Source organism: Bordetella holmesii, from assembly GCF_020735985.1.
Taxonomy (GTDB): domain Bacteria; phylum Pseudomonadota; class Gammaproteobacteria; order Burkholderiales; family Burkholderiaceae_B; genus Bordetella; species Bordetella holmesii.
In genome coordinates, this window is sequence record NZ_CP085973.1 from 3,360,783 (window position 1) to 3,416,245 (window position 55,463).

58 protein-coding genes and 4 pseudogenes (2 of these 62 cut by a window edge) are annotated in these 55,463 nt (G+C 62.2%); 21 read left to right on the forward strand and 41 right to left on the reverse strand.

The window, feature by feature from the left end:
* From LK440_RS16175 to gluQRS, 3 genes are all read left to right on the forward strand, one after another.
* Positions 1-1,051: the end of a TonB-dependent hemoglobin/transferrin/lactoferrin family receptor gene (locus LK440_RS16175; RefSeq protein WP_005017424.1), read on the forward strand. Its footprint begins 1,151 nt before the window's first position; 1,051 of the gene's 2,202 nt are visible here — the last part of the coding sequence; its start codon lies off the left edge, out of view; the stop codon is at positions 1,049-1,051.
* A gap of 171 nt (positions 1,052-1,222) precedes the next feature.
* Positions 1,223-1,681, forward strand: coding sequence for a DUF494 family protein (locus tag LK440_RS16180; protein WP_005017422.1), 459 nt, complete (start codon positions 1,223-1,225; stop codon positions 1,679-1,681).
* Positions 1,682-1,748: 67 nt separating this feature from the next.
* Entirely contained in the window at positions 1,749-2,624 is an 876-nt protein-coding gene (gluQRS, locus tag LK440_RS16185) for a tRNA glutamyl-Q(34) synthetase GluQRS (protein ID WP_017685390.1), read from the forward strand.
* Here the strand turns inward: gluQRS and LK440_RS16190 are convergent.
* The 4 genes and pseudogenes from LK440_RS16190 to LK440_RS16205 all read right to left on the reverse strand — a co-directional run.
* Positions 2,621-4,554, reverse strand: a pseudogene (locus LK440_RS16190) (GDYXXLXY domain-containing protein); the annotation flags it as partial. The gene gluQRS and the pseudogene LK440_RS16190 overlap by 4 nt on opposite strands.
* Positions 4,551-5,502 (reverse strand): annotated as a pseudogene (locus tag LK440_RS16195) (IS481-like element IS481 family transposase). The pseudogenes LK440_RS16190 and LK440_RS16195, both read right to left, overlap by 4 nt.
* An 81-nt stretch (positions 5,503-5,583) precedes the next feature.
* Positions 5,584-6,651, reverse strand: coding sequence for a glycosyltransferase (locus LK440_RS16200; protein ID WP_005017414.1), 1,068 nt, complete (start codon positions 6,649-6,651; stop codon positions 5,584-5,586).
* Positions 6,641-7,687: a glycosyltransferase family protein gene (locus LK440_RS16205; RefSeq protein ID WP_005020301.1), complete on the reverse strand. Its 1,047-nt coding sequence runs from the start codon at positions 7,685-7,687 to the stop codon at positions 6,641-6,643. Before LK440_RS16205 ends, LK440_RS16200 begins: the two co-directional genes overlap by 11 nt.
* A 111-nt stretch (positions 7,688-7,798) precedes the next feature.
* Here LK440_RS16205 and asnB point away from each other — a divergent pair, with 111 nt between their 5' ends.
* Positions 7,799-9,454 (forward strand): asparagine synthase (glutamine-hydrolyzing), encoded by a 1,656-nt coding sequence (gene asnB / locus LK440_RS16210; protein WP_005017410.1) that lies wholly within the window; start codon positions 7,799-7,801, stop codon positions 9,452-9,454.
* Between the two features lie 13 nt (positions 9,455-9,467).
* On the opposite strand, the pseudogene LK440_RS16215 reads toward asnB, so the two are convergent.
* The 3 genes and pseudogenes from LK440_RS16215 to LK440_RS16225 form a co-directional block, all read right to left on the reverse strand.
* Positions 9,468-10,321, reverse strand: a pseudogene (locus LK440_RS16215) (IS3 family transposase).
* A gap of 594 nt (positions 10,322-10,915) precedes the next feature.
* Positions 10,916-11,428, reverse strand: coding sequence for a single-stranded DNA-binding protein (gene ssb, locus LK440_RS16220; RefSeq protein ID WP_005017406.1), 513 nt, complete (start codon positions 11,426-11,428; stop codon positions 10,916-10,918).
* Between the two features lie 231 nt (positions 11,429-11,659).
* Entirely contained in the window at positions 11,660-12,844 is a 1,185-nt protein-coding gene (locus tag LK440_RS16225) for an MFS transporter (RefSeq protein ID WP_005017404.1), read from the reverse strand.
* 175 nt (positions 12,845-13,019) lie between these two features.
* Here LK440_RS16225 and uvrA point away from each other — a divergent pair, with 175 nt between their 5' ends.
* The 3 genes from uvrA (at position 13,020) to LK440_RS16240 (ending at position 17,664) form a co-directional block, all read left to right on the forward strand.
* Entirely contained in the window at positions 13,020-15,767 is a 2,748-nt protein-coding gene (gene uvrA, locus LK440_RS16230; RefSeq protein WP_005017401.1) for an excinuclease ABC subunit UvrA, read from the forward strand.
* 42 nt (positions 15,768-15,809) lie between these two features.
* Positions 15,810-16,469, forward strand: a complete 660-nt coding sequence (locus LK440_RS16235; RefSeq protein ID WP_005017399.1) for a glutathione S-transferase family protein — start codon at positions 15,810-15,812, stop codon at positions 16,467-16,469.
* Positions 16,470-16,584: 115 nt separating this feature from the next.
* On the forward strand, positions 16,585-17,664 hold the full coding sequence (locus tag LK440_RS16240; RefSeq protein WP_005017396.1) for a helix-turn-helix transcriptional regulator: 1,080 nt from the start codon (positions 16,585-16,587) through the stop codon (positions 17,662-17,664).
* 157 nt (positions 17,665-17,821) lie between these two features.
* Here LK440_RS16240 and LK440_RS16245 read toward each other — a convergent pair whose 3' ends face one another.
* Genes LK440_RS16245 through LK440_RS16255 form a run of 3 tightly spaced genes read right to left on the reverse strand, consistent with a single transcriptional unit; the run spans position 17,822 to position 20,695 of the window.
* Entirely contained in the window at positions 17,822-18,949 is a 1,128-nt protein-coding gene (locus LK440_RS16245) for a deoxyguanosinetriphosphate triphosphohydrolase (RefSeq protein WP_005017394.1), read from the reverse strand.
* 31 nt (positions 18,950-18,980) lie between these two features.
* Positions 18,981-20,063 carry a 3-dehydroquinate synthase gene (gene aroB / locus LK440_RS16250; RefSeq protein ID WP_005017391.1) on the reverse strand — a complete coding sequence of 361 codons (1,083 nt, stop codon included), beginning with the start codon at positions 20,061-20,063 and terminating at the stop codon, positions 18,981-18,983.
* Entirely contained in the window at positions 20,060-20,695 is a 636-nt protein-coding gene (locus LK440_RS16255; RefSeq protein WP_005017386.1) for a shikimate kinase, read from the reverse strand. Before LK440_RS16255 ends, aroB begins: the two co-directional genes overlap by 4 nt.
* A gap of 113 nt (positions 20,696-20,808) precedes the next feature.
* Here LK440_RS16255 and LK440_RS16260 point away from each other — a divergent pair, with 113 nt between their 5' ends.
* Entirely contained in the window at positions 20,809-23,256 is a 2,448-nt protein-coding gene (locus tag LK440_RS16260; RefSeq protein ID WP_025341285.1) for a penicillin-binding protein 1A, read from the forward strand.
* Positions 23,257-23,303: 47 nt separating this feature from the next.
* Here the strand turns inward: LK440_RS16260 and cyaY are convergent, their stop codons facing one another.
* Positions 23,304-23,633 carry an iron donor protein CyaY gene (gene cyaY, locus LK440_RS16265; RefSeq protein WP_005017382.1) on the reverse strand — a complete coding sequence of 110 codons (330 nt, stop codon included), beginning with the start codon at positions 23,631-23,633 and terminating at the stop codon, positions 23,304-23,306.
* A gap of 40 nt (positions 23,634-23,673) precedes the next feature.
* On the opposite strand from cyaY, the gene lptM reads away from it, so the two are divergent.
* Both lptM and lysA read left to right on the forward strand, forming a co-directional pair.
* Positions 23,674-23,865 carry an LPS translocon maturation chaperone LptM gene (lptM, locus tag LK440_RS16270; protein WP_227944847.1) on the forward strand — a complete coding sequence of 64 codons (192 nt, stop codon included), beginning with the start codon at positions 23,674-23,676 and terminating at the stop codon, positions 23,863-23,865.
* A complete protein-coding gene (gene lysA / locus LK440_RS16275) occupies positions 23,862-25,151 on the forward strand; it encodes a diaminopimelate decarboxylase (RefSeq protein ID WP_005017378.1) in 1,290 nt (429 codons plus the stop codon). The genes lptM and lysA overlap by 4 nt, the downstream gene beginning before the upstream one ends.
* 69 nt (positions 25,152-25,220) lie before the next feature.
* Here the strand turns inward: lysA and ccsB are convergent, their stop codons facing one another.
* The 3 genes from ccsB to LK440_RS16290 form a co-directional block, all read right to left on the reverse strand.
* Positions 25,221-26,549 carry a c-type cytochrome biogenesis protein CcsB gene (ccsB, locus tag LK440_RS16280; protein WP_005017377.1) on the reverse strand — a complete coding sequence of 443 codons (1,329 nt, stop codon included), beginning with the start codon at positions 26,547-26,549 and terminating at the stop codon, positions 25,221-25,223.
* Entirely contained in the window at positions 26,546-28,627 is a 2,082-nt protein-coding gene (locus LK440_RS16285; protein WP_005017375.1) for a cytochrome c biogenesis protein ResB, read from the reverse strand. The genes ccsB and LK440_RS16285 overlap by 4 nt, the downstream gene beginning before the upstream one ends.
* Positions 28,628-28,724: 97 nt before the next feature.
* Positions 28,725-29,426: a c-type cytochrome gene (locus LK440_RS16290; protein ID WP_025341284.1), complete on the reverse strand. Its 702-nt coding sequence runs from the start codon at positions 29,424-29,426 to the stop codon at positions 28,725-28,727.
* A 212-nt stretch (positions 29,427-29,638) separates the two neighbouring features.
* Between LK440_RS16290 and yihA the strand changes: the two genes are divergently transcribed.
* Entirely contained in the window at positions 29,639-30,262 is a 624-nt protein-coding gene (gene yihA / locus LK440_RS16295) for a ribosome biogenesis GTP-binding protein YihA/YsxC (protein WP_005017369.1), read from the forward strand.
* Positions 30,259-31,275, forward strand: a complete 1,017-nt coding sequence (hemB, locus tag LK440_RS16300) for a porphobilinogen synthase (protein WP_005017366.1) — start codon at positions 30,259-30,261, stop codon at positions 31,273-31,275. The genes yihA and hemB overlap by 4 nt, the downstream gene beginning before the upstream one ends.
* Positions 31,276-31,287: 12 nt before the next feature.
* Here hemB and LK440_RS16305 read toward each other — a convergent pair whose 3' ends face one another.
* The 3 genes from LK440_RS16305 to cutA form a co-directional block, all read right to left on the reverse strand.
* Positions 31,288-32,187 carry a DMT family transporter gene (locus tag LK440_RS16305; protein ID WP_005017364.1) on the reverse strand — a complete coding sequence of 300 codons (900 nt, stop codon included), beginning with the start codon at positions 32,185-32,187 and terminating at the stop codon, positions 31,288-31,290.
* Positions 32,188-32,293: 106 nt separating this feature from the next.
* Positions 32,294-34,198 carry a protein-disulfide reductase DsbD gene (gene dsbD / locus LK440_RS16310; protein WP_005017361.1) on the reverse strand — a complete coding sequence of 635 codons (1,905 nt, stop codon included), beginning with the start codon at positions 34,196-34,198 and terminating at the stop codon, positions 32,294-32,296.
* Between the two features lie 60 nt (positions 34,199-34,258).
* Positions 34,259-34,600, reverse strand: a complete 342-nt coding sequence (gene cutA / locus LK440_RS16315) for a divalent-cation tolerance protein CutA (RefSeq protein WP_005017357.1) — start codon at positions 34,598-34,600, stop codon at positions 34,259-34,261.
* A gap of 103 nt (positions 34,601-34,703) precedes the next feature.
* Between cutA and LK440_RS16320 the strand changes: the two genes are divergently transcribed.
* On the forward strand, positions 34,704-35,135 hold the full coding sequence (locus LK440_RS16320) for an HIT family protein (protein WP_005017354.1): 432 nt from the start codon (positions 34,704-34,706) through the stop codon (positions 35,133-35,135).
* 55 nt (positions 35,136-35,190) lie between these two features.
* Here the strand turns inward: LK440_RS16320 and rplQ are convergent, their stop codons facing one another.
* From rplQ to LK440_RS16415, 19 genes are all read right to left on the reverse strand, one after another.
* Positions 35,191-35,586, reverse strand: a complete 396-nt coding sequence (gene rplQ, locus LK440_RS16325; RefSeq protein WP_005017352.1) for a 50S ribosomal protein L17 — start codon at positions 35,584-35,586, stop codon at positions 35,191-35,193.
* Positions 35,587-35,747: 161 nt separating this feature from the next.
* On the reverse strand, positions 35,748-36,734 hold the full coding sequence (locus LK440_RS16330) for a DNA-directed RNA polymerase subunit alpha (protein WP_005017350.1): 987 nt from the start codon (positions 36,732-36,734) through the stop codon (positions 35,748-35,750).
* 179 nt (positions 36,735-36,913) lie between these two features.
* On the reverse strand, positions 36,914-37,537 hold the full coding sequence (rpsD, locus tag LK440_RS16335; protein ID WP_005017347.1) for a 30S ribosomal protein S4: 624 nt from the start codon (positions 37,535-37,537) through the stop codon (positions 36,914-36,916).
* A gap of 11 nt (positions 37,538-37,548) precedes the next feature.
* Positions 37,549-37,950, reverse strand: coding sequence for a 30S ribosomal protein S11 (gene rpsK / locus LK440_RS16340; protein WP_005017345.1), 402 nt, complete (start codon positions 37,948-37,950; stop codon positions 37,549-37,551).
* A gap of 15 nt (positions 37,951-37,965) precedes the next feature.
* Complete coding sequence (gene rpsM, locus LK440_RS16345; RefSeq protein ID WP_005017342.1) at positions 37,966-38,331, reverse strand: 30S ribosomal protein S13; 366 nt, start codon at positions 38,329-38,331, stop codon at positions 37,966-37,968.
* 42 nt (positions 38,332-38,373) lie between these two features.
* Entirely contained in the window at positions 38,374-38,487 is a 114-nt protein-coding gene (rpmJ, locus tag LK440_RS16350) for a 50S ribosomal protein L36 (RefSeq protein ID WP_003806928.1), read from the reverse strand.
* A gap of 35 nt (positions 38,488-38,522) precedes the next feature.
* Positions 38,523-38,741 (reverse strand): translation initiation factor IF-1, encoded by a 219-nt coding sequence (infA, locus tag LK440_RS16355; protein WP_003806927.1) that lies wholly within the window; start codon positions 38,739-38,741, stop codon positions 38,523-38,525.
* A gap of 9 nt (positions 38,742-38,750) precedes the next feature.
* Positions 38,751-40,076 carry a preprotein translocase subunit SecY gene (secY, locus tag LK440_RS16360; RefSeq protein ID WP_005017340.1) on the reverse strand — a complete coding sequence of 442 codons (1,326 nt, stop codon included), beginning with the start codon at positions 40,074-40,076 and terminating at the stop codon, positions 38,751-38,753.
* A gap of 14 nt (positions 40,077-40,090) precedes the next feature.
* Positions 40,091-40,531, reverse strand: a complete 441-nt coding sequence (gene rplO / locus LK440_RS16365) for a 50S ribosomal protein L15 (protein ID WP_005017338.1) — start codon at positions 40,529-40,531, stop codon at positions 40,091-40,093.
* Positions 40,532-40,540: 9 nt separating this feature from the next.
* A complete protein-coding gene (rpmD, locus tag LK440_RS16370; protein ID WP_005017335.1) occupies positions 40,541-40,726 on the reverse strand; it encodes a 50S ribosomal protein L30 in 186 nt (61 codons plus the stop codon).
* 3 nt (positions 40,727-40,729) lie between these two features.
* A complete protein-coding gene (gene rpsE, locus LK440_RS16375; RefSeq protein ID WP_005017333.1) occupies positions 40,730-41,251 on the reverse strand; it encodes a 30S ribosomal protein S5 in 522 nt (173 codons plus the stop codon).
* Between the two features lie 15 nt (positions 41,252-41,266).
* Positions 41,267-41,632 (reverse strand): 50S ribosomal protein L18, encoded by a 366-nt coding sequence (gene rplR / locus LK440_RS16380; RefSeq protein ID WP_005017330.1) that lies wholly within the window; start codon positions 41,630-41,632, stop codon positions 41,267-41,269.
* 18 nt (positions 41,633-41,650) lie between these two features.
* Positions 41,651-42,184 (reverse strand): 50S ribosomal protein L6, encoded by a 534-nt coding sequence (rplF, locus tag LK440_RS16385; protein WP_005017327.1) that lies wholly within the window; start codon positions 42,182-42,184, stop codon positions 41,651-41,653.
* A gap of 10 nt (positions 42,185-42,194) precedes the next feature.
* A complete protein-coding gene (rpsH, locus tag LK440_RS16390; protein WP_005017324.1) occupies positions 42,195-42,590 on the reverse strand; it encodes a 30S ribosomal protein S8 in 396 nt (131 codons plus the stop codon).
* A 10-nt stretch (positions 42,591-42,600) separates the two neighbouring features.
* Positions 42,601-42,906, reverse strand: a complete 306-nt coding sequence (gene rpsN, locus LK440_RS16395) for a 30S ribosomal protein S14 (protein ID WP_005017321.1) — start codon at positions 42,904-42,906, stop codon at positions 42,601-42,603.
* Between the two features lie 12 nt (positions 42,907-42,918).
* Positions 42,919-43,458 carry a 50S ribosomal protein L5 gene (gene rplE / locus LK440_RS16400; RefSeq protein WP_005017319.1) on the reverse strand — a complete coding sequence of 180 codons (540 nt, stop codon included), beginning with the start codon at positions 43,456-43,458 and terminating at the stop codon, positions 42,919-42,921.
* Positions 43,459-43,470: 12 nt separating this feature from the next.
* Entirely contained in the window at positions 43,471-43,791 is a 321-nt protein-coding gene (gene rplX / locus LK440_RS16405) for a 50S ribosomal protein L24 (RefSeq protein ID WP_005017316.1), read from the reverse strand.
* Between the two features lie 10 nt (positions 43,792-43,801).
* Positions 43,802-44,170 carry a 50S ribosomal protein L14 gene (gene rplN, locus LK440_RS16410; protein ID WP_005017313.1) on the reverse strand — a complete coding sequence of 123 codons (369 nt, stop codon included), beginning with the start codon at positions 44,168-44,170 and terminating at the stop codon, positions 43,802-43,804.
* A 385-nt stretch (positions 44,171-44,555) separates the two neighbouring features.
* Positions 44,556-45,365 carry an aspartyl/asparaginyl beta-hydroxylase domain-containing protein gene (locus tag LK440_RS16415; RefSeq protein ID WP_370510746.1) on the reverse strand — a complete coding sequence of 270 codons (810 nt, stop codon included), beginning with the start codon at positions 45,363-45,365 and terminating at the stop codon, positions 44,556-44,558.
* Positions 45,366-45,553: 188 nt separating this feature from the next.
* On the opposite strand from LK440_RS16415, the gene LK440_RS16420 reads away from it, so the two are divergent.
* Positions 45,554-46,981 (forward strand): NAD-dependent succinate-semialdehyde dehydrogenase, encoded by a 1,428-nt coding sequence (locus tag LK440_RS16420; protein ID WP_005017307.1) that lies wholly within the window; start codon positions 45,554-45,556, stop codon positions 46,979-46,981.
* A gap of 36 nt (positions 46,982-47,017) precedes the next feature.
* Here LK440_RS16420 and LK440_RS16425 read toward each other — a convergent pair whose 3' ends face one another.
* Complete coding sequence (locus tag LK440_RS16425; protein ID WP_005017304.1) at positions 47,018-48,001, reverse strand: AraC-like ligand-binding domain-containing protein; 984 nt, start codon at positions 47,999-48,001, stop codon at positions 47,018-47,020.
* Between the two features lie 152 nt (positions 48,002-48,153).
* Here LK440_RS16425 and LK440_RS16430 point away from each other — a divergent pair, with 152 nt between their 5' ends.
* The 7 genes and pseudogenes from LK440_RS16430 (at position 48,154) to LK440_RS16455 (ending at position 53,760) form a co-directional block, all read left to right on the forward strand.
* Positions 48,154-49,023, forward strand: coding sequence for an alpha/beta fold hydrolase (locus LK440_RS16430; RefSeq protein WP_005017303.1), 870 nt, complete (start codon positions 48,154-48,156; stop codon positions 49,021-49,023).
* Complete coding sequence (locus LK440_RS16435) at positions 49,020-50,192, forward strand: substrate-binding domain-containing protein (RefSeq protein WP_005017301.1); 1,173 nt, start codon at positions 49,020-49,022, stop codon at positions 50,190-50,192. Before LK440_RS16430 ends, LK440_RS16435 begins: the two co-directional genes overlap by 4 nt.
* 4 nt (positions 50,193-50,196) lie before the next feature.
* The gene (locus LK440_RS16440; protein WP_005020270.1) at positions 50,197-50,958 is read left to right on the forward strand and encodes an ABC transporter ATP-binding protein; all 762 of its coding nucleotides are present in this window, start codon (positions 50,197-50,199) and stop codon (positions 50,956-50,958) included.
* 95 nt (positions 50,959-51,053) lie between these two features.
* A pseudogene (locus LK440_RS18150) lies at positions 51,054-51,221 on the forward strand (ATP-binding cassette domain-containing protein); the annotation flags it as partial.
* Between the two features lie 55 nt (positions 51,222-51,276).
* Positions 51,277-51,693 carry an ATP-binding cassette domain-containing protein gene (locus tag LK440_RS18155; RefSeq protein WP_005017295.1) on the forward strand — a complete coding sequence of 139 codons (417 nt, stop codon included), beginning with the start codon at positions 51,277-51,279 and terminating at the stop codon, positions 51,691-51,693.
* Positions 51,690-52,709, forward strand: coding sequence for a branched-chain amino acid ABC transporter permease (locus LK440_RS16450; protein WP_005017293.1), 1,020 nt, complete (start codon positions 51,690-51,692; stop codon positions 52,707-52,709). The genes LK440_RS18155 and LK440_RS16450 overlap by 4 nt, the downstream gene beginning before the upstream one ends.
* A 4-nt stretch (positions 52,710-52,713) precedes the next feature.
* Positions 52,714-53,760 carry a branched-chain amino acid ABC transporter permease gene (locus LK440_RS16455; protein ID WP_005017291.1) on the forward strand — a complete coding sequence of 349 codons (1,047 nt, stop codon included), beginning with the start codon at positions 52,714-52,716 and terminating at the stop codon, positions 53,758-53,760.
* Positions 53,761-53,861: 101 nt separating this feature from the next.
* Here LK440_RS16455 and rpsQ read toward each other — a convergent pair whose 3' ends face one another.
* The 4 genes in view from rpsQ to rpsC are tightly spaced (at most 11 nt apart) and all read right to left on the reverse strand, a layout consistent with a single transcriptional unit that may run on beyond the window.
* The gene (gene rpsQ, locus LK440_RS16460; protein WP_005017289.1) at positions 53,862-54,143 is read right to left on the reverse strand and encodes a 30S ribosomal protein S17; all 282 of its coding nucleotides are present in this window, start codon (positions 54,141-54,143) and stop codon (positions 53,862-53,864) included.
* 2 nt (positions 54,144-54,145) lie between these two features.
* Positions 54,146-54,337, reverse strand: a complete 192-nt coding sequence (gene rpmC, locus LK440_RS16465; RefSeq protein WP_003806912.1) for a 50S ribosomal protein L29 — start codon at positions 54,335-54,337, stop codon at positions 54,146-54,148.
* 11 nt (positions 54,338-54,348) lie between these two features.
* Positions 54,349-54,765, reverse strand: coding sequence for a 50S ribosomal protein L16 (gene rplP / locus LK440_RS16470; RefSeq protein WP_005017288.1), 417 nt, complete (start codon positions 54,763-54,765; stop codon positions 54,349-54,351).
* Between the two features lie 2 nt (positions 54,766-54,767).
* Positions 54,768-55,463 carry the 3' portion of a 30S ribosomal protein S3 gene (rpsC, locus tag LK440_RS16475; protein WP_005017286.1) on the reverse strand. Its footprint extends 90 nt past the window's final position, so the window shows 696 of its 786 coding nt (coding positions 91-786); its start codon lies off the right edge, out of view; its stop codon occupies positions 54,768-54,770.

Sequence of the window (55,463 nt, forward strand, 5' to 3'; positions counted from 1 at the left end):
CGCGGGCTCCCGTGACCGGGACTACAACTACGGCTATTTTCAGCCCTACTACATGCCGGCAGGCCGCCAGACCGTACGCAGCCTGGTGGTGCAGGATGCCATCCGCGTCGCCGCAGTCACCATCACGCCCGGCGTACGTTACGACCACGTCGTCAACCTGGGCCATCCGAACGATGCTCCGCGCTACAACAGCCCCCTGCCTTCCGTGGGCCATGACTATCGCCGCGTGACCTACACCGGCTGGACGCCCCACCTGGGCGCGCTCTGGAAGGCACAGCCCTGGCTCGATCTGCTGGCCGACGTCACGCGCGGCTGGCGTGCGCCGGTCATCGACGAGCAATACGAGGTCCAGTACGCCCGCGCGTCGGTAACTGGCACCAGCCGTTCACTGCGGCCCGAACGCATCCTGGGTTGGCGTGCCGGAGCCATCGTCACGCTGAAGGACGTGCTGGCCCCGCGCGACAACCTCGTGCTGCGCGCCACCGTGTTCGGCAATCGCGGCAAGGACGAAATCTTCGTGCGGCGTGGCGTGCTTTGCGCCAATAGCCCCTGCGAGCGCCCCCTGTCCAACTACCGGAATCTGCCGGGTTACCACATCGAAGGCCTGGAGCTGGAGTCCGCCTACGACAGCGCCCGGTGGTTCGGCAAACTCTCCCTATCCGCCATTCGGGGACGGCGCGACACTTCGCCCAGAGACCCGGCCGGCCAGCGCAGCTGGATTGCCGAGATTCCGCCCTTGGCCGCGCACGCGATGTTAGGCCTGAAGCTGGCGCGCTACGGCATGGCTGTGGGCTGGACGGCCGACTTCGTGCGCCGCCAGGATCGATCTCCCACGCAAAGTGATCCGCTAGCCGTTTTCTGGGCGCTGCCGGCCTCCAGCGGGTACGCGCTGCATGGCCTGTTCGCGCATTGGCAACCGCCCCAATGGAAAGGTCTGCACGTCCGCGTGACCGTCGACAACCTTTTCAATCGCGACTACCGGCCCTATCTGGGAGAGTCCGTCGCCGGCCTGGGCCGAAACGTCAAACTCAGCCTCTCTCAACGCTTCTGAGCGGCCGCAACGGGGGTACGTCCCCCGCGCGGCGTCCCCTGGGTGCAACGCCCTGGATATCCTTGATGGAATCGCGGTTGATCCGAGTGACCGTTCCGCGTAAAGTAAAATCATGTTTGCTGGTCTGCCGATTTGCGGGCCGACTGTGCAAACCGGCAACTTACTCGCCATATGTTCGATATCCTGGTTTATCTGTTCGAAAACTACTACACGCCGCAAGCCTGTCCTGCGGCAGATGTGCTGGCAAAACGGCTTGCAGCCGCCGGCTTCGAGCACGAAGACATCGACGATGCGTTGGGATGGCTCTACGGCTTGGCCGAAACCACGGAACGCTGCGTCGATCTTGCCCACACGTCTGCCACGGGTTTCCGGGTCTACACCGACGCCGAGTATCAACAACTGGGCACCGCCTCCATTGGTTTCATCACCTTCCTGGAGTCGGCCGGCGTGCTGCCTGCCCCCTTGCGCGAAATCGTGATCGATCGCGCCCTGGCCTCGCCCGAGGCGCCAGTCTCCCTGTCCAAGATCAAGATCATCGCCCTCATGGTTCTCTGGAGCCAGGAGGCCGAGATAGACAATCTGGTGCTCGAAGAACTGCTCGACGACGAAGAAAATCATCGCCTGCATTGATGCCGGCGGCCACTTCCTCGAACCATCAGGGGGCGACAACGCCCCCTGATGCATTCAATGTCCTATCGTGAGCTATATCGGTCGATTCGCCCCGAGCCCGAGCGGGCCTTTGCATGCCGGCTCGCTGGTCGCCGCGCTGGCAAGCTGGCTGGATGCCCGCGCCCATCAGGGCCGGTGGCTGCTGCGCATCGAAGACGTCGACAAGCCGCGTGCCATCCCCGGGGCCGACGCGATCATCATGCAACAGCTGCGCGACCTGGGCCTGCACTGGCAAGGTGAGGTGCTATGGCAATCCCGTCGCGATACGGTCTATCAAGCCGCCTTTGACTGCCTGCGGCGGGCCGGGCAGGTCTACGGCTGCGGCTGCACCCGCCGCGAAATTGCCGATTCGGCGCTGCGCGGCGCCGCCGGCGTCGATGGTGAACGCCCCTATCCCGGCACCTGCCGTCATGGCCTGGCGCCGGGCAGACAAGCCAGGGCATGGCGTTTGCGCGTGCCCGCCGGTGTCGAACACTTCGAGGACCGCTGGCTGGGGCCACAATCTCAGGATGTCGCCCTGGCTGTGGGCGACTTCGTCCTCAAGCGCGCCGACGGCCTGTGGGCCTATCAACTCGCTGTCGTCGTCGACGACGGCCAGCAGGGGGTAACCGACATCGTGCGTGGCGCAGACCTGCTGGGTTCGACAGCGCGCCAAAGACTGCTGGCGCGGCTTCTGGGACTGCCTGCGCCCCGAGTCATGCATCTGCCCTTGGTCATCGATCCGCAAAGCGGCCTGAAACTGTCGAAACAGAACCACGCTCCCGCACTGGACACCCGCGACGCCCTGGGCTGCCTGACGCGCGCCTGGCGGGAGCTGGGATTTGATCCCCTGCCTGCGCGCGATCGCGATGACTTTCTGGCGCGCGCCACCGGGGCCTGGGGCGCGCGCTTTGGCCGCACCTAGAGCGGCTGCAGGTCTTCATCCAGCATGCGCACCAGCAGCCCGGTGCCACGGCCATCGAGCCTGACCTCGCCATAGCGCGCCTGCTCATAGCGCGCGGCCTCGCCCTCGGGGAAGAAATACGCATTGGTCACGATGCGCACACCATTGGGCCGCACACGATACTGCAGTGCCATTTCCGGTGCCGCGTGCGGATCCACCTTGGGCTGAATGCGCAGCGGCTGAGCCACGCCGCGGGCATCGGGCGACAGGATCACATAACCGTCGTCCGTCGCCCCCTCATCGGCCTGATGCAGCTTGGAAACCGCCGTGGCGGCAGCAAAGCGCAGGGCCATGTAATCGCCCTGCATCAACGAGCGCGGATCCACGGGCGCCAGTTCCAGAATGGCCACCTCGCCGTGGGCGAGCAATTGCTCGCGCTGATAGATGGTGACATTGCACACCCCCAGCACCAGCACCAGCCCGGCAACCACCACGGCCGCCCGGCGGCGCGTGGACGGCGGAGCCTGTCTGACCGACACACGCCGGCCGCCGTCCGTGCGCATGAAGCGCGGCACCAGCCAGACCAGGATGCGCAGCAAAAACAGCAAGACGGCAGCGCCGGTCAGCCACACCGCCTTTTGCAGCAGCGGCACTTCCATCTGGTAGTAGTACAGCATCAGGTAGGCCAGCAGGCTGAGCACCCCAAAACCGGTCAGGCGCGGCTTGTTCAGACCGAAGCCCAACAGAATCCAGGTCAGTGCGAAGGCAATACCGGGGCTGGGCAGCCAGAACAGCGCCAGCAGCAGCAGGGCCACGGGCGTAATGAGCACCAGTGACAGCGTCAGCACATGGCGGCGGGGCCAAAGCAGCCAGAGCGCCACGATGGCCGGCAACAGCGCGCCGGCGATGTTCAGAAGAGCCGTCAGGCGGTGCAGTTTCCAGAGTGCGGGCAACTAGTCTACCCCCACACCACCGGCCATCCACACCATCGCCTGCACCGCCACGACGAAAGCCCAGGCCAGCGGCTCGAGAAAATGCGGCTGAGCGCGCGTCAGATGCCGGTCGGCGCAAAACGCCAGCGTGGCCAACCAGGCACCCAGCACGGCGACCGGCAGCCAGAGAAAGGTGGCGCGCATCGCATCGAGTGCCAGCCACAGGTGCAGCACGTCATTGCTGCCCATATCCGGCTGCAAGGCCTGCCACACCAGGCCCGTCATGCCAACGGCAATCAACCCGCCGCTCAGAAAGCGCAACAGAACATCGGGAGCAAGAACATAGATGGCCGCAGCCAGCAGCACGATGAAGAGGCTGGCGCTGGCAATCGAGTCATTGCCCACGAAACTGAAGACCACCAGCAACTGCCCGGCAAAAGCCATGGCAATGGCACATTGCCGCCAAAAGGGCCCGGAAGAGGCGCGCAGTACCGCCACGCCGGCCGCACACAACGCCAGACCGCATAGCACTGCGCCCTGATCGCTGTTGACCACACGGGAAAAAACAGGAAGACCAGCAGCAGCAGCGTGGCCAGCCACGCGCTCAGACCCAGCAGACCCTGGACATACCAAGGGGCGGTGGCGGCGTGATGCGCGGCCGTATCGTCGGCCAGTTCGATGACCGGCGCATCCGCATCGGCCGGGTCGACGCTCAGGCCGGCAGACATGCCCGCCGGCTCGGCATCGGCGGCCACAGTCGCCGCGCGCGCTCCTTGCGAGGACACGCGCTGCTCACCCAGCCGGCGCAACCAGCGTGCCGCCCACACCGCCTCGGCCATGAGCAGCGCGGCCAGGGGCAGGGCGGCCCAGACCCCAGGCTCGAGCTGCATCAGCCATTCACCGGCCAGGCGCAGCGACACACAAATCACGCCGGCAGACAGCATGGCCAAAATGACGAGATCGCGCCTGGCTCGCTGATAGAAGTAGCCCAGCCCCAGCGTGACGGCCACCCAGGCTAGTTGTGAACTGTCAATAGGTTGTATTCGTCCAGGTTGAGTCTGGAGATGGGTACAGCGCGCCCGATGCCTTGGTGGGGTCGATGCCAGTTGTAGTGGTGTAGCCAGGATTTCATGGCATCGGCTCGGTGTTGGGAGTTCTGGTAGGTGTGAGCGTAAGCCCACTCACGCAAGGCCGACTGGATGAAGCGTTCGGCCTTGCCATTGGTCTGTGGGCGGTAAGGTCGGGTAAAGCGGTGCTTGATGCCCAGCTCATGGCACAGCGCGGCGAAGGCGCGGCTGCGAAAGGCCGAGCCATTGTCGGTGAGCAAGCGCTGGATGGTCACGCCCAGGCGCTGGTAGTAGGCCACTGCGTCCTTGAGGAACTGGACGGCGCTGGGGAAGCGCTCGTCGGGGTGGATGTCGGTGAAGGCCACGCGGGCGTGGTCATCGATGGCCACGAAGACGAAGTCCCAGCCGGGCCCCCTCAACGGTATCGCGTCGGTTGCCCGTGACCCGGTGGCCAGGGCGCTGGATACGTCCCAGCTTCTTGATGTCGATGTGCAGCAGATCGCCGGGGGCCTGATGCTCGTAGCGCACCACCGGCTCGGCCGGCTCCAGGTCGGCCAGGTGCGACAGACCGGCGCGGGCCAGGACGCGGCTGACGGTGCTGGCTGACACGCCCAGCGCCTGGGCGATGCGCGCTTGGGTCAGCCGCTTGCGGCGCAGCTCCACGATAGCCAGCGCCTTGGCCGGCGCAATCGCTCGGGGCGAGACCGTCGGGCGCGAGGACGCATCGGCCAAACCCGCCTGGCCCTGAGCCAGGAAGCGGCCCAGCCATTTGCGCACAGTCGGCGCGGTGACCCCATAGGCGCGGGCCGCTTCAGGCACACAAACTTGATGGGCGATCAATTGCTGGACCATTTCGAGGCGACGTAGGAAGGTCAATCGGGCATGCTTATGGGTGTTCATCCGGCCGGGCTCCTTGAGTGAACTGGGGGGTTGGCGATTTCCAGTTTCTCAAATCCGGTTCGGATGAACCATGCATACAACCTATTGAATCTTCACACCTAGCCCACCACCATGCGCCAGCATTTCCGGCACCCCGCCGACGGCAGTAGCGATCACCGGAATGCCGAAAGCCATCGCCTCCATGATGGACACGGGCTGGCCCTCCGATAGGCTCATATTCAGAAAAAAACTTATCGGTGTCTGCGCATACTGGCAGCGAATGTCCTCATTATTCGTCTCGCCCGCAAACACCATGGTCAAATTGTCCGGCGCAGAAAACGCCGCCGGCAGTAATGCCTGCTCGCGCGTCGCGCCATAATGGGTCCAACGCACCCGAGCTTGCGACAGGCGGCGCGCCAGGGCTGCGGCCACTCCAGCGACGAGATCCAGACGCTTGACTACCGCCGGATAGGAACAGGACACCAGATGGATCTCGCCGGCCGGCGGCGCCGGATTCCTGCAGCTACCGATCTCGACGCCCAGGGGCAGCACGACCGTCATTGAGCAGACCCCTGGATACCGCCTCTCGAGATAGGCGCGCGCATCTTCCGACAACAAGACCACCACGTCCATCAGCGGCAAGGTCGAGCCTCGGTAGGGAATGTAGCCCTGGTTGTTCGCGCGCTCTTCATAAAGATCGTAGCCATGGGCACGTGTGACGCGCAGTAGCCCAGTTTGCCCCAGCAAGCTGCCGCCCGTCGCCTCGCCCTTGAACCAGTAGGTGTAGATGAGATCGAACTGCTGCAAGCGGCCAGCCATGCGCAGCATCGCGGCGGCCCGCAGGCTTTCCTTGAGGAAATGCCGCCAATGGGCCACGCGCCCATGCCGCATGCAACGGCGGGCCTCGGCCCAGAACAGCCGCGTCCTCAGCGCGCGGGCAAAGGTCAAGGGCAACTGCCACGGCCGGTGCAAGCGCGCCAACCCTTGCTCGACACGCACCTGGGCCGGTAGCGATGGATCCGCCTGCCGCAAGGGCCGCAGCGGCATCAGTGTCACCTCGTGACCATAGGCTATCAAAGCCTTGAGCTCCGGCAGAATAAAACCGCGCTCACGCGCGCCTGCGTGCGGATAACCATTGGTGATCAGGGCGATACGCTTTCTAGCGGACATGCCGGCGCACCTGTTCAAAAAACGCCAGCCTCTCGACCTCTTTGACAGCGTAATCCAGACGGCGCCGGGCATCCGCGCGATCCAGGATTCGACCCTGCCAGTGCAGCACGAAATCCCTCATGGCCTGCACCGCGTCTTCCACTTTGCTTTCCGTGTTGCCTATGTCCAACCAATAAGGCGCTCCCCGCAGATCGGCGTCTTCATAGCCGGCGATGACGGGCAGGCCATACGCCAGATATTCCCGCGTCTTCAAAGGCGCGGCTTGCCGCATCCCCTTACGGAGCAAGGCCAGCGTACCTAAGGCCACGTCGGTCTGCGCATAACGCTGCGCCAGCGCCTCCCCGTACAATCCGCCATGGAAATGCACATTAGCCGGGCCTGACTGCGCCAGGCCCGGAACCACCAGATGGAAATCGAACTCCGGCAGCAGGACCGCCATGCGAATCACCTTGTCGACGCCGTGCCAATCCTGCCCGGGCGAGCCGACCAGCAGCAACTGCGGTCGCTGATTGGACGGTGGCGTACGCGGCACCACCCGGCCGAAGTCATAACCATTGCTGATCACCGTGCGCAGCGCGTGACCGACGGCCGGCACATCATCGACAAGCTCCTGGGTCACAGCGACGAGACCCGACGCTGCGCGCGGAAACCGCTTGCGGCTCATGCATTCAATCAGATACTTGGTCGGCGCGCTGCGCCGGTACTCGTTGCGCGCGATCGAGTTGTACTCAATGACTAGCGGCGCGACACTGATGGCCCTTATCGCCCCCGGCCACCACAGCATCTGACGCAAATAGACGATATCGGGCTGCCATTGAGACAAGGCCTTCCCTATCGAACGGCCCGATAGCGCCGCAGCCAATATCGGCGGACGCACCCCACTGCTCAAAATACGGCTGACATTCGGTGAGTCGACGCTTTCGGCAGGGGCCAGCACAAAATGCTGGACATGGTGGCCAAGCCGCCGCCACGCATCGGCCTGCGCGGCGATTTTCTTGGCCACGCCGGACCGGTCGCCCGGAATCTCAAACGTCAAATAGGCAATTCTCATCGCGGCGTGAGGGGGGACGACGGCATTCGACGCCATGATACCATCGGGCGCCGTGGGCCCGTGCCCCCCTGAACCGCCTGGCAACCCCGATCAAAAATGTGTGGAATCCTTGGCAGCTGGCAATTCGATGCCCAAGCCCGCGGCGATGCCGAAGACGCGCTGGCACGCGCGCTGCCGCTCATCCGGCACCGGGGTCCGGACGATATCGGCACCGCGACCATACCCACCGCGGCCGGCCGCCTGCTGTTCGGCCACACCCGGCTTGCCATCATCGACCTGAGCGCCGCCGGCCATCAGCCCATGATCCGCGGACCGCTCAGCGTGATCCTCAATGGCGAAATCTATAACTATCGCGAGCTGCGCCAGGAGCTGCGCGGGCTGGGCCACAGCTTCAGCACCGACACGGACACCGAAGTCCTGCTGGCCGCCTGGAAGCAATGGCAGCAGGCCGCTCTGCGCCGCTTCACGGGCATGTTCGCCTTCGCGCTGCACGACGCGCGCGACGACAGCCTGACACTGGCCCGCGACGCCTTCGGCATCAAGCCGCTCTACTACAGCCTGGATGGGCGTCGGCTGCTATTCGGCTCCGAAATCGCCCCCTTGCGTGCCCTCGATCCCGGCCTGCTCCGCCTGGACTGGCAGCGCGCCTGCGACTATCTGTCATACGGCCGCTACGACTGCGATGAGCGCACCTTCATCCAGGGCATCTCGCAGATCGAACCGGGCTGCCTGATCCGCTATCACACACAGGACGGCGTCCAGCCCGCGCGCTGGTGGACGCCGGGCACGACCGCCACATGGCGCGGCAGCTTCGCCGACGCCGCGGCCGAATTTCGCGAGCGCTTTCTCGACAGCGTCCGCCTGCATCTGCGCAGCGACGTCCCGGTTGGCGCGGCGCTGTCCGGCGGCCTGGACTCGGCGTCGATCACCTGCGCGATGCGCCACCTCGAACCCGACATACCGCTGCATACCTTCAGCTATATCGCCGGGGGCCCGCAGTCCGAAGCGAAATGGGCGCAGCTGGTCAACCAGCACTGCGCCGCCCAGGCCCATGAGGTGCGCGTCGACACGGCCGACCTCGAACGCGACCTGGACGCGCTCATCGCGGCTCAGGGCGAACCCTTCGGCAGCACCAGCATCTACGCGCAGTACCGCGTCTTCCAGTTGGCGCGCGAACACGGCATCGTGGTCACCCTGGAAGGCCAGGGCGCCGACGAACTGCTGGCGGGCTACAGCGGCTATCCCGTCGAAAGACTCAGCAGCCTGCTCGAAAGCGGCCATCCCCTGCAGGCGCTGGCCTATGCGGGCCGGCAGGCCCGCCTGGGACGCCAGCCCCTGCGCTTACTGATGCAAAGCCTGGCGACCGTCTCAGGCAAATGGGGGCACGAAGCGCTGCGGCGGCGCGCCGCGCGCTGGCCCGCCTGGATTCGCGGGAGGTTGCTGGCCGAAGCCGGCATCCAGGCTCGCCCCCTGCTGCCGAGCCAACGTCAGGGCCCACGCGGCCGGCGCCTAATGCAGGCCCAGGCGCGCGCCCTGGCCGGCGACGGGCTGGGAGCCCTACTGCGGCATGGCGACCGCAATGCCATGCACTTCAGCATCGAAAGTCGCGTGCCCTTTCTGACACCCGACCTAGCAGATTTCCTCCTGTCCCTACCGGAGCACTATCTGGTATCTGCCCGGGGACAAACCAAGACGCTGCTACGCGAAGCAATGCGCGGCATTGTTCCCCAGGCCATTCTGGAGCGACATTGACCTGCCCCCAGATTTAGTACGGCACCGACATAGAGCCCAGGGGTAAAAGACCTTCTTTCTGATGAGCCTGCACGAATTGCGCCGGCGTTAAATATCCGAGCGCGCTGTGAGGCCGATCGGTGTTGTACTCGACTCGCCAGTTTTCGATCAAGCTTTTAGCCTGTCGCAGGGACAAGAACCAGTGCTCGTTAAGGCATTCGTCGCGGAACTTGCCGTTGAAACTTTCGATATAAGCGTTCTCCACCGGCTTACCCGGCCGAATAAACGACAGCTTTACGCCTGCTTGGTAGGCCCAGGCGTCCAAGGCTCTTCCGGCGAACTCTGGCCCGTTGTCCACGGTAATAGATCGCGGCAGGCCACGCATCTCCGCCAGCCGTTGCAGCACCATGGCAACACGCAGTCCCGGCAACGACGTATCGACCTCGATGGCCAGGCATTCGTGAGTGTAGTCATCGACGATAGTCAAACAGCGGAATCGGCGGCCATAGGCTAGGCCGTCGGCCACAAAGTCCATTGACCAACTCTGATTCGGCGCGATTGCCGCTGGGCGAACCACGCGCTCGGTCATTAATGTCCTGACCGCCTCGCGTTTGGCCTGCGGGCTGACTACTTTCGGCTTAGCAGATCCTGAAGCGCCGCCTTGTCCAGCATCGACTCGGCCAACAGCTTCTTGAGCTTGTTGTTCTCCTGCTCCAGCTCCTTGAGCCTCTGAGCGTCCGACACCGTCATGCCACCGAACTTCGCCTTCCAGTTGTAGTACGTTGCCTCGGAGATTCCGTGCTTGCGGCACAACTCTGCGGGCTTGGCACCTGCATCGGCTTCCTTGAGCACGCCGATGATTTGCTCTTCCGTAAATCGTTTCTTCATTGCCATTCCTTTGGGAACGGACTCTACATCGATTTCGTACTAATCACGGGGAGCAGGTCAAAACGATGAAATCCACTGCGGTGGCGTATCGCACTGCGGCCCAAGCTGGACCGACAATGGACCTATCCGCCTGCGGCTGCTTTGGGGCCCGGCATTCGTCCGCCAGCGCCACCAGCTCCTCGATGGAAAGGAATGTCTGCGACGCTGTCCGAGCCGCCACGTCGATGCTACGAGAAGACAGGAAGTGCAGAACAAGTCCTAGTGCATCTAGGCGCTTTCTGACGCTGTTTCGCCTAAGGCCTCGAGCACGCAATCTTGTTAGCGTGTATTGGAGAACATCCTGCACAGGTAGGCCAAGGGGCCCACCGTCGACCAAGAGGGGAAGACGTTCGCCGCTTTCCAGGCGAACCTCGCGAATTGAGAATGAATTCACTTCATGCTCCATCGAGTAACGATGAGCATTCTTTACTGCCGGGGAAGTTCCGGCTAGTAATAGCGACGCAGCAAAAAAGAGGGCCCTGTAAATTCTTATCTAACCTATTGATTAGAAATGAATTTCAGGACCCCTTTTTACATTTCGGGGAAAAATTCCGGTTAAAAAGGAATATCGTCGTCCATATCGGCCAGATTGGCCGCGCCGCCGCCCATGGGCGCGGCTGCGGCCGGCGCCTGGCGCTGAGCCGGTGCCGGGCGTTGCGCAGGCGCACGTTGCTGGCGCGGCGCCTCGTCGTAACCACCACCGCCGCCGAAACCGCCGCCTTCGGCACCATCACGCCCGCCCAGCATCTGCATCTGGTCAGCGACGATTTCGGTGCTGTAGCGGTCAGCGCCGGTGTCCTTGTCCTGCCACTTGCGGGTCTTCAGGCGGCCTTCGATATAAACCGAACGGCCTTTCTTCAGGTACTCGCCAGCGATTTCCGCCAGGCGGTTGTACATGACGACGCGATGCCATTCGGTTTCTTCGCGGCGCTCGCCGGAGGCCTTGTCTTTCCACTGCGACGTGGTAGCCAGAGAAAGATTGCAGATTGCCGCGCCGTCCGGGCTATAGCGGACCTCGGGGTCGCGCCCCAGGTTGCCGACGAGAATGACTTTGTTGACCGATGCCATGGCGATGCCCCTCTGTTGTGGTCTGCCGGGCGGACCCCGAAGGGCAAACGCCAGCAGCACCCAACGTAAAACCTGTTCAAAATGAAGGCCTTAATGAACACGCCGGTCTTATGCGAAGACCGGCGTGTTCGGCGGACCAAGCGGTCCGGTTAAGGCCTGGAATAAGCGCCATTATCGACGATATCGTCAGGCTGCGCCATGCCGGACTGTGACCAAGGGTGGCGCACCTGGCTAGCGCAGCGGTTTCATCGCCCATGCCGCGGCCAACCAAAGCAGGGACAGAGCGGCTGCCGCCAGGAACACCCCATCAGGCCCGGTCCGCGACGCCAGCCACCCGCCCAGCGCGCCGCCCGTGAAAAGGCCAGCGGCCTGGGCGGTGTTGTAAAAGCCCAGGGCCAGACCCTTGTACTCCTGGGGCGCCACCCGCGACACCAGCGACGGCTGCAGCGCCTCCAGAACATTGAAGGCAATGAAGAATCCAGTCAGGGCAATGGCCAGCGGCAAGAAGGCCTGCGCGGCCAGGGGCAACAACGCACAGACAACGGCCAGCCCTGCCACGCTGGCGCGCAATGCCGCTCGGTGCGCCCGGTGCTTCTCGGCCACGAAGATGACAGGCACCATGCACACGAAAGACACCAGGATGACCGGCAGATACACATGCCAGAGCGATCGCAGGTCCAGGCCTCCGGTGCGGGCCAGCAAAGCCGGCACCACCACGAACAAGGCCACCTGGATCAGATGCAGGACGAAAACGCCAAAGTTCAGCCGCAACAGCTCGCCGTGCAGCAGCACCTCTTTGGCGCGTACCCGCCGCATGCTGCGCGCCTGGGTCAACGGCACGACGGGCACCACCCAGCGTGCTACGGCCAGGCTGGCCAGCCCCAGACAGGCGATGGTCCAGAACAGACCATGCAACCCCCACCAGCCGACCAGCACCGGCGCCAACACCAGCGACAGGGCAAAGGACAGCCCGATGGAGGCACCGACCATGGCCATGGCCCGCGTACGGACCTCATCGCGTGTCGCGTCGGCCAGCCAGGCGGTCACCGCGGCCGAAATGGCGCCCGCGCCCTGAATGGCACGGCCCATGGTGACCCAGAAGACGTCGTCGGCGCGCGCACAGACCACGCTGCCGGCGATAAAGAGAATCAGGCCGACCACGACTACCGGCCGACGCCCCCAGCGGTCCGATGCCAGGCCGAAGGGGATCTGCATGATGGCCTGAGTCAGGCCGTACATGCCCAACGCCAGGCCGACGCGGGCGGGATCTTCGCCGCCGGGCAAGCCGCGCGCAGCAACGGCGAACACCGGCAAGAGCAGGAACAGACCCAGCATGCGACAGGCGAACAACCCGGCCAGCGCCACGCTGGCGCGGCGCTCGGACGAGGTCAGTCTCAGCTTCTGGTGTTGCGCCATGTATCTCTTTCTTGTCTGTATATGCGCCTGCCGCGCCGGTGGAAAGGTCGCCGGCCGCCTGACAGCACTCTGAGGGCGCCATCACTGCGAAGGGCTCGGCGCGCTATAGTACCAAGTTGGCCTTTGAAACTGCTTAAACCCAGCCCGCCTGCGGGCAGGCAAGGAAGGACACGGAATGGACGAAATACGCATTCGCGGTGCCCGCACGCACAATCTCAAGAATGTTTCACTGGATCTGCCGCGCCACCGTCTGGTGGTGATCACCGGCCTGTCCGGGTCGGGCAAGTCGTCGTTGGCCTTCGATACGCTTTATGCCGAAGGCCAGCGGCGCTATGTCGAAAGCCTGTCGGCCTATGCCCGGCAGTTCCTGCAGTTGATGGACAAACCGGACGTGGACCTGATCGAGGGTCTGTCCCCAGCCATCTCCATCGAGCAGAAGGCCGCGGGCCACAACCCGCGCTCCACGGTCGGCACCATCACCGAGATCCATGACTATCTGTGCCTGCTCTACGCCCGGGTAGGCACCCCCTATTGCCCGGATCATGGCCTGCCCCTGCAAGCGCAAAGTGTCAGCCAGATGGTCGACGCGGTGCTCGCCTGGCCTGCCGATACCCGGCTGGCCATTCTTGCCCCCATCGCCCGGGCCCGCAAAGGCAGTTTCGAGGACGAGTGCGCTAGCCTCCAGGCTCAGGGCCTTGTGCGCCTGCGCGTTGACGGCAAACTCGTCGAAATCGACCAGATGGCGCCGCTGAAGAAAACCGAGAAGCACGATATCGATGTCGTGATCGATCGGCTGCGAGCCCGGCCAGAAAGCAAGCAGAGGCTTGCCGAAAGCTTCGAGACCGCCTTGCAGCTGGCCGATGGGCGCGCCATTGCGCTGGACATGGACAGCACGCGTGAGCACGTATTCTCCAGCCGCTACGCCTGCCCTGTCTGTAGCCACAGCCTGCCGGAACTCAGCCTGGCGGCCGGAGCCATCCGCGGTTGGGACAAACGCAATGCCTTCACGCACTCGCTGCTGACCAGCTTGGCCACGCATTACGAGTTCGATATCGAAACACCTTTCGAAGAGCTCAGCGACGAGATACGCGACAAAGTGCTCTATGGCTCGGGCGACGAAGAAATCGCCTTCTTCTACCTTAATGAAAAAGGCCGCAGCAGCGTCAAGCGGCATCCCTTCGAAGGGGTGATCCCCAACCTCGAACGGCGCTGGCGCGAGACCGATTCGGCCACCGTGCGCGAAGAGCTGGGCAAGTACCGCAACATCAAGACCTGCCCGGATTGCGGCGGATCGCGATTGCGGCCCGAGGCTCGCCACGTGCTGATCGGCGACGAACCCGGCCAGGGCCAGGAGCGCGGCCGGGCCATCTACGAAGTGGAGGCCATGCCGCTGTCGGCCTGCCTGGCCTGGTTTCAAATGCTCAAACTGACCGGTGCCAAACAGGAGATCGCGCAACGTATCGTGCGCGAGATCGAAGCGCGGCTGAGCTTTCTGAACAACGTCGGCCTGACCTACCTGTCGCTGGACCGCAGCGCCGACACGATTTCGGGCGGCGAGGCACAACGCATCCGCCTGGCCAGCCAAATCGGTTCCGGCCTGACTGGCGTCATGTACGTGCTGGACGAACCCTCCATCGGCCTGCATCAACGCGATAACGATCGCCTGATCTCCACCCTGCAGCACCTGCGCGACCTGGGCAACAGCGTCATCGTGGTCGAGCACGATGAAGACATGATCCGCCTGGCCGATTGGGTGGTGGACATGGGGCCGGGTGCCGGCGAGCACGGCGGCCAGGTCGTCGCGCAGGGACGCCCCGAAACCGTCGAGGCCGATCCAGCCTCGCTGACAGGCCAGTACCTCAGCGGTGCGCGCGAAATTGCCATCCCGCAAAGACGGCCCGTCACCGACGATCTGCCCTGGCTGGAACTGACTGGCGCCACGGGCAACAACCTCAAGTCGGTCGACCTGCGCCTGCCTGCCGGCCGCCTGGTCTGCGTGACCGGCGTCTCCGGCTCGGGCAAGTCGACCCTGATCAATGACACGCTGGCCGTGGCGGTGGCGCGCGCGCTTAATCACGCGCAAGGCGATGCCGCGCCCTACGCGACGCTGACCGGCCTGGAGCATTTCGATAAAACCATCAGCGTCGATCAAAGTCCGATCGGCCGCACGCCACGCAGCAACCCGGCCACCTATACCGGGCTGTTCACACCGATTCGCGAGTTGTTCGCCGGCGTGCCGGAAGCACGCACGCGCGGCTACGACCCCGGCCGCTTCAGCTTCAACGTCAAGGGCGGACGCTGCGAAGCCTGCCAGGGCGATGGCGTGGTCAAGGTGGAAATGCATTTTCTGCCCGATATATACGTGCCTTGCGACGTCTGCCACGGCAAGCGTTACAACCGCGAAACACTGGAGATCCGCTACCGCGGTCGCAATATCAGCCAAGTGCTGGACCTGACCGTCGAGCAGGCGCTGGAGTATTTCGATTCCGTCCCCGCGATCGCGCGCAAGCTGCAGACCTTGATTGATGTCGGCCTGTCGTACATCCGGCTAGGGCAATCGGCAACCACGCTGTCGGGTGGCGAAGCGCAACGGGTCAAACTGTCGCTGGAACTGTCGCGGCGCAGTACGGGCCGCACGCTCTACATCCTGGATGAACCCACCACCGGCCTGCATTTCCGCGATATCGAAATGCTGCTCGAAGTCCTCAATCAACTGGTCGACAGCGGCAACACGGTGCTGATCATCGAGCACAACCTCGATGTCATCAAAACTGCCGACTGGCTTATCGACATGGGTCCGGAAGGCGGCGACGGTGGCGGCAGGGTGATGGCGCAGGGCACGCCCGAAACGGTTGCCGAGGCTGCGCAAAGCCATACCGGCCACTATCTGGCCCGGGTTTTGCAGCGCAACAAAAACCGCTAGACTGCCTGCAGCGCCTGACGGCAAGCCGAGACCGACATCCCCATGTACACCTTGCTGATAGGCAATAAAAACTACTCATCGTGGTCGCTGCGCGCCTGGCTGGCGTTGCGCGCGGCCGGCGTGCCTTTCCGCGAACAGAAACTGGGGCTTTTCACGGAAGCCTTCGATCAACGCCTGGGGGGCGTCACGCCTGCCGGCCTGGTTCCGGTGCTGCTCGATGGTGACTTCGCCATCTGGGATTCTCTGGCCATCTGCGAGTACGCCGCCGAGCGCCATCCGGAGCTGCATCTGTGGCCTGCTCCGGTACGCGCCCGCGCCAGAGCGCGAGCCCTGGCCGCTCAGATGCACAGCGGCTTTGGCGAACTGCGCCGGCTGCTGCCCATGAACATCGAAGCCCGCCTGCCGGGCATCGACATCGGCCCGGCCCAGCAAGATATCTCGCGCGTGCAGGCCATCTGGCAGGACACCCTGGCCGAGTATGGCCATGGCGGCCCCTTCCTGTTTGGCCGCTTCAGCATCGCCGATGCGTTCTACGCCCCCGTGGTCTCCCGTTTCACGACCTACGGGGTGCCAGCCGCCGGTCCGGTGCGCGCCTACATGGATGCCGTGCAGGCCCTGCCCGCCATGCGCGAATGGACGCGCGATGCGCTGGCCGAAGCGACGTTCGTGCCCGAAGACGAACCCTATCGCCAACAGCGTTGAGCGCGGTCATGCCCTAAGCACAAACCCAGTTACATCTGGAACTGAAATCGGGTATGGTGAGCAGGAATAAAGAGGTTGCCAAAACGGCCTCTAGGCTCATTACCCAAGCAGCATCATGGACGCGGACCACGAATTACGCATCGCCAGCGCCCTGTACGCTGGGATTACCGATACGGACCAATGGCGTCAGGCTCTGATCCTGGCCGCCCGTGCCGTGGGCACCGACCGTTGCACCGTGCTGGCACGCAACGTCGACACCGAATCCATCCTGGTGATCGACAACGCCGGGCTGTCGGCCGCCGCGCTTGACGAATACGAACGCCATTACTACCAGATGGACAGCTTCATGGAGGCGGCGCGCAACGTACCCACCGGCGGCTGCCTGCGCGACGACGAGGCGTTCGGCCCCGGCGGAATACGCCGCTCGGAGTTCTACAACGATTTCCTGTATCGCCACGACATCGGGTCACTGATGCTCACCCAGGCGGTACGCACCCCTGATATCGAATGGACGGTGGCGTTTCAGCGCAGCCCGGGCCACACGCATTTCGAGCACCAGCATGCAAACGCCCTGGGACGTCTGGTGCCGCATCTGCAAAAAGCCTTGCAGCTGCGTTTGCGCCTGCGCGAGCTGGAGCGTCGTGCCAGCCTGGGCGAGGCGGCGCTGGACACCTTTGGCACGCCCCTGCTCTTCATCGCTCCGTCTGGCCGCCTCTTGATGGCCAATCTGGCTGGCGAAGCTTGGTATTCGCGCCACGGCAAGCAACTCGAACACACCGCGCAATGGTCGCGCGTCCTGGCTGCGGCAACCGGCAGCATCGGACCGGCGGTGGCCGAAGGCATGCGCCTGCCCGGCGGCGGCCATATCGTCGCCTTGCCAGCTCCACAGGCGTATCGCAACAGTGACGTTCAAGGTCCCGGCCTGGCATTGGTGATGGTCCACACGCACCTCAATCCTTCGCCACCAGCCCGCAGCATGCTCAAGTCCCTCTTTGGCCTGAGTGCGGCCGAATCCCGTCTGCTCGAAGTCCTGATGGCCGGCGCCACCTTGTCACAGGCCGCGCAGCAACTGGGCCTTTCCGTCGAAACCGTCCGCACCCAAAGCAAGGCCGTGTTGCAAAAAACAGGTACACAACGTCAGGCAGGCCTGATGCGCCTGGTCAGCGCACTGCAAAGCCCCATGCCGGCGCACTAGGCAGCCATTGCAGCCGCGCAAGAAAAAACCCGCCAACTCTGATGCGACGGTTGCCCCGAATCGCATCACAATGGGCGGGAAAAGCACGGCGAATGTGCACCGCCATACTAGAGGGGCTGCCACCCTGGCCGCATCCCCCAATTGGGGGAAAAAACCCTTAACTCATATCGAATATCCGCCTATGTTCGCTGATGGCGTAACGATCCGTCATGCCAGCGATATAGTCGGCAATAGTTCGTGCCTGTTCGCGCTCGTTCTCGCGCCGATAATCCGGCGGCAGTAGCCGCGGGTCGCCCAGAAACGCCTCGAACAGCTCCCGCACGATGCGGCGGGCCTTGGACGTCATGCGCACCACTTTATAGTGACGGTACAGGTTGTCGAACAAGAACTTCTTCAGTGCATCGGCCTCGCGGCGCAGAGGATCTGAAAATCCTGCCAGCGGGGCCGCAGCGCGCACGTCGTCAGCGGTGGCTGGTGCGACATCCCGAATGCGCGCCAGCGACGTGGCGGTCAGGTCCATGATGAGGGTGTTGATCATGCGGCGGATCGTCTCGGCCGTGGCGCGCCGCGGTGCCAGACCGGGGTAGCGGTCGCGCACCTGGGCATAGTGGCGGGCAAAGAAATCCACTTCACCCATCTGCTCCAGCGTCAGCAGACCGGAACGCAGCCCGTCATCGATGTCATGATTGTTGTAGGCGATCTCATCGGCCAGATTGGCCAGTTGTGCTTCCAGCGAAGGCTGCGTGCGCGTCAGAAAGCGCTGGCCCACCGCCCCCAATTGGCGCGCATGCGCTACCGAACAATGTTTCAGAATGCCTTCACGCGTCTCGAAGCACAGATTCAGCCCATTGAAGTCGGCGTAGCGCTCCTCGAGTTCATCGACGACGCGCAGACTTTGCAGGTTGTGCTCAAAGCCGCCGGCCTGCGGCGCCAGTTCGCGCATGCAGGCATTGAGTTCATCCTGCCCGGCGTGACCAAACGGAGTATGGCCCAGATCATGGGCCAGAGAAATCGCCTCGGTGAGATCTTCCGACACCCGCAGGCTGCGCGCCAGGGTGCGAGCGATCTGCGCGACCTCCAGGCTGTGCGTGAGCCGGGTGCGAAACAGATCGCCCTCATGATTGACGAAGACCTGCGTCTTGTACTCCAGGCGGCGGAAGGCATTGCAATGGATGATGCGGTCGCGGTCGCGCTGGAATTCGCTGCGGTTCTGTGCGGCCGGCTCATGGTGCTGCCTGCCGCGCGTCAGGGCCGGATCAGATGCGTAAGAAGCCAATTCACTCATTTGCACTGCCGTCCTGTCCCTGACGTTACGTTTAGGCGGTCTGAACCGTTCTATCCAGCGCCGTGCGGATAGCCGCTTCAGGCGCGGTCCGCATACCCGCCTGACCAATATGGGGCATCAGCACAAAGCGTATTTCGCCGGCCTCGGATTTTTTGTCCACCATCATGAGCGAAATCCAGCGCTCGAAACCCAGATCGGGAGCAGCCACCGGACAGCCAATGGCCTGCACCAGCGCCCGCACGCGCCGCACATCATCGGCCGCAAACCCCTCGACCTGCGCGGACAGTTCCGCGGCCTGCACCATGCCGCAACCCACGGCCTCGCCATGCAGCCATTGCCCATAGCCCAGCCCGGACTCGATCGCATGGCCAAAGGTGTGGCCCAGATTAAGAATCGCGCGCAAGCCCGACTCTCTTTCGTCCTTACCCACGACCTGCGCCTTGAGCTCGCAGGAACGGCGAATGGCATAGGCCAGCGCTTCGGGCTGCAAGGCGCGCAAGTCTTCGACATGCGTCTCGCACCACCGCCAGAACTCCGCGTCCAGTATCAGTCCGTACTTGATCACTTCGGCCAGCCCGGCGGAGACCTCGCGCGCCGGCAACGTGGCCAGGACATCAGTATCGATTTCGACGGCCACGGGCTGGTAGAAGGCACCGATCATGTTCTTGCCCAGGGGGTGGTTGACCGCCGTCTTGCCACCCACGGACGAGTCGACCTGCGCCAGGAGCGTGGTGGGCACTTGCACGAAACGCACCCCCCGCATGTAGACCGCCGCGGCAAAACCGGTCATGTCGCCGATCACCCCACCGCCCAGCGCCACCAGGACAGCACGCCTGTCCAAGCGGTGCTCGAGCATGGCGTCAAAAATCAGATTCAGCGTCTGCCAGTCTTTGTGGACCTCGCCGTCGGGCAGTTCAATGCGCAACACCTTGCAGCCGCTACGCGCCAGCGCGGCTTCGGCCCGTTCTCCGTACAGCGCGGCCACGGTCGGATTAGTGACGATGGCAATCGCCGTGGCGTCGGCGGGAATGCTTTCATCCAGACGGTCCAGACGGCCCGCAGCAATGCGGATAGGGTAGCGCCCGCCCGGGGTATCGACCTCGACAACATTCATAGTTTTTTCTCGTACGCTTGCAGCTTGGGCAGGATGGCCTTGACCAGGGAAGCGATAGGCGTGGAGCCCGTCTCTATCACCAGATCGGCCACTTCGGTATACAGGGGCTCGCGCCTGATCATCAGATCGCGCAACGTGCCACGCGGATCCGCAGTCGCCAGCAACGGGCGGTTGCGATCACGGCAGGTCCGGCGATAGAGCTCGTCGACACTGGCGCGCAGATACATGACAATGCCGCGTTGGCGCAGAAGACGACGATTATCCTCGGCCAGCACGGCGCCGCCGCCCGTAGCGAGAATTATCGCGCGGCGTTGAGTACACTCTTGCAGTGCGGAGGATTCACGCTTGCGAAAACCGGCCTCGCCCTCTATCTCGAAAATAACGGGCACGCGCACACCGCAACGCGCTTCCAGCTCATGATCCAGATCGATAAACTCGCGCCCAAGCGCCCGGGCAAGGCCGCGCCCGATGGTAGTCTTGCCTGCACCCATCATGCCGACCAGAAAAATCGGCAGATCGTGCGGCAATTGCGCCAGGGGTTCAATGCATTCGCCGGCAGCTGCCTCCGGGGCAGCCGATGGATCAGGCGGCTCCTCGTCGGGGCCGGCGCACAGGTCAGCGGAAAGATTCATGGCGGCATTATCCCATTGCTGCAAGTTGCCCGCTTACCACAAAGATTTATTTTGTTACACCGCCTCCGGACTCACCTCGGAAGGCATACAGAGATCACCGTAAAATCGCCGCGATGAGCAAGCGTCCGAATTCTTCCAAGCAGGATCAGCCCGCCCCCGGCGGCTCGATGTTTTTGCGATTTCTGATCAAGACCGGCATATTTTTTGGCGGTCTGGCCCTGTGTGGCCTGGTATTGGGCGGCATGGCGCTAGCGCTGGCCTGGCCCAATCTGCCCGATCTGCACGCGATGACCGACTACCGTCCTCGCGTACCTTTACGCGTCTACACGGCCGACAAGGTGATGATCGGAGAGTTCGGCGAAGAACGCCGCAATGTGCTGCGTTTCAACGAGATCCCGGATGTCATGAAGTCGGCCGTGCTGGCCGCCGAAGACGACCGTTTCTATCAGCATGGCGGGATCGACTGGACCGGCGTGGTGCGCGCCGGGCTGACCAATCTCATCAATATGTCCAAGACGCAGGGCGCCAGCACCATCACCATGCAGGTCGCGCGCAATTTTTATCTGTCGTCCGAAAAGACCTATTCACGCAAGTTCTATGAGCTGCTGCTCACCTTCAAGATCGAGTCCGAACTCACCAAGGACCAGATTCTCGAGCTCTACATGAACCAGATTTATCTGGGTCATCGTGCCTACGGTTTTGCCGCCGCCTCGCGCACCTATTTTGGTAAACCGCTGTCGCAGGTCACGCCCGCCGAAGCCGCCATGCTGGCGGGCATTCCCAAGGCACCGTCACGCTTCAACCCGATTTCCAATCGCCCGCGCGCCGAGCTGCGTCAGCGCTATGTCCTGGGCCGCATGTATTCGCTGGGTTATCTCACCGAGCCCGAATACAAGGCCGCGCTGGCGCAACCCATCATCATGAAATCGGCCGAAGGCACCCCGGCCGGCGGCTATGCCGTGCATGGCGAATACGTGGCCGAGCTGGCGCGCCAATTGGTCTACGGCGTCTACCAGGACGACGCGTATTCGCGCGGCATCAACGTCTATACAACCGTCTCGTCCAAGGACCAGGAAGCGGCCTACCGCGCCGTGCGCGAAGGTGTGCTGGAATACACCCGGCGCGCGCCTTATCCCGGCCCGGAGGATCAGCTCGAGCTGCCGGCGGGAGTCGAGAAAGACGCGCAAGCGCTGGACGACTTCCTCGATGGCGTATTCGACAAATACTCCGACAGCGGCGACCTGATGACGGCGGTGGTGCTTTCCGCCTCGCCCAACGAAATCAAGCTGGCGCGCAGTTCGCGCGAGATCATCTCCATTACCGACAAGAAAGCCCTCGGCGTGGTCGCTCGCGCATTGAACGACAAGGCCAAACCCGAGCAGCGCTTGCAACGCGGCTCCGTGGTCTACATCCACAAGTATGGCGATGACGGCAATTGGGAAGTCATCAACATGCCCGCCGTGCAGGCGGCCTTCGTCGCGCTGTCCCCTCAGGATGGTGCGATCCGCGCCATGGTTGGCGGCTTTGATTTCTATCGCGGCAACTTCAACCGCGTCACCCAGGCCTGGCGCCAACCCGGCTCAAATATCAAGCCCTTCATCTACGCCGCCTCGCTGGAGCGCGGCCTGACCCCGGGCACGCAGATTTCCGATCAGCCTTTTGAACTCTCGGCAGCCCAGACCGGCTCGAAAGCCTGGCATCCCAAGAACTACGGCAATCAGTACGAGCCCATGCTGACCATGCGTCAGGGCCTCTACAAGTCCAAAAACATGGTGTCCATTCGCATACTGCAGGCCATCGGGCCTCAGTACGCCCAGGACTATCTGACACGTTTTGGCTTTGACAAAGCGCGTCAACCCGCCGTCTTGCCCCTGGCACTGGGCGCTGGGTCGGTCACACCGCTGCAACTGGCCGGGGCCTATTCCGTCTTCGCCAATGGCGGCTATCGCGTAACACCCTATCTGATCAATCAGGTCACCGACAGCAGCGGCAAAGTGCTCATGCAAGCCCGTCCTGTCATCGCCGGCGACGAAGCCGCACGCGCCATCGATCCTCGCACGGCCTGGGTGATGGACGACATGCTGCGCGGCGTGGCGACCAGTGGCACTGCCGCGCGTGCTCGTGCCACCCTCAAGCGCAACGATCTGGCGGGCAAGACCGGCACCACCAACGAATCCGTCGACGCCTGGTTCTCCGGCTATACGCCCAATCTGGTGGCCACGGCCTGGCTGGGCTTTGACCAACCCAAGTCCCTGGGTTCGCGCGAAACCGGCGGCGGGGTAGCCATGCCGATCTGGCTCGATTACATGCAGGAAGCCCTCAAAGGCACACCTGAAGGCAAGCAACGGCCCAAGCCCGATGGCCTGCTGGCTGAAAACGGCGATTTCTACTTTGCGGAATTCCCGCCCGGGCAGGCGGTGGCCCGCCTGGGACTGACGCAACCGGGTGAGGATGCGCTGGGCGACTTCCTCAATGGGCTGGGCGACAACCAGAATGTGCGGACCGCTCCGGGCTTTGGCACCAACTCGCAAAAGCCCTGGTCGCAAAACATCCAGTTCTGAAGCATGTGGCCGGGGCTCCTGCGGGAGCGACCCGGCCTCGCGTGCATTTACACGCGCACGCTCAGCGGCACACCAGCCGCAGCGGTACAGATCTGCGACAACGCGTCGGCCAGATGGGGCCCGCCCCGCGTGTCGTTCCATTGCTGCCCGTCAAAGCGATAATGGAATCCGCCGCTGCGGGCCGCGACCCACAACTCCTGCATGGCGGCCTGGCTGTTGATGACGACGTGGATATCATCCTCGAAAATCAGGGTCAGGACATTGCCGCTGCGATTGGCCTCGATGTCCACATCGTGCATGGACATCCAGTCATCGGCCTGGCTCTCGAGGCGGTCCAGTACCTGCTCAGTCAACGCAAGAAATTCGGTTTCGGTCATAATCCAACCTGCAACGATTACGGAGTTACCAGTGTCCCACATGGCCTTCAGCCACAGGGTTTTACGCATTGTAGCCACGCTTTCGGCCACCGGCCTGATTGCAGCATGCGGCTACAAGGGCCCCCTGTACCTGCCGGCACCCTCGGATCAAAAGGGTAGCTCCGGCTCGCAACAACAACCTGCTGACGCCGATAACCGGCCTCGCATACCCCCCTCCCCGACGCTGCCATGACCGCGCCTTCTTCCCAGCCCCAACTGGCTGGACACCCGCATTTCCATTACAAACACGGCGTGCTGCACGCCGAAGGCGTCGCGCTGGACATTCTGGCTGCCAAGCTGGGCACGCCGCTTTATGTGTACTCGCGTGCGGCTTTGCACGCGGCCTACGACAACTATCGTCAGGCCATCGGCGAGCGCCCTGTGCTGGTGTGCTATGGCATGAAAGCCAACTCCAACCTGGCCGTCCTCAAAGAGTTCGCCCGCCTGGGCGCGGGCTTTGACATCGTCTCTGGCGGCGAACTCAAACGTGTGCTGGCCGTCGGCGCCGATCCTGCCAAGGTGGTTTTCTCCGGCGTGGGCAAGCAAGAGTGGGAAATGCGCGACGCGCTGGCCGCTGGTGTCAAATGCTTCAACGTCGAGTCCACTGCCGAGCTGCAACGCCTGTCCAAGGTGGCTCAGGCCGAAGGCCGTATCGCCCGCGTGTCGCTGCGCGTGAATCCGGATGTGGATGCGCAAACCCATCCTTATATTTCCACCGGCCTGAAAGAAAACAAATTCGGCATCGCCATCGAAGAAGCGTTGCAGGCCTATCAAACGGCAGCCAGCCTGCCCGGGCTGCAGATCGTCGGCGTGGACTGCCATATCGGCTCGCAATTAACCGATGTCAGTCCTTACTTCGATGCACTGGACAAACTGCTAGATCTGATCGACCGCATCGGAGGTCACGGCATCACCATCGAGCACCTGGATCTGGGTGGTGGGCTGGGTATTCGCTATACGGATGAAATTCCGCCCTCGCCCAAGACCTTGCTCGACGAGGTATTCAAGCGCTTGCAGGCCCGCGGCCACGGCCACCTGCATGTGGTGCTCGAGCCGGGCCGCTCGCTAGTGGGCAACGCCGGCGTCCTGCTGACCACCGTGCAATTCCTCAAGCACAACGAGGCCCGCAATTTCGCCATCGTGGACGCCGCCATGAATGACCTGCTGCGCCCGACGCTGTATCAGGCCTACCATGGCATCCAGGCGGTCGTGCCGCGCCAGGCCGAGCCGCAGTGCTATGACGTGGTTGGCCCCGTGTGCGAAAGCGGCGACTGGCTGGGCAAGGAACGTAACCTGGCCATTGAGCAGGACGATGTGTTGGCGGTCGAATCCGCTGGCGCCTATGGCATGGTCATGGCCAGCAACTACAACACGCGCCCCCGCGCTGCCGAAGTCATGGTCGACGGCGAGCACTATCACATCGTGCGCCAGCGCGAGACGGTCGAAGACCTGCTCAAGGGCGAATCCACCCTGCCCTGACTCCCGCGCCGCGGCCCCGTGACGCCAGGGGCCGCGCAGCAGCGGGACAGTGCGCCCCGCTGCCAAGGCCTATAACTCGCCGTATGAGTGCAGGCCCGACAGGAACATATTCACGCCCAGGAAGGCAAAGCCGGTGATCAGCAGGCCCACCAGCGCCCAATAGGCCGCCACCGTTCCCCTCAAGCCCTTGATCAGCCGCATGTGCAGCCAGGCGGCATAGTTGAGCCAGACGATGAGGGCCCACGTCTCTTTCGGGTCCCATTGCCAATAGGCGCCCCAGGCATCGGCCGCCCACAACGCGCCCAATACGGTGGCCACCGTGAAAAAGGCAAAGCCGATCGCGATGGCCCGATACATGATGTCATCGAGGACCTCGAGCGCGGGCAGCGCCTGCGCGATGCGGCGCCGAGCCAACAAAATCGCCCCGACGATCACTACCCCTATTCCGCCATAGACCATCCAGGTCGCCGACAGGCCGGTCGTGCGAAACACCATGGGCTCGCCGCATAACAACACCCCAAGCACGAACAAAGGCGCCAGCTTGATCCAGGATGTGGTCTGGCCGTGTTGTTTGACCAGGTAGGCAAAGCCCACCATGGCCACCAGCGAAAACGTCCCATAGCCGATGAAATTCGCGGGAACGTGCAGCTTCATCCACCAGTTTTTCAGGGCTGGCACCAGCGGCTGGATCTGGGCGGCGTCGCGCGTAAACGCGTACCAGAGCAGAAACACCATGGCCGAAGAGATCACCAGCAGCACAAAGCCGCCCAAGGCCCGCGTGGCGTACTTACGTTCGTAATAGAGATAAAAAAGGGCCGTGATGAGCGCAAAAAGCACGAAGACCTCGTACAAATTGCTCACCGGGATATGGCCCAGATCCGGACCCATGAGGTGGCCTTCGCGCCAGCGCACCAACAAACCGGTGATTCCGGCAAATACAGCGCCCCATGTCAGGGCCGTACCCAGCCATGCTGCCGTGGGGCTGACGATACCTATCCAATAACAGGCTGTCGCCAGCAGGAATAAGGCGCTCATCCACAGGATGGCAGACTGCGAAGAAAAAAGGTATTTGAGGAAGAAAACCTGTTCTGCCCGGGCCAGGTCGTTCTGGTAGAGCAATAAGGCCAGGCCGGCGGCCAACGCACAGGCCACCATCAACAACCGCAATGGCCGCCACAACCACCCTAGCCAGGCCAGGGCCGGCACCGTGCCGCAGAGGATGATCTTCTCGTAGTAGTCCATGGACTGGCCCAGCCGGGTCAGCGCATAGCCTGCCCCCACCGCCAGCAACAGGAAGAAGAATCCGTCGGTCCAATCGGGGCGGCCGCGTACGGCGCGCTGATCACCGGTCTGGGAGAAACTGCCATGCCAGGGCTGGCTGCGGGTGGAGGTATTCATCGGTCACCTCGGGGCGGGTCGGTCAGCGCGGCCCGGAAACGCTCGAACTCCTGGAGATAGTCCAGTGTACGCTTCTGCGAGGTCATCGCCGCGTGGATTTGGCTGCCCGCAGCCTGCGGCGTAATCCAGATCCAGATGCGTCGGTCGCGGATATAGAACATAGAAAAAATACCGACAATGAGCAACAGGCAGCCGAGATATACGGCATTCTTGCCAGGAGTGCGGCTTACCTGAAAACCGCTTGCCTGTACCTGCTGGAAGTCGCTCAGCGTCAACAGGATCGGAGCAGGATAGATAGACAAATCAGACAGCGCCCCGAGCGCGGCTTGCTGCCACTGAGCGGCGAGTTCCGCCTGGGGGCCGACGTCGGGCAATACCGGCAAGTGTTCGCGTTCGCGCATGATGGCACGCACATCGTAGAGCGTACTGTTGAGCAAACGCAGCACCACATTGGCGGCGCGCTCGACATCCGCCGCATCGGTGCGGGTCTGAAGCAACTCGGACAAGGCGCGCAAACCGCCTGCGGCGAACGTATCCAGGCCTCGCGCCGCCGCCTCGGTCAAGGCTTGGCGGTCGGCGCCAGGCGGCAGATTACGCTCAACGAAACGCCTGACCGCCTCGGCGCGCACAGCAGGCTCGGCCAATGCGGCGCGCATCTTCATGAACTCGGCCGGCGACCCGTTGGCATCGGCCGGAATGCGTAGATAAGCATAGCTCTGCCCGGCGTTCTGACGGACACCGGCCAGAATGACCGGCAATCCGTCGAGATCCACCGGCAGCATGTAGACGCGGTACTCATTCGCCTGACCTGCCGCGTCAACAAGCTGATACTCGATCGTCGGTCCGAGATTGCGCAGATGGTCATTCTTGCGGCCAGCAGCGCTGCCCGTCACGGCGGCCACGTGCTCGCCAAAGCTCTGCTTGCCGCCCTGTGGATCACCGCCCGTGATGTCCTCGACATTGATGGGCCGCAAGGCGGTGATATTGAGTATCAAGCTCTCGGTATGCTGCCCCGCGACACTGGCGCTCAGGTCGTTGCCCTCGCCTACGGTTCCGCGCACGGTAAACGGTTGCGCCGCCGCGCCACGCAGCGGATACCCGGTCAGCGTCACCTTGCTGCCCCCGTCATCCAGATTGGACTGATATACCGTGACGCCCTTGTATCGCAGCGGCTCATTGACCTCGATGACACGCTCGAACGTATGGCCATCCTGCGGGTCGATGACTTCGACATGGCTGGCAAATCGGCTGGGCATCCCGGTGGAGTAATACTCCACATCGAACTTCTTCAGCTTCAAGGTAAAGGGCAAGGGCTGCACCAGCACTCCGTCGCCCACCATCACCAGCGCCGTATTGCGTTCGGCACCCTCGGGCACCAGGACGTTGGCTCGAAAACTCGGGTTGCCCAACGGCAGCCGGCCACTGGCGGGCACGTCGGCAATCAACATATTTTCCGTGATCGGCTGCTTGCCGCCGAACATGACCTGCAGGCGCACGGGCAGCTCACTATCGAGCAGACCGCCCACACAGATAATGATGAGCGCCGCATGCGCACAGAGATAGCCCAGACGATTGCTGCTGCCCTTTTTTGCTGCCAGCAGGGTCCCCCCCGCATCCTGGCGCTGGCGCACGGCATAGCCCTGCCGCCGCAGCAACGCCAGCAACCATTGCTGCGCGACTGGCGGGCTTTCCGCCACGCTCACCTGCACCCTCTCCGGGAAAGCGCGCAGGCTGCTTTGACGCACATGGTCGCGAAACGACAAGGCATCGCGCACCATCCGAGGCCCATTCCGGATCAGGCATATCGAGGTGGAAACCACCAGAAAGCCCATGATGAGCAGAAACCACCAGCTGTTGTAGACATGCCAGATCGAAAACTTGTCGAACACCTCATACCAGAAGGGGCCGAACTGATCGACGTAACTGCTGGCCGGTCGGTTCTGCGGCAATACGGTGCCCACCAGGCTGACCACGCAAATGAACATCAGCAAGCTGATGGCAAAGCGCATCGAGCCCAGCAGTTCAAACAACGCGCGCGGCAGGCTACTGACGGCGGGACGGGAAGCAATAGAGGTCATCAATGGCAGGGGAAAGTGGGCCGCCGGCCCCCTTTCCTGGACAGCTGCGCCCGGTACGCCGGGCAGACGGGCCTCAGAGGGCCGGCGGTCGGCTCAGTCAGCGCAAACCTGCCGCATAGTCTGCCACAGCCTTGATATCGTCATCGGTCATCCGCGCGGCGATATCGTGCATGGGCGCGCTATTGGCCCGGTCGCCGCTGCGAAACAGCTTGAGCTGCTCTTCAATATACGCAGGAAATTGCCCCGACAGCCGCGGATATTGCGCCGGCAACCCGGCCCCGTTGGGGCTGTGACAGGCCGCACAGGCAGGCAGGCCGCGCTCGGCCGCACCGGCACGCCAGAGCCGTTGACCGTGTTCGACGAGATTCTTGTAGCCTGCGGTGGCGGGCTCCTTGAGCGGCTGCTGGGCCAGATAAAGGGCGAGATTCTGGATGTCCGCTGGCGTCAACGCCTGGCTCATGGCCGTCATCGGCGTAGGAGCGCCCTGTGGACCCTTGCGCAGAGGAAGTTTGGCGCCTTGCTGCACCTGGAAATCATGCAGCTGCTTGGCCAGATACTCATGGGGCTGAGCGGCCAGATTGGGATTCGCGGGAATCGTGCTGTTGCCAGCGGCGCCATGACAGGTCGCACAGGCGATGATGCCGCGCGTCGCGTCGCCCTGATCGAACAACTGCGCGCCTTTGGCGGCATCGGGTTTGGCCGGGCCTGCGGGCCCGTCGGCAGCGAAACTTATCGTAGTGATGGACAGACCGAGCATCAGCCCGCTTGCAACCACCATCCGGGACAGCACACGCTTCATGTGGACCTCGACGATCTGATGTCGAATCAGGCAGCGTGCTGATGCACACTACGCCCGACGCCTGCCCGCGCGGCCAGATGCGGCTTTTTTTGCCAGCCCCTCAACCCTCCTCGAGTCTTCGGGAGCCGTCCCCTCGCGCGGGGACTACTGTTGCCACTGTTGCAAACGGGCGATTATACAATAGGGTTTGCATTCACCCACCAAGTCGACACGTGTCCCTTCTACACCGCGCCTCCTTTTTCATCTCGGCAGCCCGCCTCGACCAGCTGCCCCCCGCTGGTGCGCCCGAAGTCGCCTTCGTGGGCCGCTCCAACGCCGGCAAGTCGTCCGCCATCAATGTGCTGTGCAACCAGCGTCGACTGGCGTTCTCCAGTAAGACGCCGGGACGAACCCGCCTGATCAATATGTTCGGCCTGCCCGATCCGCTCAATCCAGAGCAACCCCTGGGTTTTCTGGTGGACCTGCCTGGTTATGGCTATGCCTCGGTGGCGCATCGCGAGAAAGAACAATGGGCAGACATCCTGGGAGGCTATCTGCGCGATCGCCGTTCCCTAACTGGGATCGTCCTGCTCATCGACATCCGCCGTGGCGTCACGGATCTGGATCGCCGTCTCGCCGATTTCATTGCTCCAACAGGCCGTCCGGTGCTGGCCTTGCTGACCAAGGCGGACAAGCTTCCTTATGGCCAGCGCATCCGCGCCGTGTTCGATGTGCGCAAGCAACTGGCCGACATCGGCGCGCTCAACACCGTGCCCTTCTCGGTACCGGATCGCATCGGCCTGGAAGATGCCACCGCGCAGATCGAGAATTGGATTTCTCCAAAGGTCGCTCCATGAAACCTCAACTGATTGCTCCCGCGTTCCCGGTCTCGCGCCCTCGGCGCCTGCGCCGTGACGACTTCACCCGCCGGCTGGTCCGTGAAAACACGCTCACCGTCGATGATCTGATCTACCCGGTCTTCGTGGCCGAGGGTCAGGGGCTCGCGCAACCCGTGGCCTCGCTGCCGGGCGTTGTGCGGTATTCGCCGGATACCGTGCTCGCCGTGGCAGAGCGATGTATGCAGTTGGGCATTCCGGTGCTGGCATTGTTTCCGGTGATCGACCCCGCGCTCAAGACACCCGATGGCATCGAAGCCACCAACCCCGACGGCTTGATCCCGCGCGTGGTCGCCGCGCTGAAGGCCCGCTTCCCCGACCTGGGCATCCTCACCGACGTGGCGTTGGACCCCTACACCAGCCATGGCCAGGACGGCATCATCGATGCGGACGGTTATGTGCTCAACGATCCGACCATCGAGATTCTCGTACGCCAGGCCTTGACGCAGGCACAGGCCGGCGTGGATATCGTCGCGCCCAGCGACATGATGGATGGACGTATCGGTGCCGTCCGCCAGGCGCTCGATGGCGCCGGGCACATCCACACGCGCATCATGGCCTACTCGGCCAAATATGCCAGCGCCTTCTATGGGCCGTTTCGGGACGCCGTCGGCTCGGCCGGCACGCTGGGCAAGTCCAATAAAATGGCCTATCAGATGGATCCGGCCAATATCGACGAGGCCTTGCGCGAGGTCGCCGGCGACCTCGCCGAAGGCGCCGACATGGTCATGGTCAAACCAGGGATGCCCTATCTGGACGTGCTGCGGCGCGTCAAGGATGCTTTCCGCGTGCCGGCGTTTGCCTACCAGGTCAGCGGCGAGTACGCGATGATCAAAGCTGCGGCAGCCAATGGCTGGCTGGATCACGACAAGGTCATGATGGAAGCCCTATTGGCCTTCAAGCGGGCAGGTGCCGATGGCATCCTGACCTATTTCGCCATCGATGCCGCCGAAAAGCTGCGTCACGCACGCTGAAGAAATCCCGATTCAGACGGCACCTGGCTGGGCGGGCCGCAAGCCCAGCCAGGTGCCCAGCAGCACACAGACCAGGCCGGCCAGGTGTGCCAGGGTGATGTGCTCATCCAGAAAGACGGCTGCGGCCATCAGACCAAAAATGGGTAGCCAGTTCACAAACATGGCGGCCCGGCTCATGCCCAGACGGGCGATGCCGCGATTCCACATCAGATTGCACGCGCCCGACGCGATCACTGCCGAAAAAAACACAACACCCCAGGCCCAGGGGTCCGTGGTCCACGATGAAGCCTGATACGTGGCGGGCGACAGCGCCGCATGGGTGGTGAGCGCCACCGCTCCGGCCAGATAGGTGTACCAAAGGATGGTCAACGGATCGAGCGCGCGTGAGACGCGCTGTATGACCAAGCCACCGATGACGAAGACCACGACCGCCACCAGCGCCAGGAGATCTCCCAGGCCAGCCTGAGCAAGCTGGGCGCCGCTGCCGGCCACCGCGAGCGACACGCCTCCCAGCGCGAGCACACCGGCCACGATACGTGCGGGGGTCAGACGTTCGCGATAAAAGAGCGCTCCCAGGACCACCGAAAACAAGGGACTGGTGGCCATGATCAGCGTGGCGTTGGCCGCTGAGGTCATCCGCAGCCCCATCACCAGGGACACCTGATGCGCATAGACCACCAGCAGGCCCGCGGCAAACACCCAGCCCAACTGGGCGCGCGTCAACCGCGGCACTTGCCCGAAACGCAGCAGGATGAAGAGCGTCACCGCGGTAAAAGCCACCAGGATCCGCACAGCCGCCACGACATAAACGTCCATCTGCCCCAACAGATACTTCACGGCGACAAGGTTGACTCCCCAGGCCGCCATCACGAAAAACAGCTGGAAATACACCGGCCCGGGCGACAGCGGCATGGCTTGAGAACTTGAGGTGTTCACGACGATGGAGGATTGGCGGACAGAACCGCCATACTACCCCGCACGACGCGGGCCCGCGCAGGCCGGCGCTGCGATTGGCCGCCTAGTGTTGTGCCTCCGCGGCCGCTTGGTCCAGCGATGCGGAAAAGCGCGCGGCATCTTGAAAACCCACCACGCGTGGCTGCTCCAGCAGCCGCCCACCCGGGGCAAAAAACAGGATGCCCGGCGGCCCGAACAGCTTGAAGCGCTTGAGCAGGGCGCGATCCTCGGCGTTGTTTTGCGTCACATCGGCCTGCAGCAACAACATGCCGGCCATGCGTTGTGCCACGCCCGGATCGCTGAACGTAAAACGCTCCATCTCGCGGCAGGACACGCACCAGTCCGCATAGAAATCCAGCATGACGGGCCGCGTGCTGGCCGCCAGGGCGGCATCGAGTTCGGCCACCGTGCGGATCCGCGTGAACGAGGGATGCTCGTCACGCGGCGCGCCGATCTGCGTCCGCGCGGCGAGTTGGCCAAGCGGCACCAGGGCATCCCGTGCGCCACTTGCCGCACCGACCACCCAAACCAGTGCACCCAGGGCGAACAACAGCCCTATGCCCTTGGCAAACATGCGCGCCGCTCCGGCGTCGGCAGGCAAGGGCTCGAAGGCACGCAGCATGACGGCCCCCACACTGGCCAGCACGGCCCAGCCCAGCATCAGCAACCAGGCCGGCAGTATCGGTATCAGCATCCACCAGGCGGTGGCCAACAACACCATGCCGAAGAAACGTTTGACGCCGTCCATCCAGGCGCCTGCGCGCGGCAAAAGCGCGCCGGAAGAGGCCCCCACGACGAGCAAGGGCACACCCATGCCCCAGGCCATGGCGAACAAAGCCGCGCCGCCCAGCCAGACATCGCCTGTCTGCGAGATGTAGAGCAATGCGCCGGCCAGTGGCGCGGCCACGCACGGCCCGACGATCAGGGCGGAAATGGCGCCCATGAACCAGGCGCCGGTATACCTGCCACCCGGCACACGATTGGAGCGCTCGGACAGCCGGGCCTGCCATGCCGCGGGCAACTGCAATATGTACGCGTCAAACATGGCCAGAGCCAGCAACGCCAACAGCAGGGCGAATAGAACCAGCACCCACGGCGTCTGCAGCCACGCAGCCAGACCCGCGCCGCTGAGCCCTGCAGCCACACCCAGAACCGTATAAACCACCGACATGCCCAATACATAGGCCGCGGCCAGTCCCAGGCCGCGACGCTTGGAGGTAACCACCTGCGCGTCCCGACCCACGATGATGGATGACAGAATCGGAATCATGGGCAGCACGCAAGGCGTGAACGCCAGCAGCAGGCCCAGTACGAAGAACACGCCAGCGGCCCCCAAGACGCCCAACCCTCCCAGCGCGCCCGCCAGGCCGACATCGCCCGCCTCCAGCAAGGCGCCCAGCCCGCTGCCAGAGGCGGTGGGCTGGCCGGTCGCGGGCGCAGCCGTGGGAGCGGCAGCCGTGGTCGCCTCCGGCCGCTCTGCCATCTGCCCAGGATCGATGGCGCTGACGTTGACCGCATAGGAAGCACCCTCAGGCGTGAGCGCCACCTGTTGCGACATCGGCGGATAACACAAGCCCGCGTCGGCGCAACCCTGGCTGGTGACCCGTAAGCGAGCCGGCTGGCCCGTAAGGGCCAGTGGCACTCGGATCACCACGTCGTGATGATAGACCTCCATGTCCTTGTCGAAGGTGGGGTCATACTTGACCTCACCCGTCGGAAACACCGCTGCGGCACTGTTGATCGCCTCAACCGGCTGCCCCGATAACTCGAAGCGCTCGCGATACAGGTAATAACCTGGCGCCACCTTGAAATGCAGTTCGAGCAGATCCGCTGCCGGCTGGCTGGCCGTGAGCTGAAAGGCGCGCTCGGGCGCCAGAAACTCTGCCTCGTCGGCGGCCTGTGCCAACCGCGCGCCCGCCAGCAGCATCACCAGCATCAGTAAGCCAAGGCACCGCGCCAACGCCCACATTTCTGTCAGACCGGTTCGTTGCTGTTGAGTCGTCGCCACTGCCTGCATAAGGTCCTCTGTTTAGCCTGCGCCCGGATTTCGAGTCTGCTCGCGTACCCAATCGAGATAGGAGGCAAGTCCGCCTATGACTGGGACCACGATGATCTCCGGCACCTCATAGGGGTGAAGCCCCGCCAAGGTCTGTACCACGGCCTGCTGCATGCCGTAGGTCGTCTTGATCGTAAGAGGGACCTCCTCGGCGCCCTCGATCTCATCCTTCCATCGGTAGACAGACAACCCGGGCTGGCCTAGGTTCACGCAGGCCGCCAAACCGTCTTCGACCAGGACATGCGCAATACGCTTGGCCACCAAGGTATCTGGAGCATTGCTGATGATCAGCACAACGTCGTCATCGCGCAACATGGGAACTCCTGATATGGGACCTGTGCCAGGCAAGTCAGAGTATTTTATGGGATTGGCCGCGAATCCGGTTTTTGCGCGTGTTGCAGGCCCTCAGGAGACACCCATGTCGGACAACTGCCTGTTCTGCCGCATCGCCCGGCACGAACTCCCCGCACACACCGTCTACGAAGACCGCCGCATTTTCGCCTTTCTGGATCTCCATCCGGTCCGGCGTGGCCACGTCCTGATCATTCCCAAGCAGCACTATCCCTACTTCGAAGACATGCCTGCTGAGCTGGCTGGCCATATCGTCAACCAGGGCCAGCGACTTGCGCGTCACATGAAGCGCCTCTATACGGTAGACCGTATAGCACTGGCCTTTACGGGCATCCATGTCGCGCATGCGCATGCGCACATCGTGCCCATGCACCACCCCCAGGACATCACCTCCACGCAGTACATTGCGCAGCAGGATCTGACCTTCGTGATGCCGCCTCAGGCCAGCAACGAGGAGCTAGGCGCGACGGCGGAAGAATTGCGTCAGGCACTGCGTTGACGCCAAAAAGCAAAAGCGGACCCGAAAGTCCGCTTTTGCCGCTTATGGCGTTGCCTTACTCGGCAGCGCTATCCGCTTCGGAAGCATCCACTTCCGGACGGTCAACCAGCTCCATGAAAGCCATGGGAGCGTTGTCGCCCTGACGGAAGCCCATCTTCAGGACACGGGTGTAGCCGCCGTTGCGGTTCGCGTAGCGCGGACCGATTTCAGCGAACAACTTAACCACGGCGTCGCGATCGCGCAGACGGGCAAAAGCCAGACGCTTGTTCGCGAGAGTGGGTTCCTTGCCCAGGGTGATGAGGGGTTCGATGACGCGGCGCAGTTCTTTCGCCTTGGGCAGCGTGGTCTTGATCGCTTCGTGAGTGATCAGCGAAACGGCCATGTTGCGAAACATGGCGAGACGATGGCTGCTGGTGCGATTGAGCTTGCGAAGGCCGTTACCGTGACGCATGGTGATTTCCTTTGAATCTAAAGACAGCGTTTCCGCCGCCGGGTTAGCCGGCTCTTCTATCGGTGCGTATCAATGACACACCGCGGTCCGGTGGATAAATGGCATCCGAAGATGCCTCTTGGGCGGCCATGAGCGTCATTGCCCATGGCTCACCGTATGGCTTAGGGACGCTCGAGGCCCAGCGGGGGCCAGTTTTCGAGCTTCATGCCCAGAGTCAGGCCACGTGCAGCCAGGACTTCCTTGATCTCGTTGAGCGACTTGCGACCCAGGTTCGGGGTCTTGAGCAGTTCGTTCTCGGTACGTTGGATCAGGTCGCCGATGTAGTAGATGTTTTCGGCCTTCAGGCAGTTGGCCGAACGCACGGTCAGCTCCAGGTCGTCGACCGGGCGCAGCAGCACCGGATCGATCTGCGGCGTACCGCGAACCGGAACTTCGTACGAGTCACCAGCGCCTTCGAGGGCGGCAAACACCGAGATCTGATCCATCAGGATGCGGGCGGACTGGCGCACAGCTTCCTCGGGCGAGATCACGCCGTTGGTTTCGATATCCAGCACCAGCTTGTCCAGGTCAGTACGCTGTTCGACGCGGGCGCTCTCGACGGCGTAGCTCACGCGACGCACAGGGCTGTAGGACGCGTCCAGAACGATGCGGCCGATCGTGTGGGTGCGGTCTTCCGACAGCGCGCGCACGTTGCCCGGCACATAGCCACGGCCCTTCTCGACCTTGATCTGCATTTCCAGCTTGCCGGCATCGGTCAAGTTGCAAATGGGGTGGTCCGGATTGACGATTTCGACATCGTGCGGCAGTTCAATGTCGCTGGCCAACACCTGGCCGGCGCCGTTCTTGCGCAGGATCAGCGTGACTTCGTCGCGATTGTGCAGCTTGAACACCACGCCCTTCAGGTTCAGCAGGATGTCGACGACATCTTCACGCACGCCCGGAATGGTCGAGTATTCATGCACGACACCGGTCATCTGGACTTCGGTCGGCGCATAGCCGGTCATCGAAGACAACAGGATGCGGCGCAGCGCGTTGCCCAGCGTGTGGCCGTAGCCGCGTTCGAAAGGCTCCATCACGATCTTGGCGTGGTTGGGGCCGACCGGCTCGACTTCAATGGAGCGCGGCTTCAGAAAACCTTGAGTGGACATGTACTGTGTTCCTTTTCAATACCCTCGGCTCGTTACACCGATAAGGCTGATGGAAGTAAACGCTGCGGACAGCAGGAAAACGGTGGTCTAGAACACCGCAAAGCCCGCCAGGGCCAAACTGGCCTGGGCGGGCTGGGACGCAGTATAACCGCTCGCGGGCACTAGGCCCGCGAAGACGATTAACGCGAGTACAGTTCGACGACCATGGATTCGTTGACATCGCGAGCGACGTCAGCGCGATCCGGAGCCGACTTGAACGTACCGGCCATCTTGCTGGTATCGACTTCCACCCATTGCGGGATGCCGATGCTCGAAGCCAGATCCAGCGATTCGCGGATACGAGCTTGCTTCTTGGCCGCTTCACGCACGGTGATGACGTCGCCAGCCTTGACCAGAATCGAAGCGATGTCGGCGGTGTGGCCGTTCAGTTCGATGGCACGGTGGCTCACCAATTGACGAGCTTCAGCACGGGTCGAACCGAAACCCATACGGTAGACGACGTTGTCCAGACGCGATTCGAGCAGCTGGATCAGCGTTTCGCCGGTGTTGCCACGACGACGCTCAGCTTCAACGAAGTACTTGCGGAATTGCTTCTCGAGCACACCGTACATACGCTTGAGCTTTTGCTTTTCGCGCAGCTGCAGACCGTAGTCGGAGGTACGAGCACCCGAAGTGCGGCCGTGTTGGCCAGGCTTGGAGTCCAGCTTGCACTTGGAATCCAGCGAGCGACGGGCGCTCTTCAGGAACAGATCGGTGCCCTCGCGGCGCGAGAGTTTGCACTTGGGACCAGTATAACGAGCCATGAAGGTTCCCCTTAGATACGACGACGCTTCGGCGGACGGCAGCCGTTATGCGGGATGGGCGTGATATCGGCAATGCTCGAGATCTTGATACCCAGCGCATTGAGGGCGCGTACGGACGATTCGCGGCCAGGACCAGGACCCTTGATGCGAACTTCGAGGGTCTTGATGCCGTATTCCATCGCCACGCGGCCGGCCGTTTCAGCGGCGACCTGAGCGGCGAACGGGGTCGATTTGCGCGAACCCTTAAAGCCGGCACCACCCGAAGTTGCCCAGGACAGGGCATTGCCTTGGCGATCGGTGATGGTGATGATGGTGTTGTTAAACGACGCGTGAACGTGCGCGATGCCGTCCGAGACGTTCTTCTTAACCTTTTTGCGTACGCGCGAAGCGCCGCTGGTGGAAGCTTTCGCCATAATCTAAATCCTCGATTATTTCTTCAGGGACGCAGCAGCACGACGCGGGCCCTTACGGGTGCGAGCGTTGGTGCGAGTGCGCTGGCCGCGCACGGGCAAACCGCGCTTATGACGCATACCGCGGTAGGTTCCCAGGTCGATCAAACGCTTGATCGAGAGCTGTACTTCACGACGCAGGTCGCCTTCGACAGTGAACACCCCGAGGTGTTCACGGATGCGTTCCAGCTCAGCGTCGGTCAGATCTTTGACCTTTTTGGTAACGGGCACACCAGCAGCTTCGCAAATTTTGCGGGCGCGCGTACGACCGATGCCAAAAATGGCGGTCAGGCCGATCTCGGCGTGCTGTTGCGGCGGAATGTTAATGCCAGCAATACGGGCCATGACTGTTCCTTGATTTAATCCGTTGCGTACCGCTAACCGGGGTTAGCCTTGACGCTGCTTGTGACGCGGGTCGGTGCAGATGACACGCACGACGCCGTGACGTTTGATAACTTTGCAATTGCGGCAGATCCGTTTAACCGATGCCATTACTTTCATGGTTGACTCCTAATTTTCCGTAATCCGTTTCCGCATCACTTGGAGCGGAAGACAATCCTTGCTCGTGTCAGGTCATAGGGCGTGAGCTCCACTGTGACCTTGTCGCCGGGCAGAATCCGGATGTAATGCATGCGCATCTTGCCGGAAATATGGCCCAACACCACGTGGCCGTTTTCGAGCTTGACGCGAAATGTTGCGTTGGGGAGGTTCTCAAGAACCTCACCTTGCATCTGGATAACGTCGTCCTTTGACATACTCTTTGCTTACCGCATGGGCAAACCCGTACCCTTGAAGTTAGCCTTCTTGAGCAGCGAGTCGTACTGGTGAGACATCATGTAGGCCTGAACCTGCGCCATGAAATCCATCGTCACCACCACAATGATCAACAGAGACGTTCCACCGAAGTAAAACGGTACGTTCCAACGCATCACCAAAAATTCCGGCAGCAAGCACACTAACGTGATGTAGAGGGCACCAGCCAGCGTGAGACGCATCAGAATCTTGTCGATATACCGCGCCGTTTGCTCACCAGGACGAATCCCCGGAACGAACGCACCGCTCTTCTTCAGGTTGTCTGCCGTTTCGCGGCTGTTAAACACCAGAGCCGTGTAGAAAAAGCAGAAGAAGATGATCGCGACCGAATACAACGTGATGTAAAGCGGTTGACGAGGCTCAAGCGCAGCAGCCAGATCGCGCAGCCAGACCATACGGTCGCCTGTGGAGAACCAGCTGGTAATCGTGGCCGGGAACAGAATGATCGACGATGCAAAGATCGGCGGAATCACCCCGGCCATGTTCAGCTTGAGCGGCAAATGCGAGCTCTGACCACCGTAGACCTTGTTGCCCACCTGGCGCTTGGCATAATTGACCGTGATTTTGCGCTGACCGCGTTCAACGAACACGACAAACGCCGTCACCAGTACCACCAGAGCAATGATGAACAGGGCAGACACCACCGACATTGAGTTGGTGCGCACCAGGTCCAGCAGCCCTGCCAGCGCCGTGGGCAAGCCCGCGACGATACCAGTGAAGATCAGGATCGAAATACCATTGCCCAGACCACGTTCGGTAATCTGCTCACCCAGCCACATGACGAACATGGTGCCAGTGACCAGCGTCACGATGGTCGTGAAGCGGAACAACATGCCCGGATCGACAACGAGCCCGGGTTGCGATTCCAGCGCCACCGATATGCCCACAGCCTGCACCAGCGCCAGCACGACCGTGCCGTAGCGGGTGTATTGGGTGATCTTGCGCCGGCCGGCTTCGCCCTCTTTCTTGAGCGCTTCCAGCGACGGCACCACCACCGACATCAACTGCATGATGATGGATGCCGAAATGTACGGCATGATCCCCAGGGCAAAAATCGAAAAGCGCGAAAGCGCACCGCCCGAGAACATGTTGAACAGGCCCAGGATCCCGCCCTGGTTCTGGCGGAACAAGTCCGCCAGCGCGTCCGGATTGATGCCCGGAACAGGGATGTGAGTACCGAGACGGTAAACCACGAGGGCGAGGACCAGGAACACGATACGGCGCTTCAGATCGCCGTATCGGGTACCGGTCTTGCCCAGTGCCTGCGCTTTAGCCACGCGTCACCTCGCGATCAAGCAAGCGAGCCGCCCGCGGCCTCGACAGCGGCGCGAGCGCCGGCCGTCGCAGTGATGCCACGCAGCACCACTTTGCGCGAGAGTTCACCCGACTTGATGACCTTGGCATAACGCACGCCTTGGCCAACCACGCCTGCGGCCTTCAGGGCCTGGACGTCGACTTCCTCGACATCCAGACGCTGCAGATCCGACAAACGGACTTCGGCGTACAGATGCTGACCGAGCGGGGTGAAACCACGCTTGGGCAGGCGACGCTGCAGCGGCATTTGACCGCCTTCGAAGCCAACCTTGTGGAAACCGCCCGAACGCGACTTCTGACCCTTGTGACCACGGCCGGCAGTCTTACCCAGACCGGAACCGATGCCACGGCCGACGCGGCGCTTGGCGTGCTTGGAGCCCTCAGCGGGCTTCAGCGAATTAAGTTGAATATCCGACATCGTGATTCCTTAGGCTTCCGACACGGAGACGAGATAATCCACCTTGCGGATCATCCCGCGCACTTCCGGCGTGTCGAGCAGCACACGGCTGCTGTTGAGACCACGCAGACCCAGGCCGCGAACGGTATCGCGGTGGGATTGCTTGGTACCGATCACCGAGCGTACGAGCGTAATTTTGATCTGCTTCTGAGCCATGATTTACCCCAGGATCTCTTCGACGGTTTTGCCGCGCTTGGCAGCAACTTCCGACGGGGTCAGGGAATTGCGCAGACCATTCAACGTGGCGCGAACCATGTTGTAGGGGTTGCTCGAGCCAAGACTCTTGGCCACGACGTTGCGCACGCCCATCACTTCAAAAATAGCGCGCATCGGGCCGCCGGCGATCACGCCAGTACCTTCAGCGGCCGGCGAGATCAGCACCGTCGAGGCGCCATGCTTGCCTACCACGGTGTGATACAGCGTGCCGTTCTTCAGGGCAACCTTGAACAAACCGCGGCGGGCCTGTTCCATTGCCTTCTGGACCGACACCGGCACTTCACGCGCCTTGCCCTTGCCCATGCCGATACGACCATCACCATCGCCCACCACGGTCAGCGCGGCAAAGCTCATGGTGCGACCACCCTTGACCACTTTGCTCACGCGGTTGACCGCGATCATCTTCTCGCGCAGACCGTCGTCGTTCTCTTTTTCCGCGGCGTTCTTGCCTTGTACTTTAGCCATTTGACTGATCCTCGCTTAGAACTTCAGGCCGGCTTCACGCGCGGCATCGGCCAGCGCCTTAACGCGGCCATGGTAACGAAAGCCCGAGCGATCGAAGGCAACCAGTTCAATACCGGCAGCCTTGGCCTTTTCGGCCACACGCTTGCCGATCAGAGCGGCGGCGGCGGCATTGCCACCGGTGCCAGACTGACCTGCCAGCTGCGAGCGCACTTCTGCCTCGAGCGTCGAGGCGCTGACGACCACACGATCGCCTTCCGGCGAAATGATGTTGGCGTAGATGTGCAGATTCGAGCGGAAGACCGACAGGCGATGAACGCCCAGCTGCGTAATCTTCCGGCGGGTCGGAACCGCACGACGCAAACGGGTAACTTTTTTGTCCATGATTCGTCCTTGTCGCCGTTACTTCTTCTTGGTCTCTTTAATGACGACGCGTTCATCGGCGTAACGTACACCCTTGCCCTTGTAGGGTTCGGGTTGACGGTAAGCACGGATTTCCGCGGCCACTTGACCGACGACTTGCTTGTTGGAGCCCTTGATGACGATTTCCGTCTGGGTCGGGCACTCCGCCTTAACACCGGCGGGCAGCTTGTGCAAAACGTCGTGCGAAAAGCCCAACTGCAGCTTGACGGCGTCACCTTGCACGGATGCACGGTAACCCACGCCAACCAGCGTCAGCTTGCGCTCGAAGCCCTTGCTCACACCGGTCACCATATTGGCAACCAGCGCGCGCACGGTACCCGACATGGCATTGGCGTGACGCGTGTCGTTGGCGACGGCGAAGGTCAGCTTGCCGTCGTCTTGAACCACGTTGACGTCGCCCGTCAGCGATTGCACCAAGGTGCCCAGCGGGCCCTTGACGGTGATCTGATCCTGCTGGATGCTGGCTTCAACACCCTTGGGCAGTTCGACCGGATACTTAGCGATACGTGACATTCGACTCTCCTTAGGCCACGTAGCAAAGCACTTCGCCGCCCACGCCATTGGCGCGAGCCTTGCGGTCGGTCATCACACCGCGCGAGGTCGAAACGATAGCCACACCCAGGCCGTTCATGACCTGAGGAATGTTGCTGCGGCCCTTGTAGATACGCAGACCGGGGCGCGAGACGCGCTCGATGCGCTCGATAACCGGACGGCCGGCGTAGTACTTAAGGGAGATTTCCAGCTCAGGCTTGGCCTGGCTGCCCTTGATTTCAAAACCGTCGATATAGCCTTCGTCCTTGAGCACGGTGGCAATAGCCACTTTCAGTTTCGAGGAGGGCATGTTCACCGTAGTCTTGTCAACTTGCTGCGCATTGCGAATGCGGGTCAGCATATCGGCGATGGGATCGCTCATGCTCATATTCGTTCTCCTACCAGCTGGCCTTGGTCATGCCGGGCACTTCGCCCTTCATGGCCATTTCACGCAGTTTGTGACGGGTCAGGCCGAACTTGCGGAACACGCCGCGAGGACGACCGGTCACCACGCAGCGATTGCGTTGGCGCGTCGGGTTGGCATTGCGCGGCAATTGTTGCAGCTTCAGCCGAGCCTGGTAACGTTCTTCGTCGGTCTTCGACTGGTCGTCGATGATCGCTTTCAATTCGGCGCGGCGAGCGGCGAACTTGTCAGCCAGCTTGGCGCGCTTGATGTCGCGATTGATGAGGGAAAGTTTAGCCACGTCATCAGCCCCTTAGTTGCGGAACGGAAAGCTGAAGGCGGTCAAGAGCGCCTTGGCTTCTTCGTCGGTCTTGGCGGAGGTGGTGATGCTGATATTCAGCCCACGCAGCGCGTCGATCTTGTCGTACTCGATTTCGGGGAAAATGATCTGCTCTTTCACCCCGATATTGTAGTTGCCGCGGCCGTCAAACGCACGACCCGAGATACCACGGAAGTCACGTACACGCGGCAGCGCGACAGCAACCAGGCGATCCAGGAATTCGTACATGCGTTGACCACGCAGCGTGACCATGCAACCGATCGGGTAGTTTTCACGGATCTTGAAACCCGCGATAGCTTTGCGCGTCTTGGTAATGACGGGCTTTTGACCGGCGATCTTGGTCAGGTCCGAGACAGCATGCTCGATGACCTTCTTGTCCGCCACAGCTTCCGAGACACCCATGTTCAGGGTGATCTTGGTGATGCGGGGGACTTCCATCACGCTTTTGTAGCCAAACTTGGCTTGCAGGTCGACAGCGACCTTGCTCTTGTAGAAATCTTGCAAACGAGACATGTCTTTCGCCCCTTACGCCTTGGCGCCGACAACGGCACCATTGGAACGGAACACACGAACTTTGCGGCCGTCCTCTTCTTTGACGCCCACGCGATCGGCCTTGCCGGTAGCGGGGTTAAAGAGTGCCACGTTCGAGATATGGATCGGAAGCGTCTTTTCGACGATGCCGCCGGGGTTGTTGGCCATGGGGTTGGCCTTCATGTGCTTCTTCACGACGTTCACGCCTTCGACCAGCACGTGGTCGGCGTCAACGCGGGCCAGCACAACGCCACGACGCTTCTTGTCGCGGCCGGTCAGAACGATGACTTCGTCGCCTTTACGGATGTTGTTCATCGCGGGCTCCTTACAGCACTTCCGGGGCCAACGACACGATCTTCATGAACTTCTCGGTACGCAGTTCACGCGTAACGGGTCCGAAGATGCGGGTGCCGATGGGCTCCAGCTTGGCATTGAGCAACACGGCGGCATTGCCACCGAAACGAATCAGCGAACCGTCTTTGCGGCGCACGCCCTTGGCGGTACGAACCACCACAGCGTTGTAAATTTCGCCTTTTTTGACGCGCCCGCGCGGAGCCGCATCTTTGACGCTCACCTTGATGATGTCGCCGATACCGGCATAGCGGCGCTTGGAGCCACCGAGCACCTTGATGCACATGACAGCACGCGCACCAGTGTTATCGGCCACGTCCAGCGTGGTCTGCATTTGGATCATGATTTTTCCTGTTCCAACTTAACTGAAAACACGTCCTTCCCGGTTGGATAGGCCCGCATTTCCTGCCAGTTTTGGTCCCGTCAGGTCCGCGCCGCCTGCTGGCAGCAACGACCCTGGGTTGAAATCCTGCTGGGGTTTTCCCACAAGTCAGTCAAACCGGCGCCAAGCCCATCTTTCCCCCAAAGGACGAATCCCTGGGTTCCGTTCTGCGCAAAAGCAACTCGTGCTGCTTCGCGGCTAGGCCTGGGCCAACCCAACCAACAATTTGGGAAAGCTGTTTATTCTATCCCGCCTCACTTGGGAACGCAAGCGGCTTCGGGATTAAAAATCAAGATGGCTGTCTGCGTTATGCAACGCCTGATGCGACCCGATTTTTACAGGCGAGTCAGCGGCCGTTTCTCTGGTCATAGTAGGTTTTCTCCCAGGCATCGTGGTTAGCCTTGCCGCGGCGGATCTCGTCGCTCATGGGAGCGACGGCCAGCACCAGCCGGTTGAGCCAGCTGACCGGTGCGTGGCACGGCCGCTCGAAATCCACGAACAGCACCGCACGCAGCCCATCGGTGTCGTTATGCACCTGATGTGGATAGAGGTCGTCGAAAATCACCGCCTCGCCCTCCCGCCAGGAGTAACGTTGCCCATCGACCTCGATCCAGCAGCGCTCGCGCGGCTGCGGCACGCGCAACCCGAGATGCAAGCGCAGCACACCGTTGTAGGGGCCTTTGTGCAAGGGGATGCGCTTGCCCGGCTCCAGTATGGAGAAAAAAGCCGTCCGTATGCCCGGAATTCCCTGCAAGGCGCGCGCGGTGCCCGGGCAACGAGCCAGATTACGTTCAGACCGCATCCCATAGCCCATGAAGACGAACGTCTTCCACTGATCGTCGCGGGTGATCATGCCCACATCTGGCGAAATCTCATGGAAGGCCGGCAATTTTTCCCGATCGGCGAGCAATTGCTCTAGCTCGGCGCGGATGACCGGCGTTTGCGCTTCGAACGCAGGGACCCAGGCAAAGAGCCGGTTGTCGAAAATGGGTGGATCTCCGACCTTGGAGGCCCGCGCGATCCGTCCATGCAGCCAGTCGATGAAACGAAATAACACTCTCGAGAACAGGCTCTGGCGGGTTGCGGTGTCTGGCTGCACGGTCAGTTGTCGGCTGGCAAAAGGGCTGGAGCGGGCGTCAAGGACCCGTGCTTCCATGTGGTAGCCCGCGATCATACCCAATCGATACAGCGCCCGCGCCTCGCGCCCGTGAACCTGGGATGTATTGGTTCCCCCGTTTAGGCCGTTAGTGGCCCCTACACAGGGAACCAAGCTGGTTTAGACTGGCGCCACACGGGGTGCCTGCCGCGCCCCCACCCCACCAATTCCCCCGAGGAAAGACTGGCATGTACGAACAGTTGGCTTTGTATATCGATGGTGAATTTCTGAGCGGCGACGGTCGCAAGACCGAAGACGTGGTCAATCCTGCGACGCGCGAAGTACTAGGCCAGCTTCCTCACGCCTCGCAAGCGGATCTGGATCGCGCTCTGGAGGCAGCGGCCCGCGCCTTCGAAACGTGGAAGCGCACCTCGCCGATGGAGCGTTCGGCCATCCTGCGCAAGGTAGGCGCTCTTTCACGGGAGCACGCCCAGGAGATCGGTCGCAACATGACCCTTGACCAAGGCAAGCCTCTGGCCGAGGCCATCGGCGAAGTCACCAGTTGCTCCGAACATGCCGATTGGCACGCCGAAGAATGCCGCCGGATCTATGGCCGCATCGTGCCGCCGCGCAATCCCGATGCCCGCCAGTTGGTGCTCCACGAACCCATCGGAGTGTGCGCGGCCTTCACCCCCTGGAATTTCCCCTACAACCAGGCCATCCGCAAAATCTGCGCGGCCTTGGGCGCCGGCTGCACCATGGTTCTCAAGGGGCCGGAAGATTCTCCCAGCGCCGTCATGGCCATTGCCCGCCTGTTCCATGAGGCCGGCTTACCCAAAGGCTGCCTGAACATCGTTTGGGGCGAACCGGCCAAGATATCCGACTACTTGATTCGGTCCCCCATCGTGCGCAAGGTCTCGTTCACCGGCTCGGTGCCCGTCGGCAAGCAGCTTGCCGCGCTGGCCGGCGCGCACATGAAGCGCGTGACCATGGAATTGGGCGGCCACTCTCCCGTGCTGGTTTTCGATGACGCCGATGTCACGCGCGCCGCTGAAATGCTGGCCCGGTTCAAAATCCGCAACGCGGGACAGGTATACGTCTCGCCCACCCGGTTCTATGTCCAGGAAGGCGCGTATGACGCTTTCGTGGCGCGCTTTACGGAAGTGCTGTCCGGCATCAAGGTTGGCAACGGCATGGATGCCGGCGTTGAAATGGGCCCGCTTGCCCACGAGCGCCGGGTGCCTGCCATGAAGCAGTTCATCGACGACGCGCGCAAGCACGGTGCCAAGATCGTACTCGGCGGCGATGCTCCGTCAGACAAGGGGTATTTCTTCAGCCCCACGGTGGTGACCGACATTCCTGACCACGCCATGCTGATGACCGAAGAACCCTTCGGCCCGCTGGCGCCGGTGGTGCGCTTCAAGGACACCGACGAAGTCCTCAAACGCGCCAATAGCCTTCCCTTTGGCCTGTCTTCGTATGTGTTCACCGAATCGCTGAAAACCGCCACCAAAGTCTCCAATGGGCTGGAGGCCGGCATGGTCAACATCAATCATTTCGGCAGCGCACTGGCCGAGACGCCTTTCGGCGGCATCAAGGACAGCGGCATCGGCAGCGAAGGCGGGCTGGAGACCTTCGACGGTTATCTGGTGACCAAGTACATCACGCAAATCTGAATCCGGCCAGCCATCGCCCGGGGCAGGATATCCACCTCAGCCCTGGTGCCATTGCCGGGCCGACTGCGCGCGAAATTCGCGCGCAGTCATGCCGCAATGCTGGCGAAACACACGGCTGAAATGCGCCGCGTGCGCAAACCCGCTTTGATACGCCAGCTCGGCAATCGTTCGATGGGCGTGGGCCGGATCCCGCAGCAAACGCTGGCAATGGGCAAGACGCAGTTCATAGAGCTGAGACTCCACGCTTAGATTCGCAAGCTGAAACACGCGATGCAAGTAGCTTACCGACAACCCACAGGCCTGTCCGATCCGCGCCGGAGTCAAGGCCGTATCCGCAAGATGCCGCCGCATGAACGCCAGTGCACGCTCGCGATGCGCCAGACTCACGCTGCTGTCATGTTCTGAGGCGTGCCCCGCCTGGGACTGCACGAGAAACAGCACAATGAGATCGATCAGATGCTCGCCCAGCGTCCCCACCTCGCTATCGGTCCAGGAGGCCATCCCGCCCAGAAGGTGGTCCAGATAGCTTTTCAAGAGCTGCCCGCCCGGGGCGCCATCGTCGATGCACAACTTATAGAACGACTCCAGCCGAGTGGCACGCTGAGCGAGCGCCGCACGCGGGAAGGAAATGCTCAGACTGCGATAGCCGCACTGGCCCTGCGCGACGGCCTGATACGGTGCGCTCTGATTCATGAGATACACACAGCCGGGCTCGACCTCGAAGCGCCTGCCCGACTGCGTCACGGACAACGGGCCTGCCAGCGGCATGCCAAAGGTGAAGAACTCTTCATCGAGCTGAGAGATGTTGCCGCGCGTGCGTTCGAGCTTTTGCCCTTGATAGTGCAGGTCATTGAATTGCAGGTGCGCTCGGCGCGCATAACGCAAGCTGCCGCCGAATGCTCCGCCGCCCTGCCCGGCATGGACCTCAAACGGACCGAAAGCGTGCGCCAGCGCATCGCGCCAACTGTCCAACTGCTGTTGCGGGTCCACCTGAGTCGTGGCGAATCGTGTGTCAACCATGCTGTATGTCTCCGCGCACGCCCTCGAATTGACTGAGCGTACCCATTCTTTTGATCGTGCCTCTTGCCGGGCATGGGCGCCTTGTCTGCGCCCTAAGAACAAGTCTATATTCGGCCCCAACAGAGAACAACCTGGGAAATCCGGGAGGAGACATGAAGGCGACCCACCCCGCCTCGCGCTATGCGCGTGCCCAAGGCCGAGAATTGCATTACGTCGAATGGGGACAGGCCGATGCGCCTGCCGTCCTCCTATGGCACGGCTTGGCCCGCACGGGACGCGATTTCGACGATCTGGCGCACGTATTGAGTGCCGAGTGGCGCGTCATTTGCCCGGACACGCTGGGGCGCGGCCTGTCCCAATGGAGTCCCAAACCACGCCAGGAATATCAACTGTCGTTCTACGTCCGACTGGCCGAAGATCTGCTTGACGGTCTTGGAATACGCCAGGCTGCCTGGGTCGGCACGTCCATGGGCGGAGCCATCGGCATGGTGGCGGCGGCAACCTGTCTGCGGCAACGCCTGACCCACTTGGTAATCAACGACATCGGCCCCACCCTGCCCCGCCCGGCCATGAAGCGCATCCAGGCCTATACCGGCAGCCCGCCCGCGTTCACTACGGTAACGGAGCTGGAGCAATGGGTGCGTAACGCCTACAAACCCTACGGTAAGCAAACCGACGAGCAGTGGCGCCGCATGACAGAGACCTCGGCACGGCGTCTACCCGATGGGCGTATCACCTTGCACTACGATCCAGCCATCGTCGGTCAGTTCGAGCTCTACCCTGACGATTATGAGCGCTGGCCCGAGTACGACAGCATCCGGCAGCCCGTGTTGCTGTTGCGCGGCGAGCAATCGGATCTGCTGCTCGAAGACACCGCCCGTGCCATGACCGAACGTGGCCCACGAGCGCGCCTGCTCAGTATTGCCGATTGCGGCCACGCCCCCAGCCTGAACGCTCCCGCACAGATCGAACCCGTACGTCAATTTCTCGCCCAGCATCGTGCCCGAGGAGAGTCCGCATGAAACGCATCCTGACCGCCGTTCTGACAAGCGTCGCGCTTGCAGCCCCCGCCGTCGCCGCCGACCTGGTGGTCGCGCATGTGTATGACAAGACCGGTCCCCTGGAGGCCTACGCCAAACAAACCCACAATGGCCTGATGATGGGCCTGGAGTACGCTACCCAGGGCACGATGGCCGTGGCCGGCCGCAAAATACGGGTGATCGAAAAGGACAACCAAGGCAAGCCGGATGTTGCGCGCGCGCAGCTGGCTTCGGCCTACGCCGATGACAATGCCGACCTTGCCGTGGGCCCGACCTCTTCGGGCGTGGCACTAGCCATGCTGCCCATTGCGGAGGAGTACGAGAAAATCCTGCTCGTCGAGCCCGCCGTCGCCGACTCGATTACCGGCGAGAAATGGAACCGCTATATCTTTCGCACCGGCCGTAATTCCTCGCAGGATGCCGTGGCCAATGCCGCCGCCTTCGATCAGGACGGCACATCCATTGGAATGCTGGCACAGGACTACGCCTTCGGCAGAGATGGTGTGCGCGCGTTCAAGGGCGCGCTCAAGCATGCCAAGATCGTGCATGAGGAGTATCTGCCCGCCAACGCCACCGACTTCAGTGGCGGCGCGCAACGCTTGTTCGACGCGCTCAAGGACAAGCCGGGCCGCAAGATCATCTTTGTCCTTTGGGCAGGAGCGGGCAATCCGTTCAAGATCGCGGACCTCGACCCCAAACGCTATGGCATAGAGATCGCCACTGGCGGCAACACACTGGCCGCCATGACGCCGCTCAAGAGTCTGGCCGGAATGGAAGGCGCCACCTACTACTACTACGGTATTCCGAAGAACCCCATTAACGACTGGCTGGTGGCCGAGCATCAAAAACGCTATGGACAGCCACCGGACTTCTTCACCGCCGGCGGAATGTCAGCGGGGATCGCCATCGTCGAGGCTCTGAAGAAGACCGCGGGCAAGTCAGATACGGACACGCTCATCAAGGCCATGGAAGGAATGAGCTTTGAAACGCCCAAAGGCAAAATGACATTCCGCCCGCAGGATCATCAGGCCATGCAGTCCATGTACCACTTCCGCATCAAGAACGATCCCTCCGTACCCTGGGCGGAGCAGGAGCTGGTGCGCGAGATCACGCCTGAGCAAATGGATGTTCCCATCCAGAACAAGCGCTGAGCCCATGCTCGAGACACGATCGCTGGGAATCCGTTTTGGCGGTCACACCGCCGTCGATGGCGTCAGCGCGCGCTATGCCCCCGGCACGCTGACTGCCATCGTGGGTCCGAACGGAGCAGGAAAAACCACCTACTTCAACCTGATATCCGGCCAACTGCGGGCCAGCACAGGGGCGGTGCTGCTCGGCGGACGTGACCTTACACGTCTGGGCGTAGCGGCCCGCATGCATGCCGGCCTGGGCCGCGCGTTTCAGCTCACGCAATTGTTCCCCCGGTTGACCGTCCATGAGAATGTGCGGCTGGCGCTGCAGTCGCGCGCTCAAGGACCAGGTTGGCGGCACATCAAGCTGTGGAATCGCTGGCGAGACGATCATGCCTTGATCGAACACGCTGATGCGCTGCTGGTGCGCGCACGCTTGCAACAGCGGCGGGATCAGGCTGCGGCCGACCTGCCACACGGCGACCAGCGCAAGCTCGAGATCGCCATGTTGATGGCCCTGGACCCCGTGGTGTTCATGCTCGATGAGCCTACCGCGGGCATGAGCGTGGACGATGTGCCAGTAATCCTCGACCTCATTCGCGAACTCAAACAGGATCCCGCCAAGATCATCATGTTGGTAGAACACAAAATGGATGTTGTGCGCGAGCTGGCCGATCGCATCGTCGTGCTGCACAACGGCCGCCTCATGGCCGATGGATTACCCGCCGACGTCATTGCTTCACCGCTGGTCCAACAGGCCTACCTGGGCATGGGAAACGCCGCATGATGCCCTTATTGCGACTACATGATGTGCATACGCACATCGGCGCGTATCACATCCTTCATGGTGTGAATCTGGATGTGCCGCGAGGGCGCGTAACCATGCTGTTGGGGCGTAACGGCGCAGGCAAGACGACGACTCTGCGCACCATCATGGGCCTGTGGCAGGCCACTCGCGGCACGCTGCAATTCGATGCGCAAGCCGTCAGGCCCAGGCCACCTGAGATGGCACGCCGGGGCATCGCCTACGTGCCCGAGAACATGGGTATCTTCGGCGGGCTCACGGTCAAGGAGAATATTCTGCTGGCTGCGCGCGGCGTGCGGCGTGCGGCGCGCCAAGGATCTGGACACTGCCAGGCTGGAATGGATCTTCGGTTTCCTCCCCGCACTGCGAAAGTTCTGGCTTTATCCTGCCGGAAACCTTTCCGGCGGCCAGAAGCAAATGTTGGCCGTAGCGCGCGCCATTATCGAGCTGCGACGGCTGCTCATTGTCGATGAGCCCAGCAAAGGCCTGGCGCCATCCATTGTTCAAAACATGATCGCCGCGTTTGAGGAGCTCAAGCGTGGTGGCACGACGATCCTGCTCGTCGAGCAGAACTTCGGCTTTGCCAGCCAGTTGGGCGACCACGTTGCCGTGATGGACAACGGGTGCGTCGTCCACGCAGGCAGCATGACTGCGCTGGCGCAGGACGACACTCTGCAACAACGACTGCTGGGCCTGTCCCTGGGGAGTCATCAATGAGCACCGGACTTTCCACGACCGAGACAAGTCTGCCGGCCGCCCGCCGCGATTACATCCCTGCCGCACTCGTGCTGGGTCTTGCCGTCGCCGCCCTGCCATTGATCGGTTCCTGGTCGACATGGCTCACGCTGACCGTGGCCGGGCTGGCCATGGGAATGATCATTTTCATCGTCGCCTCCGGCATGACGCTCGTCTTCGGCCTGATGGACGTACTGAATTTCGGCCACGGTCTGTTCATTGCCATCGGCGCCTACATGGCCACCACGGTACTCGCGCTCATGGGAGGGTGGACGGACAGCCCCAGCCTGTGGGTCAACCTGGGAGCCATTGTTCCGGCATTGCTTGTCGGCATGGCGGTCGCCGGTGCGATAGGCGCGGTGTTCGAACGGCTGATTGTCCGCCCCGTCTACGGCCACCACCTGAAGCAGATCCTGATCACTATGGGAGGGCTGATCATCGGCGAGGAACTCATCAAGATGATCTGGGGCCCGCAAACCATCACCCTGGTACTGCCGACGGCTCTGCGCGGCGCGGTCTTGTTCGGAGACGCTGCCATCGAGAAGTTTCGGCTACTGGCGTTGGCAATCGGATTGGGCGTGCTCGGCCTGCTGCTCGTCGTTCTTAATCGCAGCAAGTTGGGACTGTTGATCCGTGCTGACGTAGAGGATCGCGAAATGGTCGAGAGCCTGGGATACCGCATACGGCATCTGTTCATCGCCGTTTTCGTCGCAGGCTCGATGCTCGCCGGACTCGGTGGCGTGCTCTGGGGCCTGTATCAACAGTCCGTGGTTCCGCAGCTCGGCGCACAAGTCAACGTACTCATCTTCATCGTCATCATGATAGGCGGCCTCGGCTCGACCGCCGGATGTCTCATCGGCGCGCTGCTCGTGGGCTTGATGGCCAACTACACTGGCTTCTTACTGCCCAAGGCTGCGCTGTTCTCCAATATCGCACTGCTGGTTGCCGTCTTGTTGTGGCGCCCGCAGGGCGTCTATCCAGTCACCCAACCGCGCTAACACCATGCACTTGCTCTCCGGCGATCCGCCTCGTAGTCGCGTGCTGGCCGCGCTGCTCATACTCATCGTGGTCCTTCTGGCCATCGCCCCGTTTGTCTTCCCGGGCCCGCGCGCGCTCGCGGTGGCAGCCAAGATACTGGTGTTCGTCGTACTGGTCGCCAGCTACGATCTCTTGCTTGGCTACACTGGCGTGGTGAGCTTTGCACACACGATGTTCTTCGGTATCGGCGCCTACGGCGTTGCGATTGCCAGCACGCGCATGGAGCCCGGATGGGCTGCCGTTGGAGCCGGCCTGCTCATTGCTTTGGCGGTGTCGCTGCTATTGGCATTGCTCATCGGCCTGGCCAGTCTGCGAGTTCGGGCCATTTTCTACGCCATGATCACGCTTGCCGTGGCCGCGGCATTTCAGACGCTCAGTTCGCAACTATCCTGGTTGACCGGTGGCGAAGACGGCCTGAACTTCAAAGTCCCGCACTTGCTCCGGCCCGCCTACAAGGTCTTTCGTGAACCGGTGCTGGGTTTGAATATCGACGGCCGCATCATTACCTACTATCTGATCTTCTCCGCGGCCGTCGTGCTCTTTCTTCTGCTGCTGCGCATCGTCAACTCGCCCTTTGGCCGCGTACTGCAGGCCATTCGCGAAAATGCGTTTCGCGCCGAAGCACTGGGTTATCGAAGCGTGATCTACCGCAGTGCCTCCAATGTGCTGGCGGCCTTGTTTGCCACCATAGCTGGCGCGCTCTACGCCCTCTGGCTGCGCTACAACGGGCCCGACACCACGCTGTCTTTTGAGATCATGCTCAACGTCTTGCTGATGCTGGTCATAGGCGGCATGGGGACAATGTATGGGGCCGTACTCGGAGCAACACTGTTTGTGTTCGCACAGAGCTATCTGCAAGACGGACTCCAAATCCTTCACGCGGCCACCGCCAGCCTGACACTCGTGGCGCCATGGTTTGAACCCGATCGCTGGCTGCTGTGGTTGGGTGTTCTGTTCGTCTTGTCGGTGTATTATTTCCCCGGCGGCATAGCAGGCAAGCTGCGCGGCTAAACACCGCCAACGCCGAAGATAAAAAAACGGCCGGGATGCAATCCCGGCCGTTTTTTCTCGTGGCATCCGAGGCGAACCCTGGTATGCCGCGATGCTACAACTTAGATGATGCGCGCTGCTTCGACCAGACGCACCACACGCCACGCCTTGGAGCGCGAGATGGGGCGGCCTTCTGCGATTTCAACGGTATCGCCTTCGTTGTACTGGTTCGTTTCGTCGTGGGCCTTGTACTTGGCCGAACGCATGACGATCTTACCGTAGATGGGGTGCTTGACGCGGCGCTCAACGAGCACGACGACAGTCTTGTCCATCTTGTTGCTGACGACCTTGCCAACCAGCGTACGCTGGCGCTTGGTAACCTGGGTGTTTTGCGTTTCGCTCATGTTTATTTCCCTGCCTTCTCGGTCAGCAAGGTACGCACACGCGCGATATCGCGACGCACGTTGCGCAGCTGGCTGGTGTTGGCAAGCTGCTGCGTAGCCTTCTGCATGCGCAGACCAAATTGCGCCTTCAGCAGGCTCTCGAGCTCTTTGCCCAGCTCGGCGGCGTCTTTCGAACGGAGTTCGCTAGCTTTCATATTTGTACTCCTTAAGCACCGATATGACGCGCAACGAACGTGGTCGAGATCGGCAGCTTAGCGGCGGCCAAGCGGAACGCTTCGCGCGCCAGCTCTTCGCTGACCCCTTCCATTTCGTAGAGCACCTTGCCGGGCTGGATTTCCGCGACCCAGTACTCGGGGTTGCCTTTACCGTTACCCATCCGGACTTCAGCCGGTTTTTGCGAGATCGGCTTATCCGGGAAAATACGAATCCAGATACGGCCACCGCGCTTGATGTGACGGTTGATGGCACGACGAGCAGCTTCGATCTGACGGGCGGTCAGACGGCCACGGCCGGTGGCCTTCAGGCCGAATTCGCCGAAGGACACGTTGGCGCCGCGAGTCGCCAGGCCGGTATTGCGGCCCTTTTGCTCTTTGCGATACTTTCTGCGAGACGGTTGCAGCATGGTTATTCTCCTTCAGGCGCCGGAGCCGCGTCCGCCTTACGGGGAGCACGACCACCCGGACGGCCGTTGCGGGCACCATCCGGACGATCGCCACGGGGGGCGCGACGCGGACGACGCTCTTCTTCACGCGGGGCGGCGGTTTCAGGGGGCAGCTCGCCATTGGCCAGCATGTCGCCCTTGTAGACCCACACCTTGATGCCGATCACACCGTACGTGGTGTGGGCTTCGGAGGTGCCGTAGTCGATGTTCGCCTTCAACGTGTGAAGCGGCACGCGGCCTTCGCGATACCACTCGGTACGAGCGATTTCGATACCGTTCAGACGGCCCGAGCTCATGATCTTGATGCCCTGAGCACCCAAGCGCATGGCGTTCTGCATCGCACGCTTCATGGCGCGACGGAACATAATGCGCTTTTCGAGCTGCTGGGAGATCGAGTCGGCGATCAGTTGAGCGTCGGTTTCCGGCTTGCGGATTTCCTCGATGTTCACGTGCACGGGCACGCCCATCAGACGCTGCAGATCAGCCTTCAGGTTTTCGATGTCTTCGCCACGCTTGCCGATCACCACGCCCGGACGAGCCGAGTAAACGGTGATGCGGGCGTTCTTGGCGGGACGCTCGATAACCACGCGACCAACCGAAGCGCTCTTGAGCTTCTTCTTCAGGTACTCGCGCACGCGGATGTCTTCGGCCAGCATGCC

Coding starts and splice junctions, on each gene's coding strand:
- LK440_RS16180 (WP_005017422.1), top strand. CDS start 1,223: ATGTTCGATATCCTGGTTTATCTGTTCGAAAACTACTACACGCCGCAA.
- LK440_RS16200 (WP_005017414.1), bottom strand. CDS start 6,651: ATGTCCGCTAGAAAGCGTATCGCCCTGATCACCAATGGTTATCCGCAC.
- asnB (WP_005017410.1), top strand. CDS start 7,799: ATGTGTGGAATCCTTGGCAGCTGGCAATTCGATGCCCAAGCCCGCGGC.
- ssb (WP_005017406.1), bottom strand. CDS start 11,428: ATGGCATCGGTCAACAAAGTCATTCTCGTCGGCAACCTGGGGCGCGAC.
- LK440_RS16225 (WP_005017404.1), bottom strand. CDS start 12,844: ATGGCGCAACACCAGAAGCTGAGACTGACCTCGTCCGAGCGCCGCGCC.
- uvrA (WP_005017401.1), top strand. CDS start 13,020: ATGGACGAAATACGCATTCGCGGTGCCCGCACGCACAATCTCAAGAAT.
- LK440_RS16235 (WP_005017399.1), top strand. CDS start 15,810: ATGTACACCTTGCTGATAGGCAATAAAAACTACTCATCGTGGTCGCTG.
- LK440_RS16240 (WP_005017396.1), top strand. CDS start 16,585: ATGGACGCGGACCACGAATTACGCATCGCCAGCGCCCTGTACGCTGGG.
- LK440_RS16245 (WP_005017394.1), bottom strand. CDS start 18,949: ATGAGTGAATTGGCTTCTTACGCATCTGATCCGGCCCTGACGCGCGGC.
- aroB (WP_005017391.1), bottom strand. CDS start 20,063: ATGAATGTTGTCGAGGTCGATACCCCGGGCGGGCGCTACCCTATCCGC.
- LK440_RS16255 (WP_005017386.1), bottom strand. CDS start 20,695: ATGAATCTTTCCGCTGACCTGTGCGCCGGCCCCGACGAGGAGCCGCCT.
- LK440_RS16260 (WP_025341285.1), top strand. CDS start 20,809: ATGAGCAAGCGTCCGAATTCTTCCAAGCAGGATCAGCCCGCCCCCGGC.
- cyaY (WP_005017382.1), bottom strand. CDS start 23,633: ATGACCGAAACCGAATTTCTTGCGTTGACTGAGCAGGTACTGGACCGC.
- lptM (WP_227944847.1), top strand. CDS start 23,674: ATGGCCTTCAGCCACAGGGTTTTACGCATTGTAGCCACGCTTTCGGCC.
- lysA (WP_005017378.1), top strand. CDS start 23,862: ATGACCGCGCCTTCTTCCCAGCCCCAACTGGCTGGACACCCGCATTTC.
- ccsB (WP_005017377.1), bottom strand. CDS start 26,549: ATGAATACCTCCACCCGCAGCCAGCCCTGGCATGGCAGTTTCTCCCAG.
- LK440_RS16285 (WP_005017375.1), bottom strand. CDS start 28,627: ATGACCTCTATTGCTTCCCGTCCCGCCGTCAGTAGCCTGCCGCGCGCG.
- LK440_RS16290 (WP_025341284.1), bottom strand. CDS start 29,426: ATGAAGCGTGTGCTGTCCCGGATGGTGGTTGCAAGCGGGCTGATGCTC.
- hemB (WP_005017366.1), top strand. CDS start 30,259: ATGAAACCTCAACTGATTGCTCCCGCGTTCCCGGTCTCGCGCCCTCGG.
- LK440_RS16305 (WP_005017364.1), bottom strand. CDS start 32,187: ATGCCGCTGTCGCCCGGGCCGGTGTATTTCCAGCTGTTTTTCGTGATG.
- dsbD (WP_005017361.1), bottom strand. CDS start 34,198: ATGTGGGCGTTGGCGCGGTGCCTTGGCTTACTGATGCTGGTGATGCTG.
- cutA (WP_005017357.1), bottom strand. CDS start 34,600: ATGTTGCGCGATGACGACGTTGTGCTGATCATCAGCAATGCTCCAGAT.
- LK440_RS16320 (WP_005017354.1), top strand. CDS start 34,704: ATGTCGGACAACTGCCTGTTCTGCCGCATCGCCCGGCACGAACTCCCC.
- rplQ (WP_005017352.1), bottom strand. CDS start 35,586: ATGCGTCACGGTAACGGCCTTCGCAAGCTCAATCGCACCAGCAGCCAT.
- LK440_RS16330 (WP_005017350.1), bottom strand. CDS start 36,734: ATGTCCACTCAAGGTTTTCTGAAGCCGCGCTCCATTGAAGTCGAGCCG.
- rpsD (WP_005017347.1), bottom strand. CDS start 37,537: ATGGCTCGTTATACTGGTCCCAAGTGCAAACTCTCGCGCCGCGAGGGC.
- rpsK (WP_005017345.1), bottom strand. CDS start 37,950: ATGGCGAAAGCTTCCACCAGCGGCGCTTCGCGCGTACGCAAAAAGGTT.
- rpsM (WP_005017342.1), bottom strand. CDS start 38,331: ATGGCCCGTATTGCTGGCATTAACATTCCGCCGCAACAGCACGCCGAG.
- rpmJ (WP_003806928.1), bottom strand. CDS start 38,487: ATGAAAGTAATGGCATCGGTTAAACGGATCTGCCGCAATTGCAAAGTT.
- infA (WP_003806927.1), bottom strand. CDS start 38,741: ATGTCAAAGGACGACGTTATCCAGATGCAAGGTGAGGTTCTTGAGAAC.
- rplO (WP_005017338.1), bottom strand. CDS start 40,531: ATGTCGGATATTCAACTTAATTCGCTGAAGCCCGCTGAGGGCTCCAAG.
- rpmD (WP_005017335.1), bottom strand. CDS start 40,726: ATGGCTCAGAAGCAGATCAAAATTACGCTCGTACGCTCGGTGATCGGT.
- rpsE (WP_005017333.1), bottom strand. CDS start 41,251: ATGGCTAAAGTACAAGGCAAGAACGCCGCGGAAAAAGAGAACGACGAC.
- rplR (WP_005017330.1), bottom strand. CDS start 41,632: ATGGACAAAAAAGTTACCCGTTTGCGTCGTGCGGTTCCGACCCGCCGG.
- rplF (WP_005017327.1), bottom strand. CDS start 42,184: ATGTCACGTATCGCTAAGTATCCGGTCGAACTGCCCAAGGGTGTTGAA.
- rpsH (WP_005017324.1), bottom strand. CDS start 42,590: ATGAGCATGAGCGATCCCATCGCCGATATGCTGACCCGCATTCGCAAT.
- rplE (WP_005017319.1), bottom strand. CDS start 43,458: ATGTCTCGTTTGCAAGATTTCTACAAGAGCAAGGTCGCTGTCGACCTG.
- rplX (WP_005017316.1), bottom strand. CDS start 43,791: ATGAACAACATCCGTAAAGGCGACGAAGTCATCGTTCTGACCGGCCGC.
- rplN (WP_005017313.1), bottom strand. CDS start 44,170: ATGATCCAAATGCAGACCACGCTGGACGTGGCCGATAACACTGGTGCG.
- LK440_RS16415 (WP_370510746.1), bottom strand. CDS start 45,365: ATGGAAGCACGGGTCCTTGACGCCCGCTCCAGCCCTTTTGCCAGCCGA.
- LK440_RS16420 (WP_005017307.1), top strand. CDS start 45,554: ATGTACGAACAGTTGGCTTTGTATATCGATGGTGAATTTCTGAGCGGC.
- LK440_RS16425 (WP_005017304.1), bottom strand. CDS start 48,001: ATGGTTGACACACGATTCGCCACGACTCAGGTGGACCCGCAACAGCAG.
- LK440_RS16430 (WP_005017303.1), top strand. CDS start 48,154: ATGAAGGCGACCCACCCCGCCTCGCGCTATGCGCGTGCCCAAGGCCGA.
- LK440_RS16435 (WP_005017301.1), top strand. CDS start 49,020: ATGAAACGCATCCTGACCGCCGTTCTGACAAGCGTCGCGCTTGCAGCC.
- LK440_RS16440 (WP_005020270.1), top strand. CDS start 50,197: ATGCTCGAGACACGATCGCTGGGAATCCGTTTTGGCGGTCACACCGCC.
- LK440_RS16450 (WP_005017293.1), top strand. CDS start 51,690: ATGAGCACCGGACTTTCCACGACCGAGACAAGTCTGCCGGCCGCCCGC.
- LK440_RS16455 (WP_005017291.1), top strand. CDS start 52,714: ATGCACTTGCTCTCCGGCGATCCGCCTCGTAGTCGCGTGCTGGCCGCG.
- rpsQ (WP_005017289.1), bottom strand. CDS start 54,143: ATGAGCGAAACGCAAAACACCCAGGTTACCAAGCGCCAGCGTACGCTG.
- rpmC (WP_003806912.1), bottom strand. CDS start 54,337: ATGAAAGCTAGCGAACTCCGTTCGAAAGACGCCGCCGAGCTGGGCAAA.
- rplP (WP_005017288.1), bottom strand. CDS start 54,765: ATGCTGCAACCGTCTCGCAGAAAGTATCGCAAAGAGCAAAAGGGCCGC.